At 70.4% G+C, this 57,132-nt stretch carries 53 protein-coding genes (2 of these 53 cut by a window edge); 30 read left to right on the top strand and 23 right to left on the bottom strand.

The window, feature by feature from the left end; translation table 11 throughout:
* Both RV986_RS20445 and RV986_RS20440 read left to right on the top strand, forming a co-directional pair.
* Positions 1 to 247 carry the 3' end of an ABC transporter substrate-binding protein gene (locus RV986_RS20445; RefSeq protein ID WP_475918803.1) on the top strand. Its footprint begins 1,310 nt before the window's first position, so 247 of the gene's 1,557 nt are visible here — the last part of the coding sequence; its start codon lies beyond the left edge, outside the window; it ends in the stop codon at positions 245 to 247.
* 114 nt (positions 248 to 361) lie between these two features.
* Positions 362 to 763, top strand: a complete 402-nt coding sequence (locus RV986_RS20440; RefSeq protein ID WP_475918802.1) for an ATP-binding protein — start codon at positions 362 to 364, stop codon at positions 761 to 763.
* 63 nt (positions 764 to 826) lie between these two features.
* Here RV986_RS20440 and RV986_RS20435 read toward each other — a convergent pair whose 3' ends face one another.
* The 3 genes from RV986_RS20435 to RV986_RS20425 form a co-directional block, all read right to left on the bottom strand.
* A complete protein-coding gene (locus RV986_RS20435) occupies positions 827 to 3,067 on the bottom strand; it encodes a sulfatase-like hydrolase/transferase (protein WP_475918801.1) in 2,241 nt (746 codons plus the stop codon).
* Between the two features lie 156 nt (positions 3,068 to 3,223).
* Positions 3,224 to 4,672 (bottom strand): sensor histidine kinase, encoded by a 1,449-nt coding sequence (locus tag RV986_RS20430; protein WP_475924352.1) that lies wholly within the window; start codon positions 4,670 to 4,672, stop codon positions 3,224 to 3,226.
* A 290-nt stretch (positions 4,673 to 4,962) separates the two neighbouring features.
* Complete coding sequence (locus RV986_RS20425; RefSeq protein ID WP_475918800.1) at positions 4,963 to 5,688, bottom strand: response regulator transcription factor; 726 nt, start codon at positions 5,686 to 5,688, stop codon at positions 4,963 to 4,965.
* Positions 5,689 to 5,859: 171 nt separating this feature from the next.
* On the opposite strand from RV986_RS20425, the gene RV986_RS20420 reads away from it, so the two are divergent.
* Entirely contained in the window at positions 5,860 to 8,268 is a 2,409-nt protein-coding gene (locus RV986_RS20420) for an MMPL family transporter (protein WP_475924351.1), read from the top strand.
* On the opposite strand, the gene RV986_RS20415 is transcribed toward RV986_RS20420, so the two are convergent.
* The 5 genes from RV986_RS20415 to RV986_RS20395 form a co-directional block, all read right to left on the bottom strand.
* Positions 8,261 to 8,869, bottom strand: coding sequence for a Uma2 family endonuclease (locus RV986_RS20415; RefSeq protein ID WP_475918799.1), 609 nt, complete (start codon positions 8,867 to 8,869; stop codon positions 8,261 to 8,263). The genes RV986_RS20420 and RV986_RS20415 overlap by 8 nt on opposite strands.
* Positions 8,870 to 8,945: 76 nt before the next feature.
* Entirely contained in the window at positions 8,946 to 9,716 is a 771-nt protein-coding gene (locus tag RV986_RS20410; protein WP_475918798.1) for a TetR/AcrR family transcriptional regulator, read from the bottom strand.
* Between the two features lie 11 nt (positions 9,717 to 9,727).
* Positions 9,728 to 10,294 carry a thiol-disulfide oxidoreductase DCC family protein gene (locus tag RV986_RS20405; protein ID WP_475918797.1) on the bottom strand — a complete coding sequence of 189 codons (567 nt, stop codon included), beginning with the start codon at positions 10,292 to 10,294 and terminating at the stop codon, positions 9,728 to 9,730.
* Positions 10,291 to 10,701: a hypothetical protein gene (locus tag RV986_RS20400; RefSeq protein WP_475918796.1), complete on the bottom strand. Its 411-nt coding sequence runs from the start codon at positions 10,699 to 10,701 to the stop codon at positions 10,291 to 10,293. The genes RV986_RS20405 and RV986_RS20400 overlap by 4 nt, the downstream gene beginning before the upstream one ends.
* Positions 10,702 to 10,795: 94 nt before the next feature.
* Entirely contained in the window at positions 10,796 to 11,209 is a 414-nt protein-coding gene (locus RV986_RS20395; protein ID WP_475918795.1) for a VOC family protein, read from the bottom strand.
* Positions 11,210 to 11,343: 134 nt separating this feature from the next.
* Here RV986_RS20395 and RV986_RS20390 point away from each other — a divergent pair, with 134 nt between their 5' ends.
* Entirely contained in the window at positions 11,344 to 11,958 is a 615-nt protein-coding gene (locus RV986_RS20390; protein ID WP_475918794.1) for a Uma2 family endonuclease, read from the top strand.
* A 24-nt stretch (positions 11,959 to 11,982) separates the two neighbouring features.
* Here the strand turns inward: RV986_RS20390 and RV986_RS20385 are convergent, their stop codons facing one another.
* On the bottom strand, positions 11,983 to 12,399 hold the full coding sequence (locus RV986_RS20385) for a hypothetical protein (protein WP_475918793.1): 417 nt from the start codon (positions 12,397 to 12,399) through the stop codon (positions 11,983 to 11,985).
* A 57-nt stretch (positions 12,400 to 12,456) separates the two neighbouring features.
* On the bottom strand, positions 12,457 to 12,795 hold the full coding sequence (locus RV986_RS20380; protein WP_475918792.1) for a hypothetical protein: 339 nt from the start codon (positions 12,793 to 12,795) through the stop codon (positions 12,457 to 12,459).
* Positions 12,796 to 13,087: 292 nt separating this feature from the next.
* Between RV986_RS20380 and RV986_RS20375 the strand changes: the two genes are divergently transcribed.
* The 5 genes from RV986_RS20375 to RV986_RS20355 all read left to right on the top strand — a co-directional run bounded on the left by RV986_RS20375 (position 13,088) and on the right by RV986_RS20355 (position 18,858).
* Positions 13,088 to 13,480: a hypothetical protein gene (locus tag RV986_RS20375; protein ID WP_475918791.1), complete on the top strand. Its 393-nt coding sequence runs from the start codon at positions 13,088 to 13,090 to the stop codon at positions 13,478 to 13,480.
* Complete coding sequence (locus RV986_RS20370) at positions 13,480 to 15,951, top strand: DUF4132 domain-containing protein (RefSeq protein WP_475918790.1); 2,472 nt, start codon at positions 13,480 to 13,482, stop codon at positions 15,949 to 15,951. The genes RV986_RS20375 and RV986_RS20370 overlap by 1 nt, the downstream gene beginning before the upstream one ends.
* 159 nt (positions 15,952 to 16,110) lie before the next feature.
* Positions 16,111 to 17,277: a M48 family metallopeptidase gene (locus RV986_RS20365; RefSeq protein WP_475918789.1), complete on the top strand. Its 1,167-nt coding sequence runs from the start codon at positions 16,111 to 16,113 to the stop codon at positions 17,275 to 17,277.
* Between the two features lie 110 nt (positions 17,278 to 17,387).
* Positions 17,388 to 18,542, top strand: a complete 1,155-nt coding sequence (locus RV986_RS20360; protein ID WP_475918788.1) for an inorganic phosphate transporter — start codon at positions 17,388 to 17,390, stop codon at positions 18,540 to 18,542.
* 82 nt (positions 18,543 to 18,624) lie between these two features.
* Positions 18,625 to 18,858 (top strand): hypothetical protein, encoded by a 234-nt coding sequence (locus RV986_RS20355; RefSeq protein WP_475918787.1) that lies wholly within the window; start codon positions 18,625 to 18,627, stop codon positions 18,856 to 18,858.
* Between the two features lie 19 nt (positions 18,859 to 18,877).
* Here RV986_RS20355 and RV986_RS20350 read toward each other — a convergent pair whose 3' ends face one another.
* The 6 genes from RV986_RS20350 to RV986_RS20325 form a co-directional block, all read right to left on the bottom strand.
* Positions 18,878 to 19,141, bottom strand: a complete 264-nt coding sequence (locus RV986_RS20350; RefSeq protein WP_475918786.1) for a hypothetical protein — start codon at positions 19,139 to 19,141, stop codon at positions 18,878 to 18,880.
* A gap of 343 nt (positions 19,142 to 19,484) precedes the next feature.
* On the bottom strand, positions 19,485 to 20,264 hold the full coding sequence (locus RV986_RS20345; protein WP_475918785.1) for a succinate dehydrogenase iron-sulfur subunit: 780 nt from the start codon (positions 20,262 to 20,264) through the stop codon (positions 19,485 to 19,487).
* A complete protein-coding gene (gene sdhA / locus RV986_RS20340; RefSeq protein WP_475918784.1) occupies positions 20,264 to 22,018 on the bottom strand; it encodes a succinate dehydrogenase flavoprotein subunit in 1,755 nt (584 codons plus the stop codon). Before sdhA ends, RV986_RS20345 begins: the two co-directional genes overlap by 1 nt.
* Positions 22,019 to 22,042: 24 nt before the next feature.
* Positions 22,043 to 22,534 (bottom strand): succinate dehydrogenase hydrophobic membrane anchor subunit, encoded by a 492-nt coding sequence (locus tag RV986_RS20335; RefSeq protein WP_475918783.1) that lies wholly within the window; start codon positions 22,532 to 22,534, stop codon positions 22,043 to 22,045.
* A gap of 5 nt (positions 22,535 to 22,539) precedes the next feature.
* On the bottom strand, positions 22,540 to 22,920 hold the full coding sequence (gene sdhC / locus RV986_RS20330) for a succinate dehydrogenase, cytochrome b556 subunit (protein ID WP_356797260.1): 381 nt from the start codon (positions 22,918 to 22,920) through the stop codon (positions 22,540 to 22,542).
* A 165-nt stretch (positions 22,921 to 23,085) separates the two neighbouring features.
* Positions 23,086 to 23,631 (bottom strand): 2-oxo-4-hydroxy-4-carboxy-5-ureidoimidazoline decarboxylase, encoded by a 546-nt coding sequence (locus tag RV986_RS20325; RefSeq protein WP_475924350.1) that lies wholly within the window; start codon positions 23,629 to 23,631, stop codon positions 23,086 to 23,088.
* Positions 23,632 to 23,998: 367 nt separating this feature from the next.
* Between RV986_RS20325 and RV986_RS20320 the strand changes: the two genes are divergently transcribed.
* From RV986_RS20320 to RV986_RS20280, 9 genes are all read left to right on the top strand, one after another.
* Positions 23,999 to 25,651 (top strand): beta-N-acetylhexosaminidase, encoded by a 1,653-nt coding sequence (locus tag RV986_RS20320; RefSeq protein WP_475918782.1) that lies wholly within the window; start codon positions 23,999 to 24,001, stop codon positions 25,649 to 25,651.
* Positions 25,652 to 25,889: 238 nt separating this feature from the next.
* Positions 25,890 to 26,597, top strand: a complete 708-nt coding sequence (locus tag RV986_RS20315) for a DUF4328 domain-containing protein (RefSeq protein ID WP_475918781.1) — start codon at positions 25,890 to 25,892, stop codon at positions 26,595 to 26,597.
* A gap of 124 nt (positions 26,598 to 26,721) precedes the next feature.
* On the top strand, positions 26,722 to 27,225 hold the full coding sequence (locus RV986_RS20310; RefSeq protein WP_475918780.1) for a hypothetical protein: 504 nt from the start codon (positions 26,722 to 26,724) through the stop codon (positions 27,223 to 27,225).
* Positions 27,226 to 27,321: 96 nt separating this feature from the next.
* A complete protein-coding gene (locus RV986_RS20305; protein ID WP_475918779.1) occupies positions 27,322 to 27,891 on the top strand; it encodes a hypothetical protein in 570 nt (189 codons plus the stop codon).
* 204 nt (positions 27,892 to 28,095) lie between these two features.
* Positions 28,096 to 28,485 carry a hypothetical protein gene (locus RV986_RS20300; protein WP_475918778.1) on the top strand — a complete coding sequence of 130 codons (390 nt, stop codon included), beginning with the start codon at positions 28,096 to 28,098 and terminating at the stop codon, positions 28,483 to 28,485.
* A 149-nt stretch (positions 28,486 to 28,634) separates the two neighbouring features.
* Positions 28,635 to 30,107 carry an MFS transporter gene (locus tag RV986_RS20295; protein WP_475918777.1) on the top strand — a complete coding sequence of 491 codons (1,473 nt, stop codon included), beginning with the start codon at positions 28,635 to 28,637 and terminating at the stop codon, positions 30,105 to 30,107.
* Positions 30,108 to 30,208: 101 nt separating this feature from the next.
* A complete protein-coding gene (locus RV986_RS20290) occupies positions 30,209 to 30,838 on the top strand; it encodes an RNA polymerase sigma factor (protein WP_475924349.1) in 630 nt (209 codons plus the stop codon).
* A 640-nt stretch (positions 30,839 to 31,478) separates the two neighbouring features.
* Positions 31,479 to 32,165 carry an RNA polymerase sigma factor gene (locus RV986_RS20285; RefSeq protein WP_475924348.1) on the top strand — a complete coding sequence of 229 codons (687 nt, stop codon included), beginning with the start codon at positions 31,479 to 31,481 and terminating at the stop codon, positions 32,163 to 32,165.
* Positions 32,165 to 33,334, top strand: a complete 1,170-nt coding sequence (locus RV986_RS20280; protein ID WP_475918776.1) for a hypothetical protein — start codon at positions 32,165 to 32,167, stop codon at positions 33,332 to 33,334. The genes RV986_RS20285 and RV986_RS20280 overlap by 1 nt, the downstream gene beginning before the upstream one ends.
* A 237-nt stretch (positions 33,335 to 33,571) precedes the next feature.
* Here RV986_RS20280 and RV986_RS20275 read toward each other — a convergent pair whose 3' ends face one another.
* Complete coding sequence (locus RV986_RS20275; protein WP_475918775.1) at positions 33,572 to 34,471, bottom strand: L,D-transpeptidase family protein; 900 nt, start codon at positions 34,469 to 34,471, stop codon at positions 33,572 to 33,574.
* Positions 34,472 to 34,672: 201 nt separating this feature from the next.
* Here RV986_RS20275 and RV986_RS20270 point away from each other — a divergent pair, with 201 nt between their 5' ends.
* The 3 genes from RV986_RS20270 to leuE all read left to right on the top strand — a co-directional run bounded on the left by RV986_RS20270 (position 34,673) and on the right by leuE (position 37,633).
* Positions 34,673 to 36,253 carry an acyl-CoA mutase large subunit family protein gene (locus RV986_RS20270; protein ID WP_475918774.1) on the top strand — a complete coding sequence of 527 codons (1,581 nt, stop codon included), beginning with the start codon at positions 34,673 to 34,675 and terminating at the stop codon, positions 36,251 to 36,253.
* 93 nt (positions 36,254 to 36,346) lie between these two features.
* Positions 36,347 to 36,922 (top strand): Uma2 family endonuclease, encoded by a 576-nt coding sequence (locus RV986_RS20265; RefSeq protein WP_475918773.1) that lies wholly within the window; start codon positions 36,347 to 36,349, stop codon positions 36,920 to 36,922.
* A 54-nt stretch (positions 36,923 to 36,976) separates the two neighbouring features.
* Positions 36,977 to 37,633, top strand: coding sequence for a leucine efflux protein LeuE (leuE, locus tag RV986_RS20260; protein WP_475918772.1), 657 nt, complete (start codon positions 36,977 to 36,979; stop codon positions 37,631 to 37,633).
* 575 nt (positions 37,634 to 38,208) lie between these two features.
* Here the strand turns inward: leuE and RV986_RS20255 are convergent.
* Positions 38,209 to 39,717: an FAD-dependent oxidoreductase gene (locus tag RV986_RS20255; protein WP_475918771.1), complete on the bottom strand. Its 1,509-nt coding sequence runs from the start codon at positions 39,715 to 39,717 to the stop codon at positions 38,209 to 38,211.
* A gap of 26 nt (positions 39,718 to 39,743) precedes the next feature.
* On the opposite strand from RV986_RS20255, the gene RV986_RS20250 reads away from it, so the two are divergent.
* Entirely contained in the window at positions 39,744 to 40,394 is a 651-nt protein-coding gene (locus tag RV986_RS20250; RefSeq protein WP_475918770.1) for a TetR/AcrR family transcriptional regulator C-terminal domain-containing protein, read from the top strand.
* 60 nt (positions 40,395 to 40,454) lie between these two features.
* Here RV986_RS20250 and RV986_RS20245 read toward each other — a convergent pair whose 3' ends face one another.
* From RV986_RS20245 to RV986_RS20225, 5 genes are all read right to left on the bottom strand, one after another.
* Entirely contained in the window at positions 40,455 to 41,624 is a 1,170-nt protein-coding gene (locus tag RV986_RS20245; RefSeq protein WP_475918769.1) for an acyltransferase family protein, read from the bottom strand.
* Positions 41,625 to 41,797: 173 nt separating this feature from the next.
* Positions 41,798 to 43,141, bottom strand: coding sequence for a polysialyltransferase family glycosyltransferase (locus RV986_RS20240; protein WP_475918768.1), 1,344 nt, complete (start codon positions 43,139 to 43,141; stop codon positions 41,798 to 41,800).
* Entirely contained in the window at positions 43,138 to 44,118 is a 981-nt protein-coding gene (locus RV986_RS20235; RefSeq protein ID WP_475918767.1) for a glycosyltransferase family 2 protein, read from the bottom strand. Before RV986_RS20235 ends, RV986_RS20240 begins: the two co-directional genes overlap by 4 nt.
* A gap of 126 nt (positions 44,119 to 44,244) precedes the next feature.
* A complete protein-coding gene (locus RV986_RS20230; protein ID WP_475918766.1) occupies positions 44,245 to 45,558 on the bottom strand; it encodes an alpha-2,8-polysialyltransferase family protein in 1,314 nt (437 codons plus the stop codon).
* Positions 45,555 to 46,532, bottom strand: a complete 978-nt coding sequence (locus RV986_RS20225; protein ID WP_475918765.1) for a glycosyltransferase family 2 protein — start codon at positions 46,530 to 46,532, stop codon at positions 45,555 to 45,557. Before RV986_RS20225 ends, RV986_RS20230 begins: the two co-directional genes overlap by 4 nt.
* A 198-nt stretch (positions 46,533 to 46,730) precedes the next feature.
* Here RV986_RS20225 and RV986_RS20220 point away from each other — a divergent pair, with 198 nt between their 5' ends.
* The 8 genes from RV986_RS20220 to RV986_RS20185 all read left to right on the top strand — a co-directional run.
* Positions 46,731 to 48,056 carry a DUF6716 putative glycosyltransferase gene (locus RV986_RS20220; protein ID WP_475918764.1) on the top strand — a complete coding sequence of 442 codons (1,326 nt, stop codon included), beginning with the start codon at positions 46,731 to 46,733 and terminating at the stop codon, positions 48,054 to 48,056.
* A gap of 64 nt (positions 48,057 to 48,120) precedes the next feature.
* A complete protein-coding gene (locus RV986_RS20215) occupies positions 48,121 to 49,353 on the top strand; it encodes a cytidylyltransferase domain-containing protein (RefSeq protein ID WP_475918763.1) in 1,233 nt (410 codons plus the stop codon).
* A gap of 14 nt (positions 49,354 to 49,367) precedes the next feature.
* Positions 49,368 to 50,306, top strand: a complete 939-nt coding sequence (locus tag RV986_RS20210; RefSeq protein ID WP_475918762.1) for an N-acetylneuraminate synthase family protein — start codon at positions 49,368 to 49,370, stop codon at positions 50,304 to 50,306.
* Positions 50,307 to 50,385: 79 nt separating this feature from the next.
* Positions 50,386 to 51,465: a hypothetical protein gene (locus tag RV986_RS20205; RefSeq protein ID WP_475918761.1), complete on the top strand. Its 1,080-nt coding sequence runs from the start codon at positions 50,386 to 50,388 to the stop codon at positions 51,463 to 51,465.
* Positions 51,466 to 51,785: 320 nt separating this feature from the next.
* Positions 51,786 to 52,835, top strand: coding sequence for a phosphate ABC transporter permease subunit PstC (pstC, locus tag RV986_RS20200; protein ID WP_475918760.1), 1,050 nt, complete (start codon positions 51,786 to 51,788; stop codon positions 52,833 to 52,835).
* 1 nt (position 52,836) lies between these two features.
* The gene (gene pstA, locus RV986_RS20195; protein WP_475918759.1) at positions 52,837 to 54,156 is read left to right on the top strand and encodes a phosphate ABC transporter permease PstA; all 1,320 of its coding nucleotides are present in this window, start codon (positions 52,837 to 52,839) and stop codon (positions 54,154 to 54,156) included.
* Positions 54,156 to 55,931 carry a phosphate ABC transporter substrate-binding protein PstS gene (locus RV986_RS20190; protein ID WP_475918758.1) on the top strand — a complete coding sequence of 592 codons (1,776 nt, stop codon included), beginning with the start codon at positions 54,156 to 54,158 and terminating at the stop codon, positions 55,929 to 55,931. The genes pstA and RV986_RS20190 overlap by 1 nt, the downstream gene beginning before the upstream one ends.
* Positions 55,928 to 57,132, top strand: partial view of a hypothetical protein gene (locus RV986_RS20185; RefSeq protein ID WP_475918757.1) — the beginning only. It continues 1,456 nt past the right edge of the window; only the first 1,205 of its 2,661 coding nucleotides appear in the window; the start codon lies at positions 55,928 to 55,930; its stop codon lies off the right edge, out of view. Before RV986_RS20190 ends, RV986_RS20185 begins: the two co-directional genes overlap by 4 nt.

Genomic DNA, 57,132 nt, shown 5'->3' with positions numbered 1-57,132 from the left:
CAGCATGAAGAACGGCTACAGCAACAAGGACGTCGACCGGCTGATTCAGGACAGTCAGCAGTACGAGGACCGCAGCCGTACGTCGGACGACTTCCAGTCGCTGCAGGGCATCGTGGCCCGCGATGTTCCCCTGATTCCCCTCTGGCAGCGCAAGGACTATGTACTCAGCAGTGAGGACATCGGAGGCGGCCAGTATCTGTCGGACGGGACCGGTGTCTTCCGCCTCTGGCGGCTGAGCTGGATATGACACGTGACGTGATCTCGCGGGGTGGGCCCGCACCCCGGTGACATCGTGCTCTCGCCCAACGCAGCACCATGTGTGCACTATGTGCCGGAGGTGTGCGCGGGGTGAGGAGCTGAGGTGTTGAGACGCAACTCGTTCCGGCTGCCCCTGCACCCGGCGTCCGTCGGACTCGCCCGGCGCCGGGTGCGCGACCATCTCGTGGACTGGGGCCACAGCCCCGAGAACCCCGCCCTGGCGGATGCCGTCCTGCTCGTCTCCGAGCTGGCGACCAACGCCGTACGCCATGGATCGCTCGCCGAGCGGGAGTTCGAGGTCGCGGTGACCGCCCTCGCCGACGGCTCCTGCTTCATCGAGGTCTCCGACGAGGGCTTCGCCGAACCACGGCTGCGGCCGGTCTCCGAGTGGGAGGAGACCGGCCGTGGGCTCCACCTGGTGGAGAGCATCGCCGTGGCGTGGGGGGTGTGGAGCCGGGGACGTCACGGCAAGACCGTGTGGGCCCTGGTGTCCTCGGCTCCCTGAGTCAGGACGTCATTCGATTCATCACGTCATCCAGTTCATGACGTCATCCGAGCCGTTAACTCATCATGGTTTCGGGGTCGAGCCGTACGCCGTCAGGAAGCGGTCGCGGAACGCGTCCATCTTCCAGACCGGGGTGTCCTGCTTCGGCTGCAGACCGTCCGCCCAGTTCCAGTCGGCGATCTTGTCGAGGACCTTGGGGTCCTTGGCGACGATCGAGACCGGCACGTCACGGCTGGCGTGGTTGCCGCTCACCCGGGAGATCGGCTGGTGGTCGCCCAGGAAGATCAGCACGGTGTTGTCGTTGCCGTACTGCACCAGGTAGTTGATCAGGCTCGACACCGAGTACTGGATGGACTTGCCGTACTCCACCTTCGACTTGGCGGAGTCGGTGATGATGTCGGCGGCCTTCTTGCCGGCCTTCTCGATGGCGTTGTAGATCGAGCCGTCGCCGACCTGGTCCTGGGGGACCAGCTCGGGGATCGGCGCCCAGGGCTGGTGGCTGGAGGTCAGGATGATCGTCGACATCAGCGGCTTGTCGTGCTTCTTGCTGTGCACAAGACGCTCGAACGCGGTCAGGGCGTACTGGTCGGGCATGGTCGACCAGCTGAACTTCGGTCCCTTGTAGCCGAGTTTGCGGGAGTCGTAGAGCTTGTCGATGCCATAGAAGCTCTGCTCGGGCCAGGCCTTCTGGACGCCCGGCATGACGCCGACGGTGTCCCAGGCGCCCGTCTTCTTGAAGGCGCCGGGGAGGGTCAGGCGCTCGCCGGCGGTGACGGTGCGGTAGCGCTGCTGGTTGCTGATCCACAGGCCCGACAGGAAGGTGGAGTGGCCCAGCCAGCTGCTGCCGCCGTACGTCGCCGAGGTGAGCCAGCCGCTCTTCGCCGCGAACCCGGCGTCGGTCAGCTTCTTGTTCTCGGCGGTGAGCGTCGCGTCGACGCCCGGGGCCATGACCGGGTCCTCGATCGCGCTGCGGCCGTAGCTCTCGATGAAGGTGATCATCATGTCCTTGCCGCGCAGCCCGGTGAGCAGCTGGTCGGGCGGGGTGTTCGCGAAGACGTCCTTCTTCGCCACCTTCTTGAACGCCGCCTCGTCGCGCAGGGTCTCCTGCGCCCGCTGCATGCGTTCCTGCACCAGCCCGGCCGTGTGCTCGGAGGCGATGGGCACACCGGAGAACTGCACACCGAGGGAGGTGCAGGTGATCCAGACGGTGCCGAGCACCAGGGTGGCGCGCGTCGCCCTCGCGGTGTGCCGGGACAGCAGCCCGCTGAGCCGCACGACCGCCAGAGTGGTGAGGGCGAGCAGGACGATGACCAGGGCCACGACGGCGACCGTGGCGCCGATCGCGCCCTTCTCGCCGAACGTGTCCTTGAGGTACGCCAGCGCGTCGCTGAACAGACCCCAGTCGAGGATCACGTTGAACCCTCGCCCCAGGTACTGCTTGAAGCCGACGTCGAGGAAGCTCAGGATCGTCATCGCACCGAGCGCGAGCCCGGACAGTGCCGCCACCACCAGCCGCGGCCTGCGCGGCAGGACGATCAGGACGGCGGCACCGAAGATCGCCTCCACCGGGACGCGCACGAACGAGGACGGCCTGAAGTCCTCCGGACTGTTCGGCATCAGGAGGGCGATGAACACGAGCGCGGCGGCGAGGATGTTGATGGTCCAGGACAGGCCCCGGGCCGCCACCGGGTACTTGTCCCGCCACCCGCGCCAGCGCCCACGGCGGCCGGGAGTGGTCACTTCGCCGGGCGCGGCACCGGCGGGTTCGTCCGCGGGGCTGCCGGTGGGGGTACCGGTCGAGGTGCCCTCGGCGGTCGGTTCGGCGGGGGCCGGTTCCGGCTTCGCCGTGTCGACGGGTGCTTCCTCGGCCGGGTTGTTCCCGGCGGATACCTTTTCAGCCTGTTCGTCGGCCTGTTCGGCGGCTTGTTCGTCGGGCTGTTCGGCGGCTTGTTCGTCGGGCTGTTCTTCGACCCGCTCGTCGGCCGGTCCGTCGGTGGCGGTCGTTTCGTCGGCCGGTTCGTTCTCGGCGGTCGCCGCCTTCGCCTCCGGCTCCGCTTCCGCCGCTTCCGCCGCTTCCGCCGCCTCCGGCGCTTCCGCCGCTTCGTCGTCGGCGGATGCTTCGTTTGCCGGTTTCTCCTCGGCGGGAGCGTTGTCCGCCGGTGGTTCGGCCGCGGGTACTTCAGCCGCGGGTACGTCCTCCGTGGCGTCCGGACCGGATTCCGAGAGGCCGTCCAGTGCCGTGGCTTCCTCTGAGGGCGCCTGGTCCCCGTCCGGCAACTGCCGAGAGCTCGTTTTGAACGACAACCCGAAGGTCCTTCCTTGCGAAGCCCAGTGGTGGCGCGGCGGACCAGGCTAAGTAGGTCGGGGCCGCCTGCTTCTGTGTACGGCACCTTGGCGGCCGGTGTTCAATGTCCCAGGTTTGGTTATGTTCAAGCGGATCACCGCATTTGTTCAAGCAGGTCAGCGCGCGGGTAGCGTCACCGTCACGGCGAGTCCCTCACCCGGCGCCGTACGTATCACCACGTCACCCCCGTGCGCGGTCACCACTCCCTGCACGATCGCCATCCCGAGCCCGCTGCCCGCGCCCCCGCCCGCCCGGAAGAACCGGTCGAAGATGCGCGTCGCGTCGTTCTCCGCCAGCCCCGGCCCCTCGTCCGCGACCCACAGCCGTACGATCCCGTCCTCGCGCTCAAGACCGAGCCGCACCGGCACCTCGGCGGGTGTGTGGGTGCGTACGTTGGCCACGAGGTTGCCCAGGACCTGCCGCAGTCCCGACTCGTCGGCGTGCACCAGCAGCGTGCCGTCGGCGGCCACGGTCACCGGGCGCCCCGGCTGCTGGGCCCGCAGGTCCTCGGCCGCGTCGCGCACGAGGCGGCTCAGGTCGACGTTCTTGAAGCGCAGCTCGGGGCTCTGGTCGAGGCGGGCCAGGGTGAGCAGTTCGTCCACGAGCCGTCCCATACGGTCGGCCTCGGCGTTCATCCGGTCCCAGGCCCGCTGCCGCTCACCCGGCTCGCGCAGCATCCCCTTCTCGTACAACTGGAGGTAGCCGCGGATCGCCGACAGCGGGGTGCGCAGCTCGTGCGAGGCGTCCGCGACGAACCGGCGCAGCTGGGCGGCGCTGCGCTCGCGCGTCCGGTACGCCGATTCCACCTGGTGGAGCATGGAGTTGAGGGCGAGCCGCAGTTGCTCGACCTCCTGGGTCGGATGGTGGCTGGAGGGTACGCGGCGGGTGAGGTCTCCCTCCGCGATCGCCGAGGAGGTCTCCACCATGTCCTCCAGCGGTCGCATCCGCCGGCGCACGCTGATCATGGTCAGTACGGCGAGCAGTGACAGCAGCTGGGTCCCGACGGCCAGGTCGAGCTTGAGCGCCTTGGCGATGCCCTTGTGCAGCGCGTCGGTCGAGGTGGCGAACAGCACGTATGTGCCGTCGGCGAGCCGCGCGCCGGTCGCCCGGTAGGAGGCGCCGTGCACGGTGATGTCGCGCAGCCCGCTGCCGTGGACGAAGGCGCTCGGGTCGTCCACCGCGACGACGAGCGCGCGCTGGGTGTCGGTCGGCTTGAAACCGCCGACGCTGACGGTCCGGCCGCGGCTGTCCACGGCCGCGACGATCGAGTCGGGCTTCGCGGACCTGTCCATCTGCGGGCCCAGTCGATCGCGTACGAACGCCAGAGCGGTCAGGGAGTCGATCTGGCGCAGGGTGAGCTGCGAACCGGCCAGGGAGTCCCGTGTCTTGGCGAGATCCGTGTCCACCTGGTCGAGCAGATAGTGCCGCATGCCCATCAGGCTGACGGCGGTCGCCACGATGATGCCCAGGGCCAGCAGCCCCACGTTGGCGAGCGTCAGCTTGCCGCGCAGTGAGTGGATCCCGTGGTGACGGCGACGGGGGATGGTCACCCGCACGGGGACCATCCCGCAGACCGGGGGCTCGGTGCGGGAGGGGGCGTCCGTACCGGCCAGGGGCTCCGTACCGGCCAGGGGCTCCGTACGGGCCGGGGTTTCCGTGTGCGCGGGGGTTTCCGTCCGGGCCGGGATTCCCGTGCGGGCCGGGACCTTCGCGCGAGCCGCGGACCGTACGCGAGCCCCGGACCGTATGCGAAGCGCCGACCGTCCGCGAGTCGCTGACCGTATGCGGGTCGCGAAACCCAGGACGCCGGTCGTGGTCGTCAGCCGGGCCGCGAGGCCCGTGCGTGGGGTGGGCCTCATGCGAGCCCGTACCCGACGCCCCGCCGGGTCTGGATCACCGGCGGTCCGAGCGGTTCGAGTTTGCGCCGCAGATAGCTGATGTACGTCTCCACGACGGTCGACTCGGCCGAGTGCTCGTACTGCCACACATGGCGCAGAAGCTGCTCCTTGGACACGATCCGCCCGCCGTTGCGGACGAGGAAGCGCAGCAGGGCGTACTCGGTCGGAGTGAGCTCCACCGTACGGTCCCCGCGGTGCACGGAGTACGTCGTCTCGTCCAGCTCCAGTTCGCCGTAGCGCAGCGGCGGCCGCTGTGGCAGCACGTCGTCGGGGCGGGTGCGGCGCAGTACGGCCGTGATCCGGGCGACGACCTCGTCGATGTTGAACGGCTTGGTGATGTAGTCGTCACCGAAGCCGAGCGCGCCGACGATCTCGGCGGGCGCGTCCCGCGCGGTGAGGAAGACGATCGCCAGGTCCGGCCGGCGCGCGCGCAGTTCACGGCCCAGCGCCCGCCCGTCGCCGTCCGGCAGCATCACGTCCAGCAGCGCCAAGTCGATGGGGGTCCCCCCGCTCGAGCGAAGCCGAGAGTGGGGGAGGGTGCGCTCGGCGAGCATGAGCGCCTGGCGGACGGTGCCCGCGGTCATGACCTCGAAGCGGTGGTAGCGCAGGGCGATGGCGAGGACGTCCGCGATGCTCGGCTCGTCCTCGACGACGAGAATGGTGGCCCCCTCGTGAGCGGTCATGCCCCCCAGTATCCGTGCGCCGGTCGCGCTGGGGGGCGGCTCCTGCTTTGGAGTTCCTTGAGAGTCATGCGGAGGTGGTGTCGCCGCGCGAGCGCTTCGGTCGATGGTTGGTCCAGGACCTGGGGGACCAACCGACAATCGACCGACTAAGGAGCGTTGAGCGTGGCGACATTGGCACGGTGGTGCTATCAGCACCGGCTGGTGGTCCTGTTGCTGTGGCTGGGGGCGCTGTTCGGGCTGGGGGCCGCGGCCTCGACCGCGGGCACGGATTACGCGAACGTCTTCTCCCTTCCGAACACGGACTCCAAGCGCGCGTACGACCAGATGGAGAAGGCCTTCCCGGAGCGCGCCGGAGACACCGACACGGTGGTGTGGAAGGTGGACACGGGAACGGTCCGGGACCAGTCCGTACAGTCCCGGATCCAGCCCGCGCTGGAGAAGATCGGCAAGATGGCGGGGGTCGGCGGCGTCACCAGCCCGTACGCGGGCGACCGGGGCGCGGCCCAGATCAGCGCCGACGGCAAGATCGCCTACGCCCAGGTCACCTTCGCCGAGCAGGCGAACGCGGTGCCCAAGGAACTGGTGCAGGACGTGGTCGACACCGCGCAGGGTGCCGAACGCGGCGGTCTGCACGTCGAACTGGGCGGGCAGGCGATCCAGCGGGTCCAGGAACCGCCCACCGGACTCGCCGAGATGATCGGCGTCCTGGCCGCGGCGGTCGTCCTCTTCCTCGCCTTCGGCTCGCTCTTCGCGATGCTGCTCCCGATCGGCATCGCCATCTTCGGGGTGGGCACGGGCCTGTTCTCCACCCAGCTGCTCAGCCATGTCACCTCCGTACCCGATCTGGCCCCGCTGCTCGCCACCCTGATCGGCCTCGGCGTCGGCATCGACTACGCGCTGTTCATCGTCACCCGGCACCGGCGTGGCATCCTGCGCGGCATGGCACCGGAGGAGTCGGCGGTCACCGCCCTCAACACCTCCGGCCGGGCCGTGCTGTTCGCGGGCGGCACGGTGTGCATCGCGCTCGCCGGGATGCTCGTGACGAACCTGCGCTTCCTGGACGGCGTGGTCATCGGCACCTCGCTCACCGTGGTGTTCAGCGTGCTCGCGGCGGTCACCCTGCTCCCGGCGCTGCTGGGCTTCCTCGGCCCCCGGGTGCTCAGCCGCCGCCAGCGGCGCAAGCTCGCCGCCGAAGGCCCCGAGCCGGAGCGGGCCAGCGGCTTCGCGGCACGCTGGTCGGCGAGCGTCCAGAAGCGCCCGCGCTCGATCGCCGTGATGGCCCTCGTCGTCATGGCGATCCTCGCGATCCCGGTGCTGTCGTTGCGGCTCGGCGCCACCGACCAGGGCAACAACGACGCCTCGACGACGACCAGGAAGGCGTACGACCTCCTGGCGGAGGGCTTCGGCCCCGGCTTCAACGGCCCGCTCCAGGTGGTCTCCACCAGCGGTGACACGGACACGCTGGTGCGGGGCATCCGAGCGACCTCGGGCGTCGCCCAGGTCGCCGCGCTGCCGCCCGCGCAGGGCGTCACGGTGATCCAGGTCGTACCGACCACGTCACCGCAGTCCGAGGAGACGGACCAGCTGATCGACACCCTGCGGGACAAGGTCATCCCGGACGCGGGGGCACAGGCCCATGTCGGCGGTGTGACGGCGATCTCCAAGGACTTCTCGACCGTCACGGGTGACCGGCTGCCGCTCTTCATCGCCACCATCATCGGCCTGGGCTTCCTGCTCCTGATGGTCGCCTTCCGCTCCCTGGTGGTGCCCCTCACCGCCGCCCTGATGAACCTGATCGCGGCCGCCGCGTCCTTCGGCGTCCTCGTCGCGATCTTCCAGTGGGGCTGGGGCCTGAGCCTGCTGGGCCTCGGCAAGGAGGGCCCGATCAACGCCTTCCTGCCCGTCATCATGCTCTCCCTGCTCTTCGGCCTGTCGATGGACTACCAGGTGTTCCTGGTGAGCCGGATGCACGAGGAGTGGGTGCACACCAAGGACAACGCGCGGGCGGTCCGGGTCGGCCTCGCGGAGACCAGCCGTGTCATCAACTCCGCCGCCCTGATCATGGTCTGCGTGTTCCTGGCCTTCGTCCTGAGCGGCGACACGGGGGCGGCGATGGCGGGCGTGGGCCTCGCCGCGGCGGTCGCGCTCGACGCGTTCATCCTCCGTACGGCGCTGGTGCCGGCCGCGATGCATCTGCTGGGGAACTCGAACTGGTGGCTGCCGGCCGCCATCGACAAGCGGCTGCCGCACCTGGCGGTGGAGCCGGCTGAGGAGGCGGAGCCGCTGCCGCGGGCTTCGGCGGGGGGCTCGACGGTCGTCCACGGCTTCGTCCGCGACGCGGAGGGCGTGCCGGTCGACGGGGCGGTCCTCACGCTGCTCACCAAGGGCGGACGTCAACTGGACCGGGTGACCTCGCTGGCGGACGGCTCGTACATCGTCTCGGTGCCGACCCCGGGCACGTACCTGCTGTCGGCGACGGCCTCGTCGTACGGCGCCCGCGCCCGGCACGTCATCGTGACCGACGAACCGCTGGTGCACGACCTGGAGTTGACGGAGGGGGAGGTGGACGCCGTCAATTAGCCTTCGGCTGCCCGGCCTTGAGGATTTCGTCGACGTCGAGGGTGACCTTGGCGCCGATGGAGTCGGGCAGGGCGACGACCTCTCCGGGGGCGTGGACGCGGTGGCTCGCGTACGTGTCTGCGGAGAGGTCGGTGAGCACGTGGAGACGCTGGTGCTTGCGGTCGACGATCACGTAGACCGGGATCTTTGCCTTGGCGTATGCGCCGACCTTGGCGCGGAGGTCGTTCTCGTAGTTGCTGGAGGTGACTTCCAGGACGAGACGGAACGCGATCGGGTCGTAGCAGTTGTTCTCGACGAGGTGATCTTCAAAGTCGACGTCGACGACTGCGAGGCCGGGGATCGCATAGTCCTCGGCACCGGTGGGGAGCCAGAGCCCGAGTCCTTCGAGTACTTCGGTCTTGTCGCCATCCAGACCGGCGGCGACGAAGGGGCGCCTCAACCTGGACAGAGCGCGGGCGTGGGAACCGTTGGCAGGCGGGGTCACGGTGATCGAGCCTCCGATGATCTCGACGCGGTACCCCGGATTGCGGTCCATGAGCCGGTTCGCCTCGGCGATCAGCGGCCGGTCCTCGTGCGGTCGCTCGACAGCTGCTGCGGACATCACGTGCCTCCCATGGGCTGGTGTCGAGAACATCATCGTAGGCCGCATCCCTCCCCCATGCCCCGTATCACCGGCTTCACCCGATCGTGGATCCCCGCCCCGGATCCGGCAGCAGCTTCGTCATCCCCGGCAGGAAGTCCGCGAACAGTTCGTGCACCTCGTGGACGAGCGGTCGCAGCACCCGGAAGCGGGCCAGTGAGACACCCCGGGTGGTGATGCGGGCGCCGCGCTCGGCGAGCCGGTAGCTGCGTTCGCGCCCCTCCGTGCGGTCGAAGACCCAGTAGAGGACGAGCCCCATCTGCGACAGCCACATCAGCTCGGGCAGGACGTCCTTCAGCTCCTCCGGAACCTTCGCCTTCGACCCGGCGAGCACCTCGCGGTGCAGGGCGATGGCCTCCTCGCGCGGGCCCGTCGACTCGGGGGAGAAGGGGCTGAGCGGGCTCTCCGGGTCGGCGGCGTTCTTGAAGAACTGCGCCGCGAACTCGTGGTACGGCTCCGCCACGTCCAGCCACGCCTTCAGCACCCCCGCGATCCGCGCCTCCAGGTCCTTCTCGCGCTCCAGGACCGGCCGGACCGCCGCCTGGTGCTCGGCGCCGATCCGGTCGTAGAAGCCCTGGATCAGGTGCTCCTTGCCGGCGAAGTAGTAGTACGCGTTGCCGACGGAGACCCCGGCCTCCTGGGCGATGGCCCGCATGGTCGTCTTGTCGTACCCCCGCTCCTGGAACAGCCGCAGCGCGGTCTCCAGGATCAGGGCGCGGGTCTGCTCGCTCTTCGCGGGCCCCTTTTCCTGGGCCTTTCCGGGCGCGCTCGGGTCGTCCGGGCCGGGGCTGTCTGTCGGTGCTGGCACGGGAACAGAGCCTAACGAGTGGAACAGGAGCCGTCGTCACAGCCGGGAGGCAGGTACAACCACCCGATGCTCGGCTCGTACGCCCACCCGCCACCCGACCACCGCCCCTCGACGAGGCGCTGCGCGCCGCCCCTCCGGATGTCCCCCCGCCGGTACGCGCCCCCGCCCCGCCCCTGCCGGGCGTGCGCGGAGCGCCACTTCGCGGCGGCGAGCATCGCGCCCTTGGCGAGCCGGGCCCCGGCCGGGGTGCTCAGCCGGTGGGCGAGCGGCCGGTGTTCGCGCAGCGCCCAGAGGCAGACGACCCAGGCGTCGGCCCCGCGGTAGACCTGACCGCCGTCCCCGACGACGGTGATCTCGTCGAGGGTGGCGCCGTGGTCGAGGGCGGGAAAGAGCGCCCGGGCCTCCTCCGAACCGGCCGGCACGAGCCGCAGCGGCACCAGCTGGGCCTGCCTGTCCAGCCAGTCGCGCAGGAAGCCGCACAGCGAGCACTGCGCGTCGTAGAGGACGGTGAGCCCGAGGACCGGGACGCGCGTGGCGTCCCGGTCGCGGGTGGCCCCGAGGCCGGTCACGGTGCTCATGCCCCGGCCGCCGGCGCGACCCAGTCCGTCGGTGCGACGGGCGGCAGCTGCTCCCGCTCCATGACGCCCCGCCGCCGGATCTTGTTGAGCACGTACACGTTGCCGAGGTGCATGACACCGAGGACGAGCAGGACGACGCCGAGCTTGGTCGACAGGGCCTCGAAGACCCCGCGGACGTTGGCGATGTCGCCGTCGTCGCCGTTCAGGTAGAGCGCGACGAAGCCCAGGTTGACCAGGTAGAAGCCCACCACCAGGAGGTGGTTGACGGCGTCGGCGAGCTTCTCGTTCCCGTGCAGCACGTCGGCGAGGAAGATCCGTCCGTTGTGGCTCAGCGTGCGCGCCACCCAGACCGTCAGCGCGATGCTGACCAGCAGATAGATGACGTACGCGACGACCGTGAGGTCCATGTCCCCACCCCTTATTGAACGCGTTCAAAACGCTGTCGAGAAAGAATGTAGACCTGCTTTTGAACATGTTCAAGTCAGGGTGGGGTGAGCGGGGTCACGGCTGGTCGCGGCCCAGTTCGGGCCTCTTGCCGTAGTCCGTGAAGCCGATGACGTTGCCCCAGGGGTCGGCGATCTCGACGGTCCAGCCGGTGGCGACGGGGAAGGCCGGGGCGAGGGGCTGGATCCCGGCGGCGGCCAGTGCGCCGGCCGCGGCCCGCGCATCGCGGACCTCCAGCCACACCCGCGGCGAGGCCCACACGGGCTGGCGCTGACTGAGCTCGTCCTCCAGGCGCAGCAGCAGCCCCGGCGTCTCCTTGCCGACCTTCAGCAGCGCGATCCCGGCCTCGTCGAGCCGGAACGCCAGCGGGAACCCGGCCCGCCCGTAGAACTCCACCGCCGCGCCGAGGTTCCCGACGGGCAGCAGGACGTTGTCGAGGCCGAGCAGCTCGTACGACTCTTCATCTGACATGCCATCAGATTAGGTACGGGTCCCGCGGGGAGCTCGGGGGCTGACCGTGGGGGTCACTCATTGGGGGGAGGCGGGTGTCATCCCCCCTGGGTACGCTGAACGGAGAGGCGAGACTCCGTCGCATGGGAGCAACCATGAGCGCCGCATCCGAGAACGGGCTCGACGACGAGCCGCCGTACCGCTGGCCGATCCCGCCCGTCGAGGGCTGGACCGCGGACGACCTCGACCGGATTCCGGGCCTCCCGCCGCACACGGAGTTGATCGACGGGAGTCTCGTTTTCATGAGTCCGCAGACCGCCTTCCACTCGCGCTGTATGCGTCTGCTGGAGAACAGCCTTCTGGATCAGGCTCCGGACCATCTCGATGTCATGCGGGAGATGACCATCAAACTGGATACGAGTAATCGTCCGGAGCCGGACGTAGTGGTCTTCCCGGTGACGGCGAACACCGGGTCCAGGCAGACCTGGTACAAACCTGAGGACATCATCCTGGCTGTCGAGGTGGTCTCCCCGGACTCTCGCGAGCGTGACCGGGAGGTGAAGCCCCGAAAGTACGCCACCGCGGGGGTGCGGCACTTCTGGCGGGTCGAGGAAGACGACGACAAGGGCCTCCCCGTCGTCTACGTCTACGAACTGGACCCGGCCACGAAGACGTACGGCCTCACCGGGATCTTCCACGACCGGCTCAAGGTCACCGTGCCCTTCGATGTCGAGATCGACCTGACGGCCATCAACCGGCGACGAGGCTGACGGCGGGGCCGGGCTCCCGGTCCGTCAGGATGTGCAGACGTTCTTCAGCTCGTCGGCCGCTTCGTTGATCTTGCTTGAGTCCGGGTCGGTGTCACCGTTCAGGATGGCTTTGTTGTAGTCCGCGACGGCCTTGTCGAGTTTGTCGACCGCCTTGTCGACCTTGCTGTCGTCCGCCTTGTCGCCGGTCTTGTCGCCGATCCTGTCGAGGTTCTTGTTGATGGTGTCGATGGACTTGTCGGTCTGTGCGGGGTCCTTCGCCGCGTCCAGACCGGCTTGATCGATCGCCTTGAGGCTGTCGGCGATCGTGTCGGCGTTCGACAGGCAGTCCAGCGAGTTGTCGACGTCGTCGCAGCCGGTGGCGAGTCCGGCGGTCAGGGCGACGGCGGCCACGGTGGTGGCGAGTGCGGCGGTACGGCGTCCACGTCGGCGGTTCGCGGCCATGGGACGGCCCCTTTCAAGGGTCGGTTTTCGAGAGTCGGGTATTCAAGGGACGGTCGGTCAGTACCAGGGCTGGTCCATGGCCGCCTCGGCCGCCTTCTTCCGGCGCCCGGCGATGAGACCGCCGGCCGCGCCCAGCGAGACCAGACCCATGCCGGCGGCCGTGGCGATCCCCTTCACGCCGTCCATCGTGAGGTAACAGAACGCGGCCACGCCGCCGTTGAAGAGGAACAGGAACCAGAGCGTGGACGGCTTCGACAGGAACGCCTTGACCTTCGGCTTCTTCGCGATGCGCGAGCCCGCCAGCAGTGAGACGGCGACACCCGCGTACGTGGCCACGTTCTGCTGCGTGCCGTCGAGGGCGGCGCCGGAGGCCGTGCTCGCGGCGAGACCGCCCACGAAGAACGCAGAGCAGCAGGTTGGCGATGAACGACTTCACCGCGGCGAGCAGCGACTTCACGGGGCTGTCCTTCTGGAGGGGGGCGAGGTTGTGTTGCGGTCCGTGGATCTGTTGCCATCCGTGAACCGGCTGCGATCTCTGCCCTCTACGATCCCGGCGGGCGCCGACCGCCACGAGGTACCGGCCTCCCGAACCGATGGTGTAGCCCGTTACACCATGGGCCGGACCGCCGGGGAGGGCGAGGACGGTGACGCGCCGTGATTGTCAGTGGTGGCTCGTACTGTTCTCGGCATGGGAATGGTGATGTTCGTCGACGAGACGACCGGCGGGGACCGGGGCGCGGGCTGGGGGCTGGAGATCGCCGAGGAGCGGCTCACAGCACGTGAGTTGATTCGGCGGCGGGTCTTCCAGGAGGTCGCCGAGTACAACGCGCGGATGCCGGGGGTGTTCCAGGGGCTCGTGCAGCCGGAGGACACCGAGCGGGTGCTGAACGGGTACGCGTTGCGGACGCCGCGGCGGATAGATCCCCGGGCCCAGACCGAGCTGGCGCTCAAGGCGTTCGCCGGCAACGGGTTCCTGGTGCTCGTGGGGGACCGGCAGATCACCGAGCTCGATGAGCAGATCGAGTTGGCCATCGGTACGGAGGTCACGTTCCTGAAGCTCGTCGCCCTGGTGGGTGGCTGATGAGGACCCCCGCGTCCCACGCGGGGCGGATCCGCAACCGGGTGGCCGAGGGCGACCTGGGCAAGCTGGCCGACCAGGTCCTGATCGCGGCCGAGGACGACGGCGGCCCCTGGAGCGGCGGCTGGGGCGACATCATCGGCATCCTGGCCGGGCTGTCTCCGCGGCAACGCGAGGGTCTCGCCCGGGAACTCGCCGAGCGCTACCCCGAGATGGTCGCCGACCCGGACGCCCGGGCCAGCGCCCTGATGCTGCACGCCCATGTCTCGAAGGACCTCCCCGGCGACCGACTCGCCGCCGAGCGGCGCGAGGTGCTGGACGCCATCGGCAGGGGAAGCTCCCGCTGGTACACGGAAGCGTACGACGTGCTCGCCGAGACCGAGCTGGCCACCGGCCGCCCCCTCACCCCCGCCGTCGTTGCCGTCTTCCGCCGTGCGGCGGTGGAAGGGTACTGCACCCCCTCCCTCGCCGACCTGGCCAAGAAGCTCCACGACCCCGTCCTCAACGTCGGCGAGGAGTGGGCCGAGCGCGCCATGGAACAGATCACCGGGGCGGACGGCGACCCCTGGCACGCGCTGCTCGCGCACGCCGCCACCGCCACCGCCGCCAAACCCACCGCCAAGTGGGACAAGCAGGCCCGCGTCCTCGTCGACACCCTCGGTGCGGACCACGTGCGGGAGACCGTGGTGTCCTGGCTCGTCCTCGTCGGCCGGCCCCGCACCTTCCCGCTGGAGGGGCAGTCGTGGGAGCCGCACATCAACAGCGTCTACGACCCCTACAACGCCACCGCCCTGCGCGGCCTCGCCTGGCTGCTCTCCCTGCTGCCCGCACACCCCGACACGGCCCGGACACTCGGCGCACTCGTCGAGACCTCCCTCAAGAAGGTCGCCGGAGTCGGCCCCCGCAACCCCAAGGTCGCCAACGCCGGGGTGATCGCCCTCTCCCGCATCGACAGCGCAGCCGCCCTGGCCGAACTGGCCCGGCTCGCCACCCGGGTGACGTACAAGACCACCGCGAAGCTGCTCGACGGCGCGCTGGAGACGCGGGCCACCGTGCTCGGGCTGAGCCGCGAGGAGATCGAGGAGCTGGCCGTCCCGGCGTACGGGCTGACCGAGGTGGGCCGCGCCCGCCACCCGCTCGGCGACGTCACCGCCCTGCTCGACGTCCACGGCGGCAGGACGGTGCTGAGCTGGCGCAGCGCCGCCGGCAAGGCCGTCAAGAGCGTGCCCGCCGCCGTGCAGCGCCACCACCCCGACGAGCTCAAGGAACTCAAGGCCGCGGTCAAGGACATCGACAAGATGCTGTCGGCCCAGAGCGAGCGGCTCGACCGGCAGTTCCTCGCCCGGCGGAGCCGGCCCTACGCGGCCTGGCGGGAGCGCTGTCTCGACCATCCCCTCGTCGGCACCCTGGCCCGCCGCCTCCTGTGGATCGTCGACGGCACGCCCGTCGGATTCGCCGACGGAGAGTTGCGTACCCTCACCGACGACCCGGTGAGCGGCGGCTCGGAGGTCGAGATCTGGCATCCCGTCGGACGCGACCCCGCCGAGGTCGTCGCCTGGCGGGACTGGCTGGAGCGGCACGCCGTCACCCAGCCCTTCAAGCAGGCCCACCGCGAGGTGTACCTGCTCACCGACGCCGAGCGCACCACGGGCACGTACTCCAACCGGTTCGCGGCCCACATCCTGCGCCAACACCAGTTCAACTCCCTGGCCGCGATCAGGGGTTGGCGCAACAAGCTCCGCCTCTGCGTCGACGACGAGGCACCGCCCGCCAGGCGCGAACTGCCGCAGTGGGGGCTGCGCGCCGAATACTGGATCGAGGGCGAGGGTCAGGACCACGGCGAGGACACCACCGAGTCCGGCAGCTATCTGCGGCTCCGCACCGACCAGGTGCGCTTCTACCCGATCGATGCCCCGGACAACTCGGCCCACTGCTGCGGCGGTGAGTACCGCATGCGGCTGCCGGACGGGCAGCACCCCGTCGAGCCGCTGCCCCTCACCGAGATCCCTCCCCTCGTCCTCTCCGAAGTCCTGCGCGACGTCGACCTGTTCGTGGGGGTCGCCAGCGTCGGGAACGATCCGGCCTGGCAGGACGGCGGGCCCGACGGCCGCTTCCAGGAGTACTGGACGTCGTACGGCTTCGGCGAGCTGAACCAGAGCGCCGAGACCCGCCGCGCCCTCCTCGACCGGCTGATACCCCGGCTCGCGATGGCCGACCGCTGCACCGTGGAAGGCCGCTTCCTGCACGTCAAGGGCGAGCGCCACACCTACAAGATCCACCTGGGCTCCGGAAACATCCTCATGACCCCGAACGACCAGTACCTGTGCATCGTCCCGAAGACCGGCGGCACGGCGGCGGGGACCGGTTACCTCCCCTTCGAGGGCGACCGCACCCTCGCCGTCATCCTCAGCAAGGCGATGCTGCTCGCCAAGGACACGGAGATCACCGACCCGACCATCCTCAGTCAGCTCTGACCTGGGATCCTGTCCCTGGGAGAGGGCGATGGGGAGACTTTGGGGGCAGTGAAGTTGCGCAGCGTCACAGAACTGAGAGTTCAGCCGTGCCCGGAGTGCGGAGCGGAGATTCGAGCCGATCGTCGCTTCGTCGCGTGGTGCACGGCCTGTGACTGGAACGTGGATCCCGCCGGCCCGGATGAGAAGCCGAGGAAGCTGGAACGGCTCCGGCGGTCGCTGGCCCGGCGTCACGGTGAGAGGCTGCTGTCCGAGGTGTCGGCCGGTGGGGCGCTGCTTCCGCGGCGCGACGTGGCGGGAGCCCTGGCGTACGTCATCGCGCTGGCCGTGCACGCGAGCACGGTGGCGCTGGTCGTCGGCGGTGCCCTGCTGGTGATACTCGGATGGGGTAGCGCGCTGCCGGTGCTGGGGGCGTCTCTCCTGCTGCCGGCGTGGGTCCTACGGCCCCGCTTCGGACGGCTGCCCGACGACGGGCCCGTGCTGCACCGGACCGAGGCACCCCAACTGCTCGCCTTGATCGACGAGGTGGCCTCGGTCGTCGGCACCACCGGGGTGGACACGGTGGTCGTGACGTCCGACGTCAACGCGGGCGTGATGACCTACGGACTGCGTCAACGGCGCCTGCTGACCATCGGACTCGGGCTGTGGGAGGTCACGACCCCGCAGCAGCGGATCGCGCTGCTGGGACACGAGCTCGGTCACTATGCCAACGGGGACGTTCGGCACGGGCTGATCGTCAAGAACGCGCTGCAGTCGCTGGTCAGGTGGTACTGCATGGTGGAACCGATCCGGGACCCCGGTATCCCGGAGCTGGTGCTCAACGTGCTGTATCTGGTGCCCCGTGGGGCTGTGTACGGATTGCTGATGCTGCTCGATCAGCTGACCCTGCGCGCCGCTCAGCGTGCCGAGTACCTGGCGGATGCCGCCGCCGCCCAGGTCGGTTCCACCGATGCCGTCGTGGGCCTCATGGACCGGCTCCTCGTCGTCGACTCGGCGGAAACCCTGCTGCTCCGCGAGGCCAACGCGGGCCAGGTGGTGCGGGCTCCGGGGTCGGACGATCGCGAGGCGTGGCGCGGCCTGTGGGATCGGCTGGCCGCACATGTGGACTCGATACCCGAGCACGAGTACGAGCGTCAGCGGCGCGTCGGAGTCCTGCGCGGCCACAGCGTCGACTCGACCCACCCACCGACCCATCTGCGCCGGTCCGGCCTGCTCGCCAGGCCCACCGTGGTCGCCATGGTGGTCGCGAGCGCGGAGCGGCAGCAGGGCATCGCGAGCGAACTGGCCCCGGCCCGGCAGCGCGTGGCCCGCCAGATCCTCGGACGGTAGAAGCCCCGGGGCCACGGCTCCCGGTCGGCGCTCGGCTCGTCCGGAGCCGGCGGTGAGCGTCCGCGCGAGCCAGGTCGCTGGCGCTGGGCTCTCCTGTTTAACTCAGAGGTATGGACCACGTCTCGTTCATTGTGGTGGCAGTCATCGTTGCGGCGTTGGCCTTCGACTTCACCAATGGCTTTCACGACACGGCGAACGCGATGGCCACGTCCATCGCGACCAAGGCGTTGCGGCCCAAGGTCGCGGTCCTGATCAGCGCGGTACTGAACATCGTCGGTGCGTTCCTGTCCACGGAAGTGGCGAAGACCATCTCGAACGGCATCGTGAACGACGCTCTGGTGACGCCGGCCATGATCTTCGCGGGGCTGGTCGGTGCCATCCTGTGGAACCTGTTGACCTGGCTGGTGGGTCTGCCCTCCTCGTCCTCGCACGCCCTGTTCGGGGGATTGATCGGTGCCGCGTGGGTCGGGGCGGGTGGCTCCGCCATCAACTTCTCCGAAGTGGTCGAGAAGATCATCATTCCCGCGGTCGTGTCGCCGTTCGTGGCCGGCACGGCCGCGCTGATGGCCACCTACGCGGCCTACCGGATCACCGTGCGCGCCCGCAAGGGCACGGTGACGCGTGGCTTCCGGCTCGGCCAGACGGCCTCGGCTTCGCTGGTCTCACTCGCGCACGGTACGAACGACGCGCAGAAGACGATGGGGGTGATCACCCTCACCCTGATCTCCGGCGGCGCGCTCTCGTCCGGCTCGGGGCCACCGCTGTGGGTGATCATCACCGCGGGGCTCGCGATCGGCATGGGCACCTATCTGGGCGGCTGGCGGATCATCCGGACGATGGGCAAGGGTCTGACCGACATCGAATCCCCGCAGGGCTTCGCGGCCGAGACCTCCTCCGCCACCGTCATCCTCACCTCGGCGCACTTCGGCTTCGCCCTGTCCACCACCCAGGTGTGCTCGGGCGCCATCATCGGGGCCGGGGTCGGCAAGCGGCTGGCCAAGGTGCGGTGGGGAACGGCCGGGCGGATGGCGATCGCCTGGCTGGTCACCCTGCCGTCGGCCGGCCTTGTCGGCGCGGTCGCGGCGGTGGGGGTCACCCAGGGCGGGAATCTCGGCGTCGCGCTGGTGGCCCTGTGCGCGCTCGCCCTGGCCGCGGTCATCGTCGTACTGGCCCGACGCAATCCCGTCACCGCGGGCAACGTCAACGAGGCCAAGACGGTACGGGTCGGTCCCGTGGTGCAGACGGGCGGGGGCGCCGCCCGGTGAACTGCCGGCCGAACCGAACCAGTGCGGCGCGCAGTTGTCGGCGAGAGCGGAGTTGTCGGCGAGATAAGGAAGGCAGGTCGGGATGAATCTGCATTGGAGCGCACTCGGCCAGGTGGTCGTGGTGGGAGCGGGAGCGGCACTCGCTGTCGTCGTCGTCTTCGCTTTCGGTGTGGCCGCGCTCTCCCAGCGGGACACCGCACGCGAGCACGGCGCGGCCGGGAGGGGCGCGCTCGCGGCTGCCGGAACGTGTTTCGCGGCCTGTGCCGCCGCGGTGCTCTACGGGATCTACCTCATCGTTCCCCAGTTCCACCGGTGATCCCGACCGGGTCCGCCGACTACCGCGCGGCCTGGCGGCAGGCCTCGATCGCGACGGCGCCCGGCACGGCCTGGTTCAGATCGACGGCGCAGCTTCTCTGGTCGCCCACCAGGCCGACGTAACACGCCATCCGGACGGTGTCCGTGACGTCGTAGCCCTGGTCCTGGACATAGTTCTGGCAGTCCGAGATGTCCGCGTGGGCGGCCGGGGCGGCGACGACGGCGCCGCCCAGGGCGAGGGCCAGGCCGGCGAGAATGCTGGGTACACAAGCCGAACGACGCATGGGGACGCACCTGCTCTCTGGGTCGGGTCCCGCGATCCTGGGCGTACCGGACCGCGTGCGGGGGCGGCGGCGAGCGAACGCTCCGAGAGACGGAATCCCCTGGGGATCGAGCGCCACGGGGGTGGAGCAGGCGGTGTGCCGTGCCTGCCGTGCGGGTGGTGTGTGCTGCCTCCGAGACCCGATCGGCCCGGTATCGACCACCCCTCGCTCATACGACGCTAGAACACTCCATGACCGCCCGCACTCCCGGAAAGAAGCTCGGGAACGAGGCAGGCCCCGCCCCCGGTGCGAAACCGGGGACGGGGCCCACAGCGACGTACGAAACGTACGGGCGGGAAGAAGATCAGAAGCGGCGCGTGATCAGCGCGCGCTTCACTTCCTGGATCGCCTTGGTGACCTCGATACCGCGCGGGCAGGCGTCCGTGCAGTTGAACGTGGTGCGGCAGCGCCACACGCCGTCCTTGTCGTTGAGGATTTCGAGGCGCTGCTCGCCCGCTTCGTCACGGCTGTCGAAGATGAAGCGGTGCGCGTTGACGATGGCGGCCGGGCCGAAGTACTGGCCGTCGTTCCAGAAGACCGGGCAGGACGACGTGCACGCCGCGCACAGGATGCACTTCGTGGTGTCGTCGAAGCGCGCGCGGTCCTCGGCGGACTGCAGACGCTCGCGCGTCGGCTCGTTGGTGTCCTTCGTGATCAGGAAGGGCATCACATCGCGGTACGCCTGGAAGAACGGCTCCATGTCGACGACCAGGTCCTTGAGGACCGTCAGGCCCTTGATGGGCTCGACCGTGATCGGCTTGTCGGGGTTGATGTCCTTGATCAGCGTCTTGCAGGCCAGGCGGTTCTTGCCGTTGATCCGCATGGCGTCCGAGCCGCAGATGCCGTGCGCGCAGGAGCGACGGAAGGTGAGAGTTCCGTCCTGGTCCCACTTGATCTTGTGGAGGGCGTCGAGGACACGCTCCTTCGGGTCGATCTCCAGCAGGAAGTCTTCCCAGACCGCCTCCCCCGCGACCTCGGGGTTGAAGCGGCGGATGCGGAAGGTCGCGGTGATGTACGGCGAGTCGGCGAAGCCCGCCTCGGGCTGGCCGGCGCTGTCCGCCTTGTCGAGGGTCGGGGTAGCCATCAGTACTTACGCTCCATCGGCTGGTAGCGGGTCTGGACGACCGGCTTGTAGTCGAGACGGATGGACTCGGTGCCGTCGTCGCCGACCTCGCGGTACGCCATGGTGTGGCGCATGAAGTTGACGTCGTCTCGGTTCGGGTAGTCCTCGCGGTAGTGACCGCCGCGGGACTCCTTGCGGGCGAGCGCGGAGACGGCCATGACCTCGGCCAGGTCGAGCAGGTTGCCCAGCTCGATGGCTTCGAGGAGGTCCGTGTTGAACCGCTTGCCCTTGTCCTGGATCGAGACGTTCCGGTAGCGCTCGCGCAGTTCGGCGATCTTCTCGACCGCCGTCTTGATCGTCTGCTCGGTGCGGAACACCATCACGTTGGCGTCCATGCACTCCTGCAGCTCCAGGCGCAGCGCGGCGACCCGCTCCGTGCCCGTGGAGTTGCGCAGGTGCTCGACCTGCGAGACGACCTGCGCGGCCGGGTCCTCGGGCAGCTCGACGTAGTCGGCCTTCGCGGAGTACTCGGCGGCGGCGATGCCCGCGCGGCGCCCGAACACGTTGATGTCCAGGAGGGAGTTGGTGCCGAGGCGGTTGGCGCCGTGGACCGAGACGCACGCGACCTCACCGGCGGCGTACAGGCCGGGGACGACGGTCGTGTTGTCGGTGAGCACCTCACCCTGGACGTTCGTCGGGATGCCGCCCATCGCGTAGTGCGCGGTGGGCTGGATCGGGATCGGGTCCGTGTAGGGCTCGATGCCGAGGTAGGTGCGCGCGAACTCCGTGATGTCCGGGAGCTTGGCGTCCAGTTGCTCCGGCGGGAGGTGGGTGAGGTCGAGGTAGACGTGGTCGCCCTCGGGACCGCAGCCACGGCCTTCGCGGATCTCGGTGTAGATGGAGCGCGAGACGACGTCACGGGACGCGAGGTCCTTCATGACCGGCGCGTACTTCTCCATGAAGCGCTCGCCGTCCTTGTTGCGGAGGATGCCGCCCTCACCGCGGGCGCCCTCCGTCAGCAGGATGCCCATGCGCCAGATGCCGGTCGGGTGGAACTGGAAGAACTCCATGTCCTCCAGCGGCAGCCCGCGACGGTAGACCGCCGCCTGGCCGTCACCCGTCAGGGTGTGCGCGTTGGAGGTCACCTTGAAGAACTTGCCGGTGCCGCCGGACGCGTAGATCACGGACTTCGCCTGGAAGACGTGGATCTCTCCGGTCGCGAGTTCGTACGCGACGACACCCGCGGACGTCTTGACGCCGTCGACCTCGGTGATGAGCTGGTCGAGGACGTAGAACTCGTTGAAGAACTCCACGCCCTCCTTGACGCAGTTCTGGTACAGCGTCTGGAGGATCATGTGGCCGGTGCGGTCCGCGGCGTAGCAGGACCGGCGGACCGGGGCCTCGCCGTGGTTGCGGGAGTGACCGCCGAAGCGGCGCTGGTCGATCCTGCCCTCGGGCGTCCGGTTGAAGGGAAGGCCCATCTTCTCCAGGTCGAGGACCGAGTCGATGGCCTCCTTCGCCAGGATCTCGGCGGCGTCCTGGTCGACCAGGTAGTCACCGCCCTTGACCGTGTCGAAGGTGTGCCACTCCCAGTTGTCCTCCTCCACGTTGGCGAGCGCGGCGGCCATACCGCCCTGCGCGGCGCCCGTGTGGGAGCGGGTGGGATAGAGCTTCGTCAGCACGGCGGTGCGGCTGCGCTTCGTCGCCTCGATGGCGGCGCGCATGCCGGCGCCGCCGGCGCCCACGATGACGGTGTCGTACTTGTGGATCTGCATGAGTCGGTTACCTCAGCCCCGTGCCTAGCGGATGTTCGGGTCGAAGGTGAAGATCACCAGCGTGCCCAGCAGGATGGTGAACACCGTGGCGGTGTAGAGCAGGCCCTTGAGCCACAGCCGGGTGTTCGCGCGCTCCGCGTAGTCGTTGATGACCGTGCGCAGGCCGTTGGCGCCGTGCAGCATCGCGAGCCACAGCATCGCGAGGTCCCAGGCCTGCCACCACGGGGAGGCCCAGCGGCCCGCGACGAACGCGAAGCCGACCTTGGAGACACCGCCGTCGAGGACGAGCTGGATGAGCAGGTGGCCGATGACCAGGACGACCAGCACGACGCCGGACAGGCGCATGAACAGCCAGCCGTACATCTCGAAGTTGCCACGGGTGGACTTCGGGGTCTTCTTGGTGCGCTTGCGCGGGGCTTCGATGAGCGGCGCCGGGTTGTCGACGTCGTACGCGGAGTACTCGCCCGCGCCCTCGACGGGGCCGATGCCGGAAGCGGCGGTCTCAGTAGTGGACATCTGCGTCAGCTCCCGAAGACTTCGCGGAATGCGTGACCGAGGACCGGGTACAGGGCCCCGACCATCAGCACGACCCAGATACCGACGACGGACCAGAGCATCTGCTTCTGGTAGCGCGGGCCCTTCGACCAGAAGTCGACGGCGATGACACGCAGGCCGTTGAGCGCGTGGAAGAGGATGGCGGCGACGAGGCCGTACTCCAGCAGCGCGACGATCGGCGTCTTGTACGTGGACACGACCTTGTCGTAGTCCTCGGGGGAGACACGGACGAGAGCGGTGTCCAGCACGTGTACGAACAGGAAGAAGAAGATGAGGACGCCGGTGACTCGATGAGCCACCCAGGACCACATTCCTTCCCGGCCGCGGTACAGCGTTCCAGCCGGCACGGAAGAACCCTCCGGGAGCGGGGATTGGGGCCTGCCGGCTTCTGTGTCGGTCGGCCCGGCCGGGTACGGTCCACCGGCCCCGGCCATCGTAGCGACGACCTGTCGGAACGTTTACAGCGGCCCTATCTATGTGATCAAACTGGCAATCAATCAGGCACGTTCGGGCTATTGCGGGCGGTCCGTCGTGGGGTGCGGGTGGGTGGGGGCGGGTCGCGCGGTTCCCCCCGCCCCCAGAAGACGGGTCAGGCGGCCCTTCGCCAGGCGGCGCAGTTCGTCCGCGGTGGTGACCCGTTCCTCCTCCGGATCGTTTGTCAATCGTGATCGGATGGCGGCGAGTACGTGGTCGAGGGCCTCCTCGGGGCTCACCTCGTCCAGACAGATGACGAACACGTGCCCGAATCGGCTTTCGTAGGCGGCTTGGGCGGCGCTCAGTGCCGTGTGGGCGGCGGAGTACGCGCCGTCCGGGAGCAGGGTGAGGGACTCGCTGGCCAGGGCTTCGGCGAGGTCGGCGGCTGTCAGGTCGTACGCCGCCTCGTCGGCCGCGGCGAGCAGCGCGTCCAGGTCCGGGTAGGGCCGGTGGTCGGCCAGCCGTTGGGCCCAGAGCAGGCTGCGGCAGCAGGCGAGGAGCGCATGCTCGACGGCGTCGGCGGGCGCGGTGTTGAAAAGCTCCAGGCGGGCCGGGGACGACGGCGCGCTCTTCTGCTCGGGCAGGGCGACCTCGCCGGGGAGGCGTGGAAGACGGTGCGAAGGCAGCGTGGGTCCTCGGCGGTGGGATTCGACGGGATGCCGTGTCGTCCTGTGGACGCCACGTGTGATGCGGCAGGGGAGGAAGTGAGAGTTGTGCCGCCACGCTATCGAGGGTTGACGGATGCTGTCCGAGGGATGCCCGAAATTCACCCGGACGGGAGAGTTTCGACACCTGCGGTGGACGGTTGGCGCCCAGACGGGGACCTTGGTTCCTCAGGGGGTGTACTAGGTGACGTGCGCGATGTGAGGTGTACGAGGTGCGTGATGCGTACGAAATAGGTGTGGGCCCCAGCGACGGGTGCGGGGCCGTGATCGTGAAGGGTGTGGTGCGGTGAGCACGGGCAGGCGGCGACGGGCGCCGGTGCGGAACGGGAAGCGGCCGGTGCTGGTCGCCGCCGGTGTGGCGGCGGTGACGGGTGCCGTGGTCGCGACCGTCGCGCTGTGGCCCTCCGGCGGCGGCAGCCCGACGGGGGCGAGCATGGCGCCGGGCCGGGCGGCCTCCGCGTCCGCGAGCCCGACCGGGGCCGCGTCCACCACCCCCTCCCCGACGCCGGCCCGGACGTACCCCCTCTCCCAGACCCCCCGCACCATCCCCGCCGTACGCCAGCACACCCCCGCCCGCGGCCCCGGCTGGCGTCCCGCCGCGGGTGCCCGCGTGGTCGTGGACGACGCCGGTCTCGCCGAGGAGGGAAAGCTGCTCGCCGGGGAGCTGAAACTGTCCTACGCCGGTGAGACGGCGGCCCGGGACGGGGATGTCGAGCTCGGGCTGAACGCCACCGGCGCGGACCCGGAGTCGTACACCCTGACGGTGCGGAATCGCCGGGTCACGATCAGCGCCCCCGGTGACGCGGGTGTCTTCTACGGCACCCGCACCCTCAAGCAGGAGGTGCACGGCGGCGGCACCGCCCCCGAGGGCGTCGTGCGGGACCGGCCCGCCAAGCCGCGCCGCGGGTTCATGGTCGACATCGCGCGCAAGCCCTACACCGCGGCCTGGATCGAGGACCGGATCAGGGAGCTCGGCGATCTGAAGTTCAACGAGCTCGGCCTGCACTTCTCCGACGACCAGGGCTTCCGCATCGAGTCGGACACCCACCCGGAGATCGTGTCGAAGAACCACCTCAGCAAGGCGGAGGTCCGCAGGATCGTCGCCCTCGCCGAGAGCCGGCACATCGACGTGGTCCCTGAGATCGACTCGCCGGGCCACCTCGGCGCGGTGATCGCCGCCCACCCCGACCTCCAGCTGCGCAACGCCTCCGGGGTCGCCACGCGCGGCGCCATCGACATCTCCAAGCCCGGCGCGGCGGACATCGTCGACGATCTGCTGAACGAGTACTCCGCTCTCTTCCCCCGCCCCTACTGGCACCTCGGCGGCGACGAGTACCAGGCGTTGACCGTGGCCAGTCCGTCGACCTCCTACCCGCAGCTGGCCGCCGCCGCCAAGCGGGCCTACGGTTCCGGCGCCACCGTCGCCGACCTCGCGACCGGCTGGCTCAACGACCGCGCCCAGGTGATGCGCGGGCACGACCGGACCCTGCGGGCCTGGAACGACGGGTTCTTCCGCGGCGGCACGGTCCAGGCGGACAAGGACCTGGAAGTCGCGTACTGGACCGGCAAGGAACTCGGCGCGCGCCTGCCCGTCGCCTACCTGAGCGCGGGCCGCAAGCTCGTCAACTACAACGACGAGTACCTCTACTACGTCCTCGGCGAACCGCAGACCTTCGTCTACCCGACCGGGCAGCGCATCTACGAGCAGTGGACCCCGCTCGTCCTGCGCGGCACCACCCCGGTCCCCGCGAAGTACGACGGCCAGATCCTCGGCGGGACCTTCGCCGTCTGGTCCGACCTCGCGAACTCCCAGACCCAGGACCAGGTCGCGGCGGGGATCCGGATGCCGCTGCGCGCGACGATCCAGAAGCTCTGGGACCCGGGCCGGCCGGCGCTGTCCTGGACGGCCTTCAAGAGCCTGGCGAACCGGCTGGGTTGATCCGCCCGGGCCGAACCCGAATCGACTGGACGTACGGGTGCGGTGAACCGTATGTTCCGCGTGTTCCACACATACGTGTGCCGGGTGTGCCCCTGGGGAGGGGGCGCGCTCGGTTTCTTGTGCAGGTAATCCGGGGGTTCCCTTGATCTGTCAGCGTTGTCAGCAGTTCGCCGCGTCGATGCCCGGCGGGCTGTGTTCCGTGTGCGCCGACGCGCCCGCACCCGTGCCGGTGGGTACCATGCTCCCGCCGCACGGGCATGCCTGGCTGGCCTCGCCGGTCGGCCTCGGGAGGGCGGTCGCGGTGCTGCTCGGCGTGGTCGTCGCCGTCGATCTCTTCGCGATCTGGGCAGGCGTCAAGATGTACGAGGTCACGGGCACCATCGCGGACGGCGGGATCGATGACGCCGTGCAGCGGGACGCGGACCACGCGGATTCCGTCGGTGCCGCGGCCGGGGTCGCGCAGCTGATCGCCCTGGTCGCCACGATCGTCGTCTACCTCGTCTGGTTCCACCGGGTGCGGATCAACGCCGAGGTGTTCAACCCCTTCGGGCACAGCAAGCGGCGCGGCTGGACGGGCTGGGGCTGGTTCGTGCCGGTGGTGAACCTCTGGTTCCCGCGCCGGATCATGCTGGACAGCTGGGACGCGAGCCGTCCCGCCGGCTCCCGCGCCTCGCACGGGCTGGTCAACGCCTGGTGGACGCTGTGGATCATCGCGCTGGCCGCCGACCGGACCGCGTTCACCGCGCACCGCAGGGCCGACACCGCGCGGGAACTCCAGCAGGCCGCAGGCCAGGGCATCTTCTCGGACGTCACCGACATCGCGGCCGCCGTGCTCGCCGTCCTCGTCGTCCTGCGGCTCACCCGGATGCAGAACGAGAAGGCCCTGCGCGGCCCGGTCCCGCCCGGGGCGCCGGCCCCGGCGGCCGTCCGGGGGGCCCACCGCTGACAGTCGGGGTTGCTCCGTTCGAGGCAGGCGGCGCGCCGGTTCGGCCGATTCCCTGGTCAATTCCCTTGCCCCTGTGGTGTATTCGGCGCGGGCCGAACCGAAACACCAGCGGGGGGGAACCGGCATGGGTTACTGGGGGTACTACGTCGTGGGCCGCAGCGAGCGCCCGCTCGCGGAGCTGGACGCGCTGGCCGGAGCGCACGGGATGGTGCTGTGGACGACGGCGGCCGACGGCTGGCAGGTGTGGGAGTACCCGCGCGGCGACGGTGACGTCGGGAGCATGAGCACGCTCGCCCGGGAGACCGGCGCGCCCGCGCTCTTCGGATACGTCATGGACAGTGACTGCGTGGCCGTCGAGGCGGCCGGGCCGGAGAGCGGTGTGTGGACGACCTGTCTGGCGCGGGCCGCGATGGCCACGCACCTCGGGGAGAGCGAGGAGGGGCTCACCGTCGACGACTACTTCCTGGAGCCGGCCGACGCCGCCGAGCGGGCCGTCGCCTGGGCCGCGGAGGCCGGGCACACGGTGGTCACGGAGCCACTGCTGGCCGTGCTGAGCGCGGACGCCGATCCCTTGGCCGAAAACTTACTCTTCCGCTTCCTCGACCGGCTCGGAGTGGTGCCGCTGTGACACTCCCGCTCCGGAGCACGCAGTAAGGGAAAGTAAGGGAAAATAAGGGAAAGTGCGGGCTCCGCGAGCGGGCGCGCCCTGTCGAGGGGAGGCGTGATGAGCCTGGTGGACCTGATCGCTCAGGCCGACGAGCGTGGTCTGGCGGTGAGCGGACTGGCTTGTTTGGATCGGTGCGTGCCGCTGTTGGGTGGCGACGACGAGGTCCTGCGGCCGCTCTGGTCGAGCCTCGCGGACGGCGGCGCGTGGGGCGAGCGGCTCGCCAAGGCCCGGGCGGAACTGGGCTCCACCGGGTCGGGCTCCGATCCCGGCCCCGACGCCACCCCCGGCCCCGACGCCACCTCCGAACCCGTCGTGACCGACGACGACCGTGCCGCCGTACTCGCCCGCCGTATGCTCGCCACCGCCCCCGACGACCTCTCCGCGCCCGCCCTGCGGGAGTGGGCCGACACCTGCTCGGCGGCCGCCCTGCGGATCCACCGGCTGCTCGACGCCTCCGCCGACGGCGACGGCCCGCTCGCCGCGGCCGAACTGCGGCGACAGGTCACCGTCCTGGAACTGCTCGCGGACCGCGGAGCGGGCGGACTGCGCCCCGCCCTGGAGGTGTCGACGGAAGGGCGGCGCGTTCTGCGCGCGGTGGTGTCGCGCCGGGCGCGCGGACGGTCGTAAACCTCCTGGAGCGAGGGGTTCCTGTGACTGTCCTGGGTGGGGAGATGGGGGTCCTGGGACGGTGTCGCGGACACGCCCGGGACGCGTGACGAATCCCGCCCGGACGGCGCTCTTCCGAGTGTGAACGCGATGAGTGTGAACGCGACGAGTGTGAACACAGCGAGCGCGAGCGCGGTCAGTGCGAACCCGGCGCATCCGAGCGCAGTGAGTGCGAACCCGGTTCCGGCGGCCAGGCCCTCCGCCGCGACCAGGCCCGTGCGCTGGGCCGCGGACACGGTCGCCACGATGCGCGAGGGCGCCCGACTGCGCCTCGACTACTCGGCGCAGAGCCTGTGGCGCGTCGACCGGCTGATCGAGGAGATCCGCCGGGAGCGGGCGCCGTACGCCGCCGTCCACGCCGTGCTGCGCGGCTTCGGCGCGTACGCCGGTGAGGTCGTCGCGCGGTGCACCGGCGCGGAGTGGTGGGAGACGGGCGGCGAGCACTGGCTGCGCACCCCCGACGGACACCTGTGGGACCCGATCGACGAGGCCCGCCGCTGCTACGCGGGCGACGGCTCGCTGCGGCTGCTGTGCCGGGAGGCCGTGGGCCGGTGAGAGCGCGCGTGCCGGTGAGAGCGAGCGTGCCGGGGCGAGGAGATTGCCTGCTCCGGCGAGGAGATTGCCTGCTCTTAAGATACGCGACCGTTCCCAAAGGGCGGGCCGCGGAGTGAACATGAGGGCAACCGCCGGACCCGGGAGACCTCATGGCCGACAACCGACGTTGGTGGGCGCTGGTTGTCATCGCGCTCGCGCAGCTGATGGTCGTCCTCGACATGACCATCGTCAACATCGCCCTGCCGTCCGCACAGGCGGCCCTGCACATGTCGGACGGCAACCGGCAGTGGGCCATCACCTCCTACACCCTCGCCTTCGGCGGACTGCTGCTGCTCGGCGGCCGGATCGCGGACCTCGCCGGGCGCAGGCTGACCTTCATGATCGGCCTGCTGGGCTTCGCCGCCGCGTCGGCGCTGGGCGGCGCGGCGACGAGCTCCGGGATGCTGTTCGGCGCGCGCGCCCTGCAGGGCGTGTTCGCGGCGCTGCTCGCCCCCTCCGCGCTGTCGCTGCTCACCACGACGTTCAGTGACCCCAAGGAACGCGGCAAGGCCTTCGGCGTGTTCGGCGCGATCGTCGGCGCCGGCGCGGCGATCGGGCTGCTCGCGGGCGGTTTCCTCACCCAGTATCTGGACTGGCGCTGGTGCCTGTACGTCAACGTCCCGATCGCGCTCGTCGCGTTCGCGGGCGCCCTGGCGGTGCTCAGCGGCGGCGGCCGCTACGAGGACGCGCGCCTCGATGTGCCCGGCGCGCTGCTCGGCTCCGCCGGAATGCTCTCCCTGGTGTACGGCTTCTCGGAGGCGGAGTCGCGGAGTTGGGGCGACGGACTGGTCCTCGGACTGCTCGCCGCCGGGGTCGTGCTGCTCGGCCTGTTCGCGTTCTGGCAGACCCGCGCCCGGGTGCCGCTGCTGCCGATGTCGGTGATCAGGGACCGGCAGCGGGTCGGGGCGTTCCTCACCATCCTCTTCGTCACCATCGGGATGTTCGGGACCTTCCTCTTCCTCACCTACTACTTCCAGCGCGTGCTCGGGTACTCGCCGGTGAAGACCGGGCTCGCCTATCTCCCCATCACCGTCGGCATGATCACCGGGTCCACGCAGATCGCGGCCCGCCTCCTGAACCGGGTCCCGCCGCGCACCCTGATCGTTCCGGGGCTGCTGCTGGCCGCGGGCGCGATGGCGATCATCGCGCAGGTCGGCGTGGCACCGGCGTACGCCTCGCACATCCTGCCCGGCATGCTGATGCTCGGCCTCGGCATGGGCACGGCGATGATGACCTCCATCTCACTGGCCACGGTGAGTGTCCCGCCCCGGGACGCGGGCGCGGCCTCCGCCACCTTCAACACCGCCCAGCAGGTCGGCGGTTCGATCGGCACGGCGCTGCTCAACACGATCGCCGCCAGCGTGACGACGCGGTACGCGACGGCGCACGCCGGCCCCGGCACCGACCGCCGCGCGCTCGCCTCCCGGGCCGCCGTCCACGGCTTCAACGTCGCCACCTGGTGGGCGATGGGCGCGCTGCTGCTGGCCGCGCTGATCGCCGGGACAGTGGTGAACGCGGACCGGATGCCGGCCCCGCAGGGACGGACGGCTCCGCTGCCCGAGCCGGTGGACGGCAGGGGCTGAACCGGACCGGCGGGGTGCGGGACGTGATCCGCGGGTGCGCGGACGTCTGAGCCGGGACGCGTCCCGAGGGGCTGACGAACTCGGTGCGAACGAGGACGGTGTTGGGCCAGGGAGCGGAATCCCGCCGCGTACAGGCGTACGACGGTGAGCTCGGCGCGGCCGTCGCGCGGGCGCAGGAGGGCGACGAGGCCGCCTTCGCGGTCGCGTACCGGATCGTGCAGCCCGGACTGCTCGGGTATCTGCGGGGCATCGTCGGGGACGAAGCGGAGGATGTGGCGTCCGACGCCTGGCTGGAAATCGCCCGGGACCTCGGACGGTGCAGGGGGGACGGGGCGGGGTTCCGCGGCTGGACGGCGACCATCGCCCGGCACCGCGCGCTCGACCATCTGCGGCGGCAGCGGGTACGCCCCCGGTCGACCGTGCTCGAAAGCGACGTACTGGATCTGCCCGGCGCCCACAGCACCCACGATCAGGCGCTGGAGACCCTCGGTACGGCGCGCGCCCTGGAACTGCTCGCGCGCCTGCCCCGCGACCAGGCCGAGGCCGTACTGCTGCGCGTCGTCGTCGGCCTCGACGGTCCGGCCGCCGCCCGCGTTCTCGGCAAGCGCCCAGGCGCGGTCCGCACCGCCGCCCACCGCGGCCTGAAACGACTGGCCCAGCAGCTCGGCGCCGACGCAGAGAACGGGGGTGTGACGCCCAAGGGCCCCCGGACGCCGGGGGATTCGGGATGAGCGTCAGGAGCCGTGGGCCGGGTGGGCGGGGCAGGGATGGGCACACATGGGTGAACGGCAGGGGGACACCGAGCGGCCCTCCCTCGACGCGCTGCTCGCCGCCGTACGGAGTCTGCCCGCCGACCCGGAGGCGGGCCGTCGCCGCGTACCGGGCCGCTCGCGAGAGCGGGGCGGGCCGTGCGCGGACCCGGCGGCGGGACGACCGGTGGCCGCGTGGGCGGCGCGGGTCGGGACGCGCGCTGCGGACCACACTCGTGCTGCTTGTCGCGAGGCTGAAGGGCCGGAATCGCCGAAGGGCCGGAACCGCTGAAAAGCAGGAGGGCCGATGGCAACGGCCGGGGCCGCCACCCCCCACAGGAGAGGCCCCGGCCGTCGCGCGGCACGGGCCGCGCGGCGGCCCGTACTCTCTACAGCGCCGCGGCTGCGTTTTGTGTCACACCTCGCTCGGTCACTGATTAGTTGCATGCTGTACGAACATGGACGGGGAGCGGTTTCAGGCCGTAACGTGCCATTCGCGCCGAACCGCGGAGCAGGGTCACCGACCAAAGGGCCCATGACCGCAACCATCAATCGAGTAACCACGATGGCGACCAACCACGTCCGCGAGAGCGGCGCCGGTGTAGGCGCAGAAGGGGTGCGGGTGCTGGGGGACGACGCGGAGCTGACCGCCGCGGTGCTTGCGGCACAGGACGGGGACGAGACCGCGTTCCGGACTGTGTACCGCGCGGTGCACCCACGGCTGCTCGGATATGTACGGACGCTGGTCGGTGACCCGGACGCGGAGGACGTCACCTCCGAGGCCTGGCTGCAGATCGCCCGTGACCTGGCGAGGTTCAGCGGGGACGCGGACCGCTTCCGCGGCTGGGCGGCCAGGATCGCCCGCAACCGCGCCCTCGACCACATACGGATGCGCGGGCGGCGCCCCGCGATCGGCGGCGACGAGACCGAGCTGGCCGGGAAGGCCGCCGATTCCGACACCGCGAGCGAGGCCATCGAGGCGCTGGCCACCGACAGCACCCTCTCGCTGATCGCCCAGCTCCCGCAGGACCAGGCGGAGGCCGTGGTGCTGCGGGTCGTCGTCGGCCTCGACGCCAAGACGGCGGCCGAGACCCTCGGCAAGCGCCCCGGAGCCGTCCGTACCGCGGCGCACCGCGGTCTGAAACGGCTCGCGGAACTGCTCGGCGCGGATCCGGAATCCGCGGGCGCCCTCGACGCCGTCCCTCCGCAGAGGGAGTCGCGAAGTGAGTCGCGAAGTGAGTCGCGCACACGCGCGGTGACGTCCGCGGGTGTGACGGATACGCGTTCGCGGACGCAGAAGGACATGTGATGGCCGACGAGCACGACAAGTGGCTGGACCGCGACGCCGCGGAGCGTCTGCTGCGTGGTGAGCCGCTGGAAGCCGTCGACGCCGAAACCCAGGGGCGGGCGAAGCGGCTCGCCGACGCGCTCGGCGCGCTGGCTCCCGAACCCGCGTCGAGCGGCATCGAACTCCCGGGCGAGGCGGCCGCGTTGGCCGCGTTCCAGCAGGTCCGCGCGGAGCGCGAGGACGCGGCGGGCCAGCTCGGCCGCCGCGGCCGGGAGGCTGCCGTCGCGCACTCCGGCGCCGCCGGTCTGGTACGTCTGGGCCGTCCGGTTCCGCGCGGCCGGAGGGCTCGTCGGGGCCGTCCCCTGCGCCTGGGGATCGCCGCCGTGCTGGCCGCAGGGATGATCGGCGGGGTCGCCGTGGCGGCCGGAACCGGGGCGCTGCCGACTCCGTTCCGTGACGACTCGCCGAACCCGGCCGCGACGGTTTCCGCGGTGCAGACCCCGCAGCTGTCTCCGCTCTCGCCGTCACCGGGAGCGTCGCGGACCTACGGCTCCGAGTCGCCGATCCCGGACGCCGGCGCGACCGGGCCTGCCGACACCGGCTCGGGGAAGGACGAGGCCGGGGGCACCGGCGCGGCGAGCGGGCAGCCCGGCTCGTCCGACACGGAGCGGTCGGGCCGTTCCGGCGCGTGGCTGAGCGACGCGCGCGCCTACTGCCGTGACGTCCTGGACGGCAAAGGGCTGGAAGCCGGACGCAGACGTGTCCTGGAGGACGCGGCGGGCGGCGGCCAGCGGGTGAAGAAGTACTGCAAGGGCCTGCTGGGCCGGGAGTACTACAACCACCAGGGCGACCAGGGCGACCAGGGCGATCAGAACAGCCAGGGCGACCAGCAGGGCGGCACGGGCTCGGACACCGGTACCGGACACGGACTCGGCAACGGCTCGGGCGGTGGCTCCGGGAGCGGCTCGGGCAACGGCTCCGGCAGCGGGGCCAACGGCGGTGACGACGAGGGCCACATACGGCCGGGCGGCAGCGGCCGGAACGGCGGCAGCGGGCTCCTCGCCCCGGGGTCGCCCGCAGCCCTGGCGCCGCCGCGGCGCGACCTGACGCCGTCGTCCCCGTCCGCTCCGGCACCGGCGACGCCCCTGGGCCCGAGGTACAGCGCACTGCCGCTGCTCTCGGCCGTCTGAGCTGCGAGGACCCTTCTCCTCCGGCGCTGACCTGCGCTCTTTCGTCCTTCTCTGAACTTTCTTCCGCCGGGGTGTGACGTTTTCGGCCGCGGTGACGCAGTAGTGGGTGAGCCGACTGGTCATCGGCCGTCGCACCGCGCCGGGGTTCCCCCCGTACCCGGGCCTGGTGCACATCGGCGCGGGCGGGACACGTTCCCCCGGTCCCGCCCGCGCCCCACACACCCTCCGGGCCGGCCGTCACCAGTAGACGACGACCTTGTCCCCGTTGCGGACCTGGGCGAACAGCGCCGCGATCTTCCCCTCGTCCCGTACGTTCACGCAGCCGTGCGAGGCGCCGTAGTAGCCGCGGGCCGCGAAGTCCGGTGAGTAGTGGACCGCCTGGCCGCCGCTGAAGAACATCGCGTACGGCATGGACGTGTGGTAGATCGTCGACACGTGGTGGCGCGACTTGAAGTAGACGCTGAACACACCCTCGCGGGTCGGCGTGTACTGCGAGCCGAACCGCACGTCCATCTCCGAGACCGTCCTCCCGTCGATCATCCAGCGCAGGGTGCGGCTCGTCTTGCTGACGCACAGCACCCGGCCCGTCATACAGCGCGGGTCCGGGCGCGCGGCGGGCTGTCCGCCGTAGGGGTACAGCTCCCAGGAGGCCGGCTCGTGCGTCATCCTCCGCAGCCGCTCCCAGGTGACGGCGTCCAGCTCGCCGGTCCGGGGCAGCCCCCGCTTGCCCTGGAAGCCCTTCACCGCCGCGACGGTCGGGGCGTCGTACGTCCCCGTCGGCGCGGGGATGAGCCAGGCGACCTGGTGCAGCCGCGCCTGGACCTTGCGGACATCGGTGCCCCGGTCACCGCGGGACCAGAGGACTGCGGGCGCGGGGGACGGCGGCTCGGCGCCCGGTTCGGCGCTCGACGTGTCGGTGCTCGGCTTGCCGGACGTATCGCCGGGTGTGTCGCTCGGCTCGTCGCCCGGGCTGTCGTCCCCGGCGGCGGACGCGGACGAACGGTCGTCGGAACGGTCGTCGGTCCTCGCGGCCGAGGGCGTCCTTCCGTGCGCGCCCACCGCCTGCGCCGTGCAGCCGCTCACCGCGACGAGCGCCACGAGGGCGGCGAGTGCTCTCCCCGTACCAGTCGTGCGCATTCCGACCCCCCATTGTGTAGACGTATCCCTTGAGATGTTTCCCAGGCGTGCCCGGTTGCGAACGACGGGCCATCCTGGGGAAGGGAGGAACAGAGTGAGCAAGGTCCCAGCGCGGTCCTCTCCACCCCGCGCACGGCCGCCACTACAGTCCGTGGCGACGGTCGGTCCTACCAGTGAGTAGCTTCAGCGGGAGGCACAGCAATGGCGCGCGAGTCGGAGTCCGGACTGCCCATCGAACCCGTCTACGGACCCGAGGCCCTGGACGCCTGGGATCCGGCGGAGAAGCTGGGCGGGCCGGGTGAGTACCCCTTCACCCGTGGCGTGTACCCGTCGATGTACACCGGCCGCCCCTGGACCATGCGCCAGTACGCCGGTTTCGGTACGGCGGTGGAGTCGAACGCACGCTACAAGCAGCTGATCGCCAACGGCACGATGGGTCTGTCGGTCGCCTTCGACCTGCCCACCCAGATGGGCCACGACTCGGACGCCCCGATCGCGCACGGCGAGGTCGGCAAGGTCGGCGTGGCGATCGACTCGGTGGAGGACATGGGGATCCTGTTCGGCGGCATTCCGCTGGACAAGGTGTCGACGTCGATGACGATCAACGCTCCCGCGGCCCTCCTCCTGCTGATGTACCAGCTGGTGGGGGAGGAACAGGGTGTCCCGGCCTCCCAGCTGACGGGCACGATCCAGAACGACGTGCTCAAGGAGTACATCGCGCGCGGCACGTACATCTTCCCGCCCAAGCCCTCCCTCCGGCTGATCGCGGACATCTTCAAGTACTGCCGGGCCGAGATCCCGAAGTGGAACACGATCTCGATCTCCGGCTACCACATGGCCGAAGCGGGCGCGTCCCCGGCGCAGGAGATCGCCTTCACCCTCGCGGACGGCATCGAGTACGTCCGCACGGCGGTGGCCGCGGGCATGGACGTGGACGACTTCGCCCCCCGCCTGTCCTTCTTCTTCGTCGCCCGTACGACGATCCTGGAGGAGGTCGCCAAGTTCCGTGCCGCGCGCCGGATCTGGGCCCGGGTGATGCGTGAGGAGTTCGGCGCGAAGAACCCGAAGTCGCTGATGCTGCGCTTCCACACACAGACGGCGGGCGTCCAGCTGACCGCCCAGCAGCCGGAGGTGAACCTGGTACGGGTGGCGGTCCAGGGCCTGGCCGCGGTGCTCGGCGGCACCCAGTCCCTGCACACCAACTCCTTCGACGAGGCCATCGCGCTGCCCACCGACAAGAGCGCCCGGCTCGCCCTGCGCACCCAGCAGGTTCTGGCGTACGAGACGGACGTCACCGCCACCGTGGACCCCTTCGCGGGTTCGTACGTCATCGAGAAGATGACCGACGACGTCGAGGCGGCCACGGTCGAACTCCTGGCGAAGGTCGAGGAGCTGGGCGGCGCGGTGTCCGCCATCGAGCACGGTTTCCAGAAGGGCGAGATCGAGCGCAGCGCGTACCGGATCGCCCAGGAGACCGACTCCGGCGAGCGGGTCGTGGTCGGCGTCAACCGCTTCCAGCTCGACGAGGAGGAGCCGTACGAGCCCCTCCGTGTCGACCCGGCCATCGAGGCCCAGCAGGCCGAACGCCTCGCCAAGCTGCGCGCCGACCGCGACCAGTCGGCGGTGGACGCGGCCCTGGCCGACCTGACGAAGGCGGCCGAGGGCACGGACAACGTCCTCTACCCGATGAAGGACGCCCTGCGCGCCCGCGCGACGGTGGGCGAGGTGTGCAACGCGCTGCGGGGGGTTTGGGGGACGTATGTGCCGAGCGATGCGTTCTGAGCTGGGCGGTTACTCCGTATGAGTGATCAGGGGCGGAGTTCAATCGGCCCCGGTTGCTCTCGTGAAGAGTGAGCCCCTGAAAAGGAGGATGCCGTGGCCGTACTGCAACACGAGCTGACGCTGGGCGAAGCCGCCGAACAGCTCTCCCGTGCACTGCCTGGGCACCGCGTGGAGATTCTCCAGGGGAGGCTCACTGGGACACCACCGCCGGATGGCCCGCGCGGGCGGTCATTGACGAAGTTGTGCAGGGCGTTGGAACGCGCAGGCATTGAGGGAAGCGGGGCTGAATGGATCCAGGGCATCGGCCTCTGGCTGCCCACGCTGCCAGAGGATTTCGCGATCCCCGACCTCTCTGTTGTGGATGAGGACTTCGACGACGCTCATGTGAAGAAGAACTACTACGCGCCCAACGTCTTCCGCCTCGTCGTCGAAGTGACCTCCTCCAACTGGTCCGACGACCTCGGTCCAAAGGTCGAGTGCTATGCCCAGGCGGGCCTTCCGGTCTACCTCATCGCGGACCGCAAGCACGACGAGGTCCTCCTCTACACCGACCCCACAGACGGCGCCTACGGCGACCCCGAGCGTTTCGAGCGAGGTCAGTCCGTCGCCCTGCCGCCTTCGATCGGTGTCAAGGTCACCTTGGACGTGGACACCCTCCTCGACGGCTGACTGTCACGAAACCCCGAAGGTGCGGTGTCGTACTCTCGTGCGACACTCCACCTCATGCTTGGTGTTATCGACCTCCCGACCTATCTCGCGGGACTCGTGCTGATCGTTCTGCTTCCCGGTCCGAACTCGCTGTACGTGCTGTCCGTCGCCGCCCGCAAGGGCATACGCACGGGATACACGGCCGCCGCGGGCGTCTGGTGCGGGGACACCGTGCTGATGACCTTGTCGGCGGCCGGAGTCGCCTCGCTGCTGCAGGCCAACGCGGTGCTGTTCGGGATCGTGAAGTACGCCGGGGCCGGCTATCTGACCTGGCTGGCGGTCGGGATGCTGCGGGCCGCGTGGGGGATGTGGCGGACCCGGCGGGACCGGGTCGTTGCGACCGAGGCGTCCGCGACGTCGGCCGCCGAGGAGCGGCCCTTCCGGCGGGCGCTGGTGATCAGCCTGTTCAACCCGAAGGCGATCCTTTTCTTCGTCGCCTTCTTCGTGCAGTTCGTGGACTCGGGCTACGCCCACCCGGCGCTCTCCTTCGTCGTCCTCGGCGCTCTCGCCCAGCTCGCGAGCTTCCTGTACCTCACCGCGCTGATCTTCAGCGGGACGAAGCTGGCGGCGGCCTTCCGGCGGCGCAGGCGGCTGTCCGCCGGTGCCACGACCGCCGCGGGCGCCCTCTTCCTGGGCTTCGCCGTGAAGCTCACGCTGGCCGGCGCCTCCTAGCCGGCTTCGCCACCGCCGACGTGGAGGGTGCCGTTGGCACGCTGCGAGCCGCCGGTGCAGATCCCGACCGCGCTGTAGGGCGAGCTCGCCTGCCAGGAGCTCATGGCGGAGGACGAGGGCGCGGCACAGGTGTCGAAGCCCTTGCCGGTGCAGTTGGTGCGCGGTTGCCGGCAGTGCGGCGGCCTCCGCGGTGCGGAGCGGTGAGGGCGCCGCGGACTCCCGGACGCGGGGAGCGGTTGTCGGGACCTCGGCGCCGGCGAGGATGTTCCGGACGGGCGCCGCGTCCGTGTCGTACGTCGCGGTGACGCTCACCTTGTCCGCCTTGGCGCGGTACTCGCGCCCGACGGGTTCGGCCACCGTCCCCTGCCGGTCCGCCGGGCCCCCGTTTGTCAAAGACGCCGATTTACCTGCTGGTTCGCCTCCGCCCAGCCCCCGAAAAGGGTGGGAGCCGCCTGATGATCGGTCAAGGGATCTTCTGATCGGTGGAGTTCGGAATCGGTCATGCGGAATGCCTGGTTCTGGGATTTCGTGGAGTTTCCTGTGGGGCGCGTTGAGGCCGCTGGGATGGCTGAAAATCACTGCGAGCCGTGGAGGTGCCGGCCGGGCAGATGCGCGTACTCCGCCAGCCCCTCGGCGGTGTCGCCCGCCCAGCCGACGTAACCGTCCGGCCGGACGAGGAAGACCCCGTCGCCGTACGCCCCGTACGACGGAATCCGGACCGTACGGACGCCGGGGAGTGCGGGCAGGACGCTGCCCGTGCCGACGGCGAGCAGTGTCCAGTGCGGCCCCCGGAAGGCATCGAAGAGGCGGGCGCCGTCATGGATGCCGTCCGGTGCGCGGTCGCCCGCGTGCAGCGCGTCGTCCGGCAGGCCCGCGCGGGTCTCCACCGTGAGCGAGGATTCCCGGTAGCCGAGGCCGAGTTGTTGGGTGGCCGCGCCGCGGCGGACCTCGCCCCGGTGGACCCGGGTGGACAGGCCGAGCATGTCGGCGGCGTTGGACAGCCGCTCCTCCTCGTAGGAGTCGAGGAGTGACTCGGGGGCCCCGTCACGCAGCACCGCGCCGAGTTTCCACCCGAGGTTGTACGCGTCCTGGACGCTGGTGTTGAGGCCCTGGCCCCCGGCGGGGGAGTGGACGTGCGCGGCGTCGCCCGCGAGGAAGACGCGGCCCTCGCGGAACCGGTCGGCCATCGCGGCCCGCGGTCGGAAGTCGGAGGCCCAGCGCACCTCGGTCACGTCGTCGGGCGCGAGATGCGAGCGCGCGGCGACGACCTCGCGGATGCCGTCGAGGGACAGGTCGGGGGTCGTGCCCTCCGGGAACCGGGCGACGAGCTGGAAGTCCTCCGTGCCCGCCAGCGGGCAGATCGCGAGGAAGCCGTCGCCGTCCCCGCGCGGCGGGAAGAGGTGCCAGTTGTCCCGGTCGAGCCCGGTGACGCGGACGTCGGCCACCAGCGTCGGGTTCGGGTCCACGAGCTCGCCGGTCATGCCGATCCCGAGCGCGCGCCGTACGGCGGAACGGCCCCCGTCGGCGGCGACGGCGTACCGTGCGCGCACCGGTGCGCCGGCGGCGAAGCCGGCCGTCACCCCGTCGGCGTCCTGTGCGACGGAGACCAGCTCCCGCCCGAACGCGACCCCTGCGTCCGTTGCCTGCCGGGGCGCCGGCTCCGTCAGCCGTGCGAAGAGGATCTCCTGCGTGCGCCACTGCGGCACCATCCACGGCTCGGTGTACGGCGAGCCCTCGCTCTGCTCGGTCGCGTCGAACATCCGGTGCTCGCCCTGCCGCTCCCCGTCCCGCCACATCATCCCGACCGGGTAGGGGCCGCCCGCCGCCCGGATCGCGTCGTGCACACCGAGGTCGTCGAGGACCTCCAGGGTGCGCGGCTGCAGGCCCTTGCCGCGCGAGCCGGGGAAGAGTGCGTCGGACCGCTCCACGACGAGGGCGCGCACCCCGCGCCGGGCCAGGTCGACGGCGAGGGCGAGGCCGGTGGGGCCGGCACCGACGACGAGTACGTCCACGGTCGTGTTCGTGTTCGTGTTCGAGGCCACGGAGATCTCCTTAACGGCGTTAAGTTGCTTGTTCGGGAGCATGTCCTTAACGGCGTTAAACTGTCAAGGTGGTTACCCGGAGATCTCCCAAGCTGGACAAGAGGCAGGTCGTGGAGACCGCGCTGCGGCTGCTCAACGAGGCCGGCCTCGACGGCCTCACCCTCCGCGCCATCGCCAAGGAGGTGAACGTCCAGGCCCCGGCCCTGTACTGGCACTTCAAGAACAAGCAGGCCCTGCTCGACGAGATGGCCACGGAGATGTACCGCCGGATGGTCGAGGGCGCGGACCCCGACCCCGTCGCAAGCTGGCAGGAGCGGCTCCTCCAGGCCGGCCGGGGCCTGCGCGCCGCGCTCCTGAGCTACCGCGACGGCGCGAGGGTCTTCAGCGGTTCGCGCTTCACCGGCACCCTGCACGCCGTGGAGATGGAACGGACCCTGCGCCTGTTCACGGACGCCGGGTTCACCCTGGCCCAGGCGGTTCGCGCGAACTCGACCGCCTACTCGTACACCATCGGCTTCGTCGTCGAGGAGCAGGGCGTCGAGCCGCTGGCGGGGGAGCGCCGTGAGGGCTACGACATAGCAGAACGCGCCCGCCGGATGGCCGACTTTCCACTGTCGGCCGCGGCGGGCGCGGAGATCTTCGAGAACTACGAGGAAGGGTTCGAGGAGGGGCTGCGGCTGCTGGTCGCGGGAATCGAGAAGCGGTACGGGGCGACCTGACGTCCGCGGATCAGGGGGCCTCCTGCCCGTAGCGCACCGGACAGGAGGCCGAGCGCGGCGTCAGCTGCGCGGAGTGGACAGCGCCGAGCGCAGCCGTGGAGTCAGCCGGTTCTCGACGAAGCGGTTCAGCAGCCAGGCCAGGACGAGCATCGTGAGGACCGTGAGGAGGAAGGTCGCGTACGACGGGATGCCCAGGGACTGGTGGTAGGCCTTGATGACGACCCAGCCCAGGTGTTCGTGGACCAGGTAGAAGGGGTACGTCAGGGCGCCCGCGACCGTCAGCCACCGCCAGTTCGCCCAGCTGAGCCAGCCGAGCGCGATGGCGGTGACCGCCAGGTATCCCAGCGTGAGGACCAGGATGATGCCGAAGGTGGTGCGGTTGGAGAAGTACTCCGGATTCGGGGCGTGCCACAGGCTCTTCACCGCGTAGTGCTGGCCGATCAGGAAGCTGACGCCGACTATGCCCCAGGCGTACGCGTCCCGCCGGTCGCGGTGGACCAGGTAGAGGCCGACACCGCCGATGAAGTACGAGGCGTACTCCGGCATCAGGATGGTGTTGAGGAGCGGTTCGTTGGCGGTCTGGGCGAGCGCCACGGCCAGGGTCCAGCCCGCGCAGAACATGATCACCCGCTGCCGGTTCGCGCCCGGCAGCACGATGCACAGCGCGAACAGCGCGTAGAAGCGGACCTCCGCCCACAGCGTCCAGCAGACCCCCAGCACCCGGTGCGCGCCCAGGGGCATCTGCAGCATGGTCAGGTTGAGCAGGGCGTCGCTCGGCCCCACCGTCTTGTAGGCGACCGCCGGCAGCGCGAACACGGCCGTCACGATGATGACCGCCGCCCAGTAGGCGGGCAGCAGCCGGGAGGCGCGGGAGGCGAAGAACGAGCGCAGCGGGCGGCCCCAGCCGCTCATGCAGATGACGAATCCGCTGATCACGAAGAAGATCTGGACGCCCATGCACCCGTACGCGAAGAACTCGTGGAGTTTGGGGAACTGCTGCTTGGGCGAGGTTCCCCAGGCCGTCGAGACATCGCCCTCGCGGCCGCCGTAGTGGTACGCGGCCACCATCAGCGCGGCGATCAGTCGCAGCCCGTCCAGGGCACGAAGCCGGGATTCCCGGGGCTTGGCCTTGGCCTTCTCCGGCTGTCGGGGCACTTCGGCCGGAGGAAGGACGGCGCGGACCACTGTGTCTGTGGAAGTCCCGCGCACGTCCTCGGGAATGTTGCTCACGGGCTACCCCTCGACGTGCCTTGTATATGAATTCGTCAGCACATTAGTCCGATTCGCATGAGGGGTGTGACCGGCGGACCAACGGTTTGTCCAGCAGACGCTACGAATTCATCTTGGCTTCGCTTCCAGCGCGCTCAATCGGGGCATCCAATGGCGGCACTCGATGGGGGCACTCAGCGGCGCACCGCTCGGCGCAGGGAGCGCGCGTGGCGCGCGATACGCCGCACCGTGGCATTGCGCGGCAGGAAGGCGAGCTGCGGCGGGACAGCGCCCGGCAGCGCCAGCACGGTGAGGCGCCGCCGCTTGAAGTACCTCCAGGTGTGCGGGTCGAGGTGCTCGGTCAGATAGCGGACGGCGGCCGGGCGCAGCTCCGGGTAGATCTTCGGCTGCATCGCGAAACCGACGGCCCGTACGAGCGCGGTGAGGTCGGCGGTGTCCATGCCCGGCCGCTGCCCGGTGACCGCCGACCGGTCCGTCAGCTCGGGCAGCAGCGCGTCGGCGATCGTGACGGGGACGCGGTTGCTGTTCTCGTACGGCGTCAGGCGCTCCAGCAGCCCGTCGGTGCCGACGCGGGCGACGGGCAGGCCGTACAGCGCGGACGCGGTGAACAGCGCCGTGGAGAAGCAGCCGACGACCAGCGCGGGGCGCATCCGCTGGTAGAGCACTTCGGCGAGGACCGGCGAGTCGAGCACGGTCAGGTCGACGCCCAGCTCCGCCGCCTCCTTCTCCAGGGCGCGCGACCAGCGGGCCGGGGCCGTGGGGTGCGGTTTGAACACCACACGGGTGTGGCCGAGTCCGACGGCGCCCATGAGCATCCGCACATGGAGGTGCTCCTCCTCCTCGGCGGTGAGGATGTCGAGCGCGCAGAGGTACTGGCCCAGGAGCAGGGCGGGGCGGTCGATCGCGGGCAACTCGGCGTCGGTGTCGGTGAGTTCGGCGAGTTCGGCGAGCACCTTCGAGAAGGCGGCGGTCGGCACGATCTCCGGTTCGACACCGAACTCGGTGAGCAGCAGCGGCTTCAGGCCCGGCACCAGGTCCAGGTGGAGCAGCCGGGTCACCCGGCTGCCGACCAGCGGGTCGATCCTGTTGCGGGTGGGGCCGTAGCTCATCAGGCCGTCCGCGTAGACGGTGACGGGCGCGGCCGTGAAGATCTGCGCGAGGCCGAGCGCCGGGTTGACCTGGATGGACTCGACGGCCAGCTCGATGTCGTCGTCGCCCAGGTCCCAGGCGAGCCGCAGATGGCGTTCCCACAGCGGTACGTCGTCGAGTCTCGGGGCCCAGCCGCCGGGGTGGAAGGGGAAGATGGTCTCGTTCCACGAGATCACGTCGTCGAAGCGGGTGCGCAGCCGTTCGAATCCGGGCATCGTGTCGAGGGCGGGCGTCGTCTCGGGCGTCGTCGCGTTGTTGGAGACGAGCAGGACGCGCCGGTCGGCGGGGGCGAAGCGCGCGGTGTCCAACGCCGCCGCGAGCGTGGCCGTGCCGTACGGCGTGGACGCGAGGAAGATCTGCGTGCTCACGCGGACACCCCGGCGGCCGGGGCGGGACGGCGGCGCAGTCGGCGCAGGCGTGCGGCGCGCGGTGCGTCCATCGAGTCGAGGGCCTCGTCGAGCACGTCCTGCGGCATGCGCCGCAGCGCCACGGCGCTCATCGACTTCAGTTTCCGTGCCACCGGCGGCTCGAACCTTTCGATGGATCCCAGATGGTGGGCGATGATCGCGCAGTAGGTGCGGACGGCCTTGGGGAGGAGCTCGTCGGCGGAGTGGTCCTCGGCGGTCTCGGCCACCACCTGGTCGAACGCGCGCAGGAAGTCGAGCTGGCGGACGTCCCCGATCTGCGTGAGGGAGGAGGCGACGCCGCGCCGGTAGAAGACGCCGAGCAGCCCCACCGCGGCGAAGGTCCGCGCCTCCCGGTGCAGCTTCCAGATCCACGGCCGGTCCTCGGCGGTGCGCAGCCCGTCGGTGAAGTGCAGCAGGCCCCGGTCGACCAGACGGCGGTGGTAGATGCCCGCCCAGGCGTACGCGTAGTCGACGGAGGTCGAGCGGTGGGCCGGCAGGATCGCGTCGCGCGGCGACAGGACGACGCCGCGGGGCGCGACCGGGGCCCGGTGGAGGGTACGGGTGCGGGCCTGGCACTGGATGTGGTCGGTGCGCACGAAATCGCACCCCAACTCCTCGGCCGATGCGAGGAGTTGGGACAGGTGTCCGGGCGCGAGCCAGTCGTCGCCGTCCAGGAAGGTGAGGTACTCCCCGCGGGCCGCGTCGATGCCGGTGTTGCGCGCGGTGGCCAGGCCGCCGTTCTTCTCGTGTCTGAGGAGTATGGCGCCGGGAATGTCCTGTGCCGCTCGGTCGAGGATCCCGGGGGTTCCGTCGGTCGAACAGTCGTCGACGAGCAGGAACTCGAAATCGTCACGGGCGTTCGAGCGAAGGCTCCTGAGGGTGTCAGGAGCGAATTGCTGAACGTTGTAGAACGGCACGATGACGGAGAGCTTGACCACGCGGTCGACGCTAGGTCGGGGTCCGCTCGCCATTCAAGCCACGGGGAGGACGCAGGGTTAACAAAAAATGAAGGCTTCGGTAAACCTCTTGATTTCTGAGCGAGTAGGGAATATGTGTGCGACTGCCTATCCGAGTGTCTTGCGCTGGATGGTGCGCACCCGCCGCGCCACCCGCCGCACCGTGGCGTTGCGCGGGATGAAGGCGAGCCGGTTCGGCAGCCCGCCGGGCAGGCCGAGCGCGGTGAGCCGGCGGCGCTTGAAGAAGCGGTCGATGCCGTCCGGGCGGTGCGTGAGGTAATCGGTGGCCGCCTGGTACAGGTCGGGGTAGATCTGCGGCTGCATCATGAACCCGACCGTCTCGACCAGGCCCGTCAGCTCCCCGATCTTCGCCGTCCGTCCGCTCTCCAGGTCGGGCAGCAGCGCGTCGGCCAGCGTGACCGGGACGCGGTTGCTGTTCTGGTACGGGGTCAGCCGCTCCAGCAGGACCTCGGTGCCGACACGCGCGGTGGACAGCCCGTAGAAGGTCTTCGCGGTGAACAGCGCGGTGGAGAAGCAGCCGACGACGAGGGCGGGCCGGACCCGCTCGTAGAGCACTTCGGCCAGCACGGGCACGTCCAGGACGGTCAGCCGGACGTCGAGGCGCTCGGCCTCCTCCTCCAGGGCCCGGCCGTAGCGGGCGGGCGCGGTGGGGTGCGGCTTGAAGATCACCTGGCGGTGTCCCTGGGCGACGGCGCCCCGCAGCATCCGTACGTGCAGGTCCTCTTCCTCCTCGGGCGTGAGGATGTCGAGCGCGGAGAGGTACTGGCCCAGCAGCAGGGCGGCCTCGTCGGGCAGGTCGGTCAACTCGGGGGCCGTGCCGCCGATCGTGCCGAGCACCTTCAGGAAGGCGTCCGTCGGTACGGTCTCCGGCGCCACACCGAACTCGGTGAGCAGCAGCGGCTTGAGGTCCGGCACCAGGTCCAGGTGCAGCAGACGGCGCACACGGGTGCCGACCAGCGGGTCGATCTTGAAGCGGGTGGGGCCGTAGCTCATCAGCCCGTCCGCGTACACGTCGACGGGTGCCACGGAGAAGATCTGGCTGACGGCGAGGGCCGGGTTGACCTGGATGGACTCCACGGCCAGCTCGACGTCGTCGTCCCCGAGGTTCCACAGCAGCCGCAGATGCCGTTCCCACAGCGGGGTGTCGTCGGGCCGCGGCGACCAGCCGCCGGGGTGGAAGGGGGTGATGGTCTCGTTCCACGAGATCACTTCGTCGAAGCGGTCGCGCAGCAGCGCGAAGCCCGGCATCTCGTTGACGGCTCGGGTGACCTCGGGGTTTCCCGCGTTGTTGGAGACCAGCAGGATGCGCCGGTCGGCGGGGTGGAAGCAGTCGGCGTCGATGGCCGCGGCGAGCGTGGCGACTCCGTAGAGCGTGGAGGCGCAGAAGATCTGGGTGGTCATGCGGAAGCGGCCTCCGTCACCGGGCGGCGTCGCAGTCTCCGCAGTCGTGAGGCGCGCTCCCAGTCCATCGAGTCGAGGGCGTCGTCGAGAATGTCCTGAGGCAGGCGCTTGAGGGCCGCCGCGCTCATGGTCCGCAGCCTGCGTGCCACCGCCGGCTCGAACTTCTCAATCGTGTTGAGGTGGTGGGCGATGATCGCGCAGTACGTGCGAACGGCCTTCGGGAGATAGCGGTCGGCGTCCCGGTCCTGCATGGTCTCGGCTATGACCTGGTCGAACGCCGGTATGAAGTCGAGCTGGCGCACGTCGCCGATCTGGGTCAGGGACGAGGTCACGCCGCGCCGGTAGAAGATCCCGAGCAGTCGCCCGGCCACGGCGAAGGACTCCGCCTCGCGGTGCAGGCGCCAGATCCAGGGCCGGTCCTCGGCGGTGTGCAGATGCTCGGGGAAGTGCAGCAGACCGCGGTCGACGAGCCTGCGGTGGTATATGCCCGCCCAGGAGTACGGGTAGTCGACGGGCGTCGAGCGGTTGCCCGGCAGGATCACGTCGCGCGGCGATATGACGGTGTCCCGCAGGCCGTACGGCACCCGGTGGATGACCCGTTCGCTTCCCGTGCACCGCACATGGTCGGTACGCATGAAGTCGCAGCCGAGCTTCTCGATGCCGGCCAGCAGTTGCTCGAAGTACCCGGGGGCGACCCAGTCGTCGCCGTCGAGGAACGTCAGGTACTCACCGCGGGCGGCGTCGATTCCGGTGTTGCGCGCGGCGGACACCCCGCTCTCCGTGCGCCGTATATGGACGGCGCCCGGGAGGTCGTGTGCCGCGCGCTCCACGATCTCGCGCGTCCCGTCGGTCGAACAGTCGTCGACGAGTATGAATTCGAAGTCGTCCCGCACGTTCGCGCGCAGGCTCTTCAGGGCTTCTGGGGCATATCGCTGCACATTGAAGAATGGCAGGATGACGGAGAGCTTGACCACCCGGTTGACGGTAGACGGCCGCCCGGCATTCGTCTTGACCGTTGGTGAGATCTGAGGTGAACGACACGTGGCGAAGCCGTGAACCCAGCGGATTTCTGGGTGGATCGCGGCGTGGTTCGCCATCCGTCGATGTGCTGTTAACCGTTTGTTGTGTTCAGGTTGGGCTGGACCTCGGAATCGCTTCCTAGCGTCTTGGGTGTGCCAGCAAGTACCAGGAAGCCCCTGCGAGTAGCCGTCCTCGCGGATTCCGATACCCGGTGGAAATGGGGATCGCTCACCGCGAACCGTATTTCACCGGACGGATCGGACATCCGTCTCAACGGCTATCTCCTGCGCGGCCGTGCGACCCCCACCGCCCGCCAGCTCGAAGAGGTCGGCGTCCGCGCGGATTCCCTCCGTGAGGTCACCGCCGTCGAATTTCTGCGCGACATGGAGGAGGAGCAGTACGACGTCCTGGTCCTCGCTCTGGTCGGGGGCGCCGTCCAGGCGATCCTGCACGGCCTCGCCCACGCCTGGGAGGGCCGCGCGAAGCGGCCCGTGGTCGTCACCGGCTATGTCGGCGTCGTCTACGAGAAGCTCGCCGACGGCCTGCTGCTGCGGCACGGCGCGGACCTCGTCCTCGCCAACTCGCGCCAGGACGCGGAGCGTTTCCGGGCCGTGTACGAGGGAGTGGGCGCCGACGCCTCCTCGGTGACGGAGGTGGCGCTGCCCTTCCTGGGCGGCGCGGACTACGAGAAGCACGACCCGTACACGGTCGTCTTCGCCGCCCAGCCCTCCGTCCCGGAGAGCCGCAAGGACCGTACGTACCTGCTGAACCGGCTGATCCAGCACGCCCGGCTGCACCCGGACCGCGAGGTGCTGCTGAAGCTGCGCTCCAAGCCGGGCGAGCACACCACGCACATCGAGGAACTGCCCTACCAGAAGCTGGCGCAGAAGACGGAGCTGCCCGCCAACTTCAGCCTGGTGTACGGGCACATGGGCGAGGTACTCGACCGCACCGACCTGCTGGTCACCATCAGCTCCACGGCGGCCCTGGAGTCCCTGCACCGCCGTATCCCCACCGTCGTCCTCAGCGACCTCGGGGTGCGCGAGGCGCTCGGCAACCACCACTTCGTGGGCTCCGGCTGCCTGGCCTCCTGGGAACAGCTCGACGCCGGGTACGAGCCGACGCCCGACCCGGTGTGGGTGGCCCGGCAGGGGGTCGCGGCCGGGGGTCCCCCCTCTGGGGGAGGGTCGTACGAGACGGCCTTCGACGAGGCGCGCGCCCGGATCACCGGACTGCTCGCGGCCCCCGGGCTGCTGCCCCTCACCCCCTACTACACGCCCGTCACCGCCCCCGGCTACCTCCCCGGGCTCCTCGCCCGCCACCACCTCGGCCCGGACGGCAGCCCGCTGCCCGGCGCCCCCGCCGCGGACAAGGAGCCCAGCCCCGTACGGCAGATCGTCCGCCGCGCGGCCCGCGGCGCCTACCGCCACGGAGTGCAGCGGGTGGCACCGGTGATCCGGCGGATGGGGGAGCTGTGACCGACACCTCTCCCGCACCCGTCCCGCAAGCCTTCCCCGTGTCCCTCGTCAAGGAGAACAGCGCATGACCAACTCGGAAGCGGCCGGCGCGACGCCGGTGCGCCGTGTGCTCGCGGTGATCCCCGCGCGCGGCGGCTCCAAGGGCGTCCCCGCGAAGAACCTCCTCCCGGTCGGCGGCGTCCCGCTGGTGGCCCGCGCGGTGCGCGAGTGCCGCGCGACGCGGCTCGTCACGGACGTGGTGGTCTCCACCGACGACCAGGCGATCGCCGCCGCCGCCCGTGAGGCCGGCGCCGAGGTCGTGCTGCGGCCCGCCGCCATCGCCGGTGACACCGCCACCTCCGAGGCCGCCGTCCTGCACGCCATGGACGCCCACGAGGCCCTGCACGGCTCCCCGGTCGACGTGGTCCTGCTCGTCCAGTGCACCAGCCCGTTCATCCTCCGCGAGGACATCGACGGTGTCGCCGCGGCGGTCGTCGAGAACGGCGCGGACACCGCCCTGACGGTCGCTTCCTTCCACGGCTTCATCTGGCGGGACGCCGCCGACGGGTCCACCGAGGGCGGCAACGGCGTCAACCACGACAAGTCCTTCCGCCCCCGCCGCCAGGACCGCCCCCAGGACCTCCTGGAGACCGGCGCGGCGTACGCCATGGACGCCGCGGGCCTGCGCGAGCACCAGCACCGCTTCTTCGGGCGCACGGAACTCGTGCGCACCGACCCGGCACGGGTGCTGGAGATCGACGACCCGCACGACCTCGCCCGCGCCCGGGCCCTCGCGCCGCTCTTCGACGCGAACCGGCCCGGCGCCCTCCCGACCGCCGACGACATCGACGCGGTCGTCCTAGACTTCGACGGCACCCAGACCGACGACCGGGTGCTGATCGACTCCGACGGACGGGAGTTCGTCTCCGTGCACCGCGGGGACGGTCTCGGTATCGCGGCCCTGCGCAAGAGCGGGCTGACGATGCTGATCCTTTCCACGGAACAGAACCCGGTCGTCGCCGCCCGGGCCCGGAAGCTCAAGATTCCGGTCCTGCACGGCATCGACCGCAAGGACCTCGCACTGAAGCAGTGGTGCGAGGAGCAGGGCATCGCGCCTGAGCGCGTGCTCTACGTCGGAAACGACGTCAACGACCTCCCGTGCTTCGCCCTCGTGGGCTGGCCCGTGGCGGTCGCGAGCGCCCACGACGTCGTGCGCGGCGCCGCACGCGCGGTCACCACCGTCTCCGGCGGCGACGGCGCGATCCGAGAGATCGCCAGCTGGATCCTCGGCCCTTCTCTCGACTCCCTCGACAAGTAAGGAACTTCTCCACCATGAGCACCAACTCCCGTCTGCGCACCTTCGGTTCGAAGACCGCCGGCCCCGGCCACCCCGTGTATGTCGTCGGCGAGATCGGCATCAACCACAACGGTGAGCTCGAGAACGCCTTCAAGCTGATCGACGCCGCCGCCGAGGCCGGCTGCGACGCCGTCAAGTTCCAGAAGCGCACCCCGGAGATCTGCACCCCGCGCGACCAGTGGGACATCGAGCGCGACACCCCCTGGGGCCGCATGACCTACATCGACTACCGCCACCGTGTGGAGTTCGGTGAGGACGACTACCGCAAGATCGACGAGTACGCCAAGAGCAAGAACATCGACTGGTTCGCCTCCCCGTGGGACACCGAGGCCGTCGCCTTCCTGGAGAAGTTCGACGTCCCCGCCCACAAGGTCGCCTCCGCGTCCCTCACCGACGACGAGCTGCTGCGCTCCCTGCGCGCCACCGGCCGCACGATCATCCTCTCCACGGGCATGTCGACGCCGAAGCAGATCCGCCACGCGGTCGAGGTCCTCGGCAGCGACAACATCCTGATGTGCCACGCCACTTCGACGTACCCGGCGCAGGCCGAGGAGCTCAACCTCCGCGTCATCAACACCCTGCAGGCCGAGTACCCGAACGTGCCGATCGGCTACTCCGGTCACGAGACGGGCCTGCAGACCACGCTGGCCGCGGTCGCCCTCGGCGCCACCTTCGTAGAGCGTCACATCACCCTCGACCGCGCCATGTGGGGCTCGGACCAGGCCGCGTCCGTCGAGCCGCAGGGCCTGACCCGCCTCGTCCGCGACATCCGCACCATCGAGGCCTCCCTCGGTGACGGCGTCAAGAAGGTCTACGAGTCGGAGCTCGGCCCGATGAAGAAGCTGCGCCGCGTCACGGGCGTCGTCGCCGAGGCGGAGATCGCCGCGGCCGCGGGCGAGCCGCTCGCGGTCTGAGGTCCTGACCTCCCGAACCCCCCACGCGTTACTTCCACCTCCATACGACAACTCCTTCCGACGGGACGGTCGTACGTCGATGAGCCCCCGCACCGGTTCCACCGGCCCCCACACTCTCGCCTTCGTCGAGAGTCCGGTACAGCTCCTGAACGTGCTGGAGTGGGCGCACACCCGCGCCCACGACGGCACGGCGCCCGGCGCGGGGCTCACCCTCGTCGTCCTGTCCCCCAACGATCCGATGACCCGGGGCCAACTGCGCCGCATGGCCGAACTGGCCCGCGACGAGGGCCACGAGGTCCGCTGGGAGGAGGCGCGCGGTGGCACCACGGCGCCCTTCCACACCATCGGCGGACTCGCCCCGCTGCTGCGCAGGGCCCGCCGCATCGTCATGGGAGACCCGTTCTCCCGCTATGTACAGCTGCTGCTGACCATCACCCGCGCCCCCGACCTGGTCGTGGTCGACGACGGCACGGCGACGATGGAGTTCGTCGCCCAGCTCGCCCGGGGCGAACGCCTGGTGCGCTGGCACCGGCGCGGTGGCCGTCCCGGTCCCCGGGACGTGCTCTTCGCCCCCGTCTCCGCCTCGGCCCGCCGCCGTCTCACGCCCGCCAAGGGCCGTACGGTCGAGGTCTTCTCCTCCATGCCCATCGACCCGGTCCCGGACGGCGTGCGCGTCACCGCCAACGACTTCTCCTGGACCCGCGCCCGCTTCGGCCCGCCCCGCATCACCAAGGGCGCGGACCTGGTCGGCACCTCCCTGGTCGAGACGGGCGTGGTCGACCCGGACCGCTATCTGGAGGCGGTCCGCTCCCTCGCCAAGGCCCACGGGGCGACCCGCTACTTCGCCCACCGCCGCGAGAGCACCGACAAACTCCACCGGCTGGCCGCGGAGACGGGCCTGGAGATCGTCCGCCCCGACCTCCCGCTCGAACTGATCGCCCGCCGGGGCCCCATAGGCCGTACGATCCTCAGCTTCCCCTCGACGGTCGTGCACACCCTGCCGCTGGCCCTGGTCGGCACCGAGGTCCGCGTCGCCGTCTGCGACATCGACCCGACCTGGCTGACGGACAACGCCTCTCCACGCGCCCAGGGCTTCCTGTCGGGCGTCACGGGCACGGCCCGGGACGTGCACCGGCTGTCGACGGTGACGTCGCCGTAGGACATCTGTGGAGCGGCTGTTCACCGGCTGCCGGCGTTCGTGTCGAGATGTGACATGGGCACGCATTCTCTGAGCCCCCCGGGCGTGGCCCGGGGGGCTCCGGCGTTGGTCCCGTCCGGGTGGGACACGTCGGTCCCGTCCGGGTGGGACACAGGGATTCCGAATCTTCTCCACACCGGTTGCACCGAACAGACACGCGCTGTTCGCGAGTCGTCCATAGATCGCGCGTTGGACCGACACGATCCAGCCATTGAATCTCCCCTCGTGGCGCTATTTGGTCGCCGCACGCCTGTTCCGTTTACGCAGTGGGGGGACCACACGTGGCGTCCGCGCACGAGGAGTCCGACAGACCGGACTCCGACAGACCGGGGTCCGGGGGATCGGGTTCCGGCAGACCCGCGCCCCGGCGGCCGTACGCCGCCCGGGGGCTCGGTGACCGGATCTTCCGGTATCAACTGACGACCAGCGGTGTCGTCGTCCTCGCCATCATGGCGGGAGTGGGCCTCTTCCTGCTCATGAGGGCCGGTCAGGCGCTCAAGGCCACCGGCTTCTCCTTCCTCACCACCGCCCAATGGCAGCCGGACGTCCACCGTTTCGGCATCGCGGCCGTGCTCACCGGCACCCTGCTGATCGCCGCCGTCGCGGTGACGCTCTCCGTGCCGCTGGCCGTCGGGACCGCGCTGTTCATCTCCGACGTGGCGCCGCCCCGACTGCGCCGCACGCTGGTGACGATGGTCGACCTGATGGCGGCCGTGCCGTCCGTGGTCTACGGGCTGTGGGGCCTGTTCTTCCTCCAGCAGCACGTGATCGGACTGTCGCGCTGGCTGTCCAGCTGGCTTGGCTGGATCCCGCTGTTCACGGTGGACGGCGCCCAGCCGGGCGAACCGCTCGCCTCCGACAGCGTCTACACCGCCTCCACCTTCGTCGCCGGAATCGTCGTCGCACTGATGGTCGCGCCGATCCAGTGCTCGGTGATGCGCGAGGTCTTCGCGCAGGCCCCGGCGGGCGAACGCGAGGGCGCCTACGCGCTCGGCGCCACCCGCTGGGGAATGATCCGCTCGGTCGTCCTGCCCTACGGCAAGGCCGGCATCATCGGCGGCACCATGCTGGGCCTGGGCCGGGCGCTCGGCGAGACGATCGCGGTCTACCTGATCATCTCGCCGGTCTTCACCATCCAGCCGCACATCCTGCAGACCGGCTCGAACTCGGTCTCCTCGCTGATCGCCCTGCACTACGGCGACGCCTCCACCTTCGGCATGTCGGCGCTCATGGCAGCGGGCCTGGCGCTGTTCCTGCTCACCCTGGCGGTCAACTTCACCGCCTCCTCGGTCGTGGCCCGCTCCCGGTCCGGCGCACAGAGCGAGGCATGAGATGACCGTCGTAGAAGAGAACCTCGTAGCAGACAACCTCGTGGCGGAGCAGCCCGTCCCGGCCGCGGAGACCGCCGCGCCGGGGCCCGCCCTGCCCCCCGACCGGCCGCGCCGCATCGGCGGCGTCAGCCGCTCCGGCGTGCTGTCGCTCACCGGCGCCGCCGCCTCCGGGCTGTGCGTGACGATCCTGCTGTACGGCGAACTCGCCCCGTTCTCCGGCGCGTTGGGCTTTACCCTCACCGCCTACCTGCTCTTCCTCGCGATCTACGCGGTGTTGACAGGATTCGAAGAAGACCGGCAGGCCGTACGCGACCGGGTCATGACCGTCGTGCTGTGGACCGCGGCCACGCTGATGTTCACCGCGCTCGCCCTGGTCGTCGGCTTCACCGCCTGGCGCGGCCGGGAGGCGCTGCCGCACGGCAACTTCTTCACCCAGGACATGCAGGCCGCGGGCCCGCTCGACCCGCTGACCAACGGCGGCATCGCCCACGCGATGGCCGGCACCCTCATCATGACCGCCATCGCGCTGGCGATCACCGTGCCGCTGGGTCTCGCCTGCGCCGTGTACCTGAACCAGATCCCGGGCCGCTTCTCCCGCTTCGTCCGCACCATCGTCGAGGCGATGACCGCGCTGCCGTCGATCGTGGCCGGCCTGATGGTGTTCGCCGTCTGGATCCTCGGACTCGGCATGCAGAAGTCGGGCCTCGCGGCCGGGTTCGCGATCAGCGTGATGATGCTGCCGATCGTGATCCGCGCGTCGGACGTGGTGCTGCGCCTGGTGCCGGGCACGCTCACCGAGGCGGCGGAGGCGCTCGGCGCACCCCGCTGGCGCACCGTCTGGCACGTGATCCTGCCCACCGCACGCTCCGGCCTCGCCACGGCCGTCATCCTCGGCACCGCGCGCGGTATCGGCGAGACCTCGCCGGTCCTGCTGACCGCGGGCTTCACGGCGGCGCTCAACACCGACCCCGTCAGCGGGCCGATGGTCTCCCTGCCGCTGGCCGTCTTCAACTTCGTCAAGTCGCCCCAGCCGACCATGATCGCCCGCGGCTTCGGGGCGGCGGCCGTCCTCATGGCCCTGGTCCTGGTGCTGTTCGTGATCGCCCGGGTGATCGGTGGCCGCGGCCCCGGCCACCAGACCAAGCGCCAGGCCCGCCGCACCGCCCGCGCCTCACGGCAGGACATGGCGCGCTTCGACGAACTGCACGCCCCCGGCCTGTCCCTGTTCGAGGACGCCCCCGGCCCGTCCCTGTCCAAGGCCCTTCCCCGTACCGAAGCGTCCGCCACAGCCGCCCCCACCGCCCCCGGAGAGAACGACTGATGCGCAGCCACCTCCCTACCGTCCTCGGGCGCCTGCGCGCCCTTGCGACCCTCGGCGCTCTGTTCGGCGTGATCGCCGGGCTGCTGGCCGGACCCGCGGCGGCCCCCGCCGCGGCCGAGAGCTACACCCCGGTCGCCGGGGCCGGCTCCACCTGGGCCGAGAACGCCATCGACCAGTGGCGCAAGGCCGTCAACCAGTACGGCATGCGGATCAGCTACGCCGGCGGCGGCTCCTCCGACGGCCGCCGGCAATTCCTCAGCGGCACCGTCGACTTCGCGGTCTCGGACATCCCGTTCCAGACCCACCCGACCGACGGCTCGGCCGCCGAACGCCCCTCGGCCGGCAGCTACGCGTACATGCCGATCGTGGCCGGCGGCACCTCCTTCATGTACCACCTGACCGTCAACGGCAAGAGGGTCACCAACCTCCGCCTTTCCGGAGACGTCCTCACCAAGATCTTCACCGGCGTCGTCAAGACCTGGGACGACCCGGTGATCAAGGCCGACAACCCGGGGCTCCAGCTGCCGCACCGCCCCGTCGTCCCCGTCGTCCGATCCGACGGCTCGGGCTCCACCGCCCAGTTCACGATGTGGATGGCCGCCCAGCACCCGTCGCTGTGGAAGGCCTACTGCCGCAAGGTCGGCCGCTCCGGGGCCTGCGGGCAGACCTCGTACTACCCGACCGTGCCCGGCATGATCGCCCAGTCCGGCGACCCGGGCGTGGCGGGCTACGTCGCCCAGAACTACGGCGAGGGCGCCATCGGCTACGTCAACTACTCGTACGCCCTCAACGAGGGCTATCCGGTGGCCAAGATCCTCAACCACGCGGGCTACTACACCGAGCCGACCCCGAAGAACGTCGCCGTCTCGCTCCTCAAGGCGAAGATCAACACGAACAAGAGCTCCGCCGACTACCTCACCCAGCAGCTCGACGGCGTCTACAACGACACCGACAAGCGCAACTACCCGCTCTCCAGCTACTCGTACATGATCCTGCCGCTGCGGGTGCAGGGCACCTTCACGGAGACCAAGGGCAAGACGCTCGGCGCGTTCTCGTACTACTTCATGTGCCAGGGCCAGCAGCAGATGCCCAAGCTCGGCTACTCGCCGCTGCCCATCAACCTGGTCCAGGCGGGCTTCGACCAGATCCGCCGGATCCCGGGCGTGCAGGCCAAGAACATCAACATCAAGGGCTGCAACAACCCGACCTTCTCCTCCGACGGGCGCAACAAGCTCGCCGAGACCGCCCCCTACCCGGCGGCCTGCGACAAGAAGGGCGCCCCGGCCTGCACCACGGGCAGCGGCGGCGCCAAGACGGGCGGCGGCTCCGGCGGTTCGGGATCGACGGGCGGTACGAGCGGCGGCGGCACGTCCGGCGGCTCCGCGAACGGCGGTACGAGTGGCGGGAGTTCGGGCAGCGGCGGCGGCACGGGAGGCGCAGGCGGCGCGGCGGGCGGCAGCGCCCAGCCCGCCGTCGACCCCGACACCGGGCAGACCCTGGCGCCCGGCACCGGCACCGGCACCGGCGGATCGGGCACCGGCACCGGCGGCGGCACCGCCGTGGACGGCACCATCGCCCTCGCCCAGCCGGTCGCCGTGGCCGGGCACAGCGGCTGGACCGGCACCCAGACGCTGATGCTGCTCGCCGTGGTCCTGGTGCTCGGGCTGCTGCTCCTGCCGTCCATCGTCTCCCGGGCGATGGCCGGACGCGCCGGCGGCCCCGGCGGTCCCGGTAAGGGCGACACCGAGAACTTCACGGACGGGGGCGCGCGATGAAGCGCATACGCAACCTGCTGGTGCGCCTCGTCGCCGGCACCGCCGTGGGCGCCCTCGCCGGCCTCGCGGTCGCCCAGGCCGCACCGTCCGCCACCGCCGCCAGCACGGCCGGCTCCGCCGTCACCGTCGCCGGCCGCGGCGAGTTCAAGGACATGAGGTTCACGGTCAGCCAGACCAAGCACCTCACCAGCCAGGCGATCACGGTCTCCTGGACCGGCGGCGCCCCGACCGCCCTGGCGGGCACGCTGTTCAACACCGACTTCGTGCAGATCATGCAGTGCTGGGGCGACGACGACGGCACCGTCCCGGGCAACCCCGGCCCGTCGCGCACCCAGTGCCAGTACGGCGCCTCCCCGACCACCGACCGGGGCAACTGGCCGGGCAACGAGTACGACGACACCCGCAAGATCTTCTACAGCGCCGACCCCAGCAACTACGGCCAGGACGACCGCTACGGCGCCGGCGGCGTCTCCGGACAGGGCGAGGTGCCCTTCAAGTCCGTCGACGGCACGCTGATCACCTCCGGCACCCAGAACAACGCCCTGTACAGCCGCAACACCACCAACGAGGTCGACTTCGCCCGCACCGGCGCCGGCGGCACCGGCCAGGAGTTCTTCGAGGTGCAGACCGCCAACGAGGCCCCGCACCTGGGCTGCGGCGTCCCGGTCACGGCGGACGGCCGTACGACCCCGCGCTCCTGCTGGCTGGTGATCGTCCCGCAGGGCCACCTCGACCTCGACGGCAAGCCGTACGCCGACACCAGCCAGGTCAACGCCGGCTCCCCGGTCTCCTCCACCAACTGGAAGAACCGCGTCGCCGTCAAGCTCGACTTCAACTCGGTCGGCACCAACTGCGCCCTCGGCTCCGACGAACGCGCCACCACCGGCAGCGAACTCGCCGCCGACGCCATGACCAGCTGGCAGGCGGCCCTGTGCCCGACCGGCAAGGTGTTCGGCTACACCGAGCTCGGCGAGCCCGACACCCGCTCCCGCCTCGCCGGCGACGGTTCCTCCGGGCTCGCCTTCACCACCCGCGCCCTCGGCGCGGACCCCGGCACGACCGCCCCGACGGACAGCACCGTCTACGCGCCCACCGCGCTCTCGGGCACCGTCATCGGCTTCACCATCGAACGCAGACCCAGGGCCGGAGCCTCCGAAGCGACCCGCCGCCTCGCCGGAACCAAGGTCGACTCCATCGACCT

This window comes from Streptomyces sp. RLA012, assembly GCF_056270325.1.
This window is presented reverse-complemented; position numbering and strand designations above follow the sequence as displayed.

What these genes read in the sequence shown, in the direction of transcription:
- RV986_RS20415 (WP_475918799.1), bottom strand. Translation starts at nt 8,869, where the DNA reads ATGTCCGCAGCAGCTGTCGAGCGACCGCACGAGGACCGGCCGCTGATC.
- RV986_RS20370 (WP_475918790.1), top strand. Translation starts at nt 13,480, where the DNA reads ATGAGGACCCCCGCGTCCCACGCGGGGCGGATCCGCAACCGGGTGGCC.
- RV986_RS20205 (WP_475918761.1), top strand. Translation starts at nt 50,386, where the DNA reads ATGAGCCCCCGCACCGGTTCCACCGGCCCCCACACTCTCGCCTTCGTC.
- RV986_RS20375 (WP_475918791.1), top strand. Translation starts at nt 13,088, where the DNA reads ATGGGAATGGTGATGTTCGTCGACGAGACGACCGGCGGGGACCGGGGC.
- RV986_RS20215 (WP_475918763.1), top strand. Translation starts at nt 48,121, where the DNA reads ATGACCAACTCGGAAGCGGCCGGCGCGACGCCGGTGCGCCGTGTGCTC.
- RV986_RS20315 (WP_475918781.1), top strand. Translation starts at nt 25,890, where the DNA reads ATGCTCCCGCCGCACGGGCATGCCTGGCTGGCCTCGCCGGTCGGCCTC.
- RV986_RS20355 (WP_475918787.1), top strand. Translation starts at nt 18,625, where the DNA reads ATGAATCTGCATTGGAGCGCACTCGGCCAGGTGGTCGTGGTGGGAGCG.
- RV986_RS20255 (WP_475918771.1), bottom strand. Translation starts at nt 39,717, where the DNA reads ATGCTCCCGAACAAGCAACTTAACGCCGTTAAGGAGATCTCCGTGGCC.
- RV986_RS20390 (WP_475918794.1), top strand. Translation starts at nt 11,344, where the DNA reads ATGAGCGCCGCATCCGAGAACGGGCTCGACGACGAGCCGCCGTACCGC.
- RV986_RS20310 (WP_475918780.1), top strand. Translation starts at nt 26,722, where the DNA reads ATGGGTTACTGGGGGTACTACGTCGTGGGCCGCAGCGAGCGCCCGCTC.
- RV986_RS20360 (WP_475918788.1), top strand. Translation starts at nt 17,388, where the DNA reads ATGGACCACGTCTCGTTCATTGTGGTGGCAGTCATCGTTGCGGCGTTG.
- RV986_RS20280 (WP_475918776.1), top strand. Translation starts at nt 32,165, where the DNA reads ATGGCCGACGAGCACGACAAGTGGCTGGACCGCGACGCCGCGGAGCGT.
- RV986_RS20425 (WP_475918800.1), bottom strand. Translation starts at nt 5,688, where the DNA reads ATGACCGCTCACGAGGGGGCCACCATTCTCGTCGTCGAGGACGAGCCG.
- RV986_RS20385 (WP_475918793.1), bottom strand. Translation starts at nt 12,399, where the DNA reads ATGGCCGCGAACCGCCGACGTGGACGCCGTACCGCCGCACTCGCCACC.
- RV986_RS20430 (WP_475924352.1), bottom strand. Translation starts at nt 4,672, where the DNA reads ATGGTCCCCGTGCGGGTGACCATCCCCCGTCGCCGTCACCACGGGATC.
- RV986_RS20395 (WP_475918795.1), bottom strand. Translation starts at nt 11,209, where the DNA reads ATGTCAGATGAAGAGTCGTACGAGCTGCTCGGCCTCGACAACGTCCTG.
- RV986_RS20230 (WP_475918766.1), bottom strand. Translation starts at nt 45,558, where the DNA reads ATGACCACCCAGATCTTCTGCGCCTCCACGCTCTACGGAGTCGCCACG.
- RV986_RS20335 (WP_475918783.1), bottom strand. Translation starts at nt 22,534, where the DNA reads ATGTCCACTACTGAGACCGCCGCTTCCGGCATCGGCCCCGTCGAGGGC.
- RV986_RS20405 (WP_475918797.1), bottom strand. Translation starts at nt 10,294, where the DNA reads ATGAGCACCGTGACCGGCCTCGGGGCCACCCGCGACCGGGACGCCACG.
- RV986_RS20345 (WP_475918785.1), bottom strand. Translation starts at nt 20,264, where the DNA reads ATGGCTACCCCGACCCTCGACAAGGCGGACAGCGCCGGCCAGCCCGAG.
- RV986_RS20270 (WP_475918774.1), top strand. Translation starts at nt 34,673, where the DNA reads ATGGCGCGCGAGTCGGAGTCCGGACTGCCCATCGAACCCGTCTACGGA.
- RV986_RS20400 (WP_475918796.1), bottom strand. Translation starts at nt 10,701, where the DNA reads ATGGACCTCACGGTCGTCGCGTACGTCATCTATCTGCTGGTCAGCATC.
- pstA (WP_475918759.1), top strand. Translation starts at nt 52,837, where the DNA reads ATGACCGTCGTAGAAGAGAACCTCGTAGCAGACAACCTCGTGGCGGAG.
- leuE (WP_475918772.1), top strand. Translation starts at nt 36,977, where the DNA reads ATGCTTGGTGTTATCGACCTCCCGACCTATCTCGCGGGACTCGTGCTG.
- RV986_RS20275 (WP_475918775.1), bottom strand. Translation starts at nt 34,471, where the DNA reads ATGCGCACGACTGGTACGGGGAGAGCACTCGCCGCCCTCGTGGCGCTC.
- RV986_RS20350 (WP_475918786.1), bottom strand. Translation starts at nt 19,141, where the DNA reads ATGCGTCGTTCGGCTTGTGTACCCAGCATTCTCGCCGGCCTGGCCCTC.
- RV986_RS20210 (WP_475918762.1), top strand. Translation starts at nt 49,368, where the DNA reads ATGAGCACCAACTCCCGTCTGCGCACCTTCGGTTCGAAGACCGCCGGC.
- RV986_RS20305 (WP_475918779.1), top strand. Translation starts at nt 27,322, where the DNA reads ATGAGCCTGGTGGACCTGATCGCTCAGGCCGACGAGCGTGGTCTGGCG.
- RV986_RS20295 (WP_475918777.1), top strand. Translation starts at nt 28,635, where the DNA reads ATGGCCGACAACCGACGTTGGTGGGCGCTGGTTGTCATCGCGCTCGCG.
- RV986_RS20190 (WP_475918758.1), top strand. Translation starts at nt 54,156, where the DNA reads ATGCGCAGCCACCTCCCTACCGTCCTCGGGCGCCTGCGCGCCCTTGCG.
- sdhA (WP_475918784.1), bottom strand. Translation starts at nt 22,018, where the DNA reads ATGCAGATCCACAAGTACGACACCGTCATCGTGGGCGCCGGCGGCGCC.